Origin of the sequence: Nonomuraea cypriaca, assembly GCF_015645445.1 — a bacterium.
GTDB classification, from domain to species: domain Bacteria; phylum Actinomycetota; class Actinomycetes; order Streptosporangiales; family Streptosporangiaceae; genus Nonomuraea; species Nonomuraea cypriaca.
Window position 1 is genome coordinate 1 of record NZ_JADOGI010000047.1, and the last position, 55,173, is coordinate 55,173.

The window sequence follows — 55,173 nt, forward strand, 5'->3', positions numbered from 1 at the left end:
CCGTGCATGGGGGTGCCCAGGCCCGCCGTGCTCTGGGCCGGCTGAGGCTGGTGGGGCTGCGGCGCGGGCTGCTGGTAGGTGTCGTGGCGGCGGGCGTACGGGTCCGGCTGCTGGTACGCAGGGTCGGACTGGTACTGCGGCTGGTCGGACTGGTATTGCTGCGGGTCGGACTGGTACTGGGGCTGTGACGACGGGTACGGCGCCGCGGCCTGCGAGGGGAAGCCGAGCGGGTCGGTGCTCAGCGGCGACGGCCGACGCTGCTCGCCGCCCGGCATCTGGTAGACCGGCTCGTTCTCGACGTACTGCGGGCCGGTAAAGGGCTCGGCCGGCTGGATGTACTGGGGGCCGCTGAGCGGGTCGCCGGTGTACTGGGGACCGCTGAGCGGGTCGCCGGTGTACTGGGGACCGCTGAGCGGGTCGCCGGTGTACTGGGGACCGCTGAAGGGGTCGCCGGTGTACTTCTGCTGCGGGCCGGTCGTGTCGACGTACTGGGGGCCGGTGAAGGGGTTGCGCTCGCCGTAGGCCGGCGTCGTCTCCCTGGGGGCCGTGGTCTCGCCGTACGAGGCCACCAGCTTGTCCTGGTGCGCCGGCGGCGCGCCCCTGGCCACGAGCACGTCATTGGGCGACAGCGCGGCCGTGGGCCGTTCGTCAGCCGGCGGCTGCTGCGGCGGCCGGTGGTACTGGCCGGTGCCGGGGATGGCCCCGGTCTCGGGAATGGCGCCGGTTCTGGGATCCTCCGCGGGCACGGCGGGTTGCTCACCCGTGGCCTCGGCGAACCCCTCGTCCAGCGTGTCGAGCAGCCGGCCGACGTCCTCCATCGGCATGCGGAAGCTCGCTGTGCACATCTCCCCACGCCACAGGCTGAGCACCAGGGTGCCCTCGTGCCACGTGACCCGGAGACAGCGCTCCTGACCTCGTGCATCGAAGAAGACTTCGCCGAACGACGGCAACGGGACAACTTCCGACATGGCAGACATACTGCTTTAACCAGCCTTTATTCGTCCACTCAACCCCGGAAAACCCTAGGGAACCGACCTTCTCATCTACTCCCTGAACCCCTCTGGTCACGCACAGGAACCTCTGTTTCCACCCAGTTGGAGTTCCGAGCGCCCAGTGTGCCATGCGCGCGGCGGTACGGGTCCGGGAACGCCGGGATGCGTCTGGCCGATCACAGCGCGTTCGGCGCGGCGGCCCCGGAATGCGGGTAGCGTTTACTGCCGTGCCGGACTCCCATCTCCCGTCAGTGGACGAACTGCTCACCGTCGCGGTCAACGCTCTCGGAGGGAGCGAACGCCAGGGCCAGGTCACCATGGTCCACGCCGTGCAGCAGGCCATCGACGACGAGGAACACCTGGCGGTGCAGGCCGGCACGGGCACCGGCAAGTCGCTGGCGTACCTGGTGCCCTCGATCCGGCACGCGATGGACGGCGACTCGCCCGTCGTGATCTCCACGGCCACGATCGCGCTGCAGCGCCAGCTCGTCGACCGCGACCTGCCCAGGCTGGCCGAGGCGCTCGGCAAGGAGTTGCCGCACGAGCCGACGTTCGCGATCCTCAAGGGCCGCCGCAACTACCTGTGCCGCTACAAGGCGTCGGCGGGCTGGCCCGAGGACGACGAGCAGGACCAGCTGTTCGACCCGCGCGAGGTGAGCGCGACCGGCCGCATGGTGCAGCGCATCCAGGAGTGGGCGGAGGAGACCGAGACCGGCGACCGCGACGAGCTGGTGCCCGGGGTGAGCGAGCAGGCGTGGCGGCAGTTCTCGGTGAGCGCGCAGGAGTGCCTGGGCGCCACCCGCTGCCCGAGCGGGGCCGAGTGCTTCGCCGAGCTGGCCAGGGCGCGGGCGGGCGAGGTGGACGTGGTGGTGACCAACCACGCGCTGCTGGCCATCGACGCCATGGGCGACCTGCCGGTGCTGCCCGAGCACGAGGTCGTGGTCGTGGACGAGGCCCACGAGCTGGTCGACCGGGTGACGTCGGTGGTGACCGCCGAGTTGTCGGAGTCGTCGGTGATGCTGGCCGTGCGCCGGGTCGGCCGCCTGATCGAGCAGCCGCTCGCCGACCAGCTCATGGAGGCGGGCGAAGATCTCAAGGCACTGCTGGCCGCCGCGCCGGCCGGCCGCGTCGACGAGCTGCCGCAGGTGCTCGGGCTGACGCTGCAGCTCATCCGTGACACCGCCTGGCGGTGCGTCACGGCGCTGGGGCCGCGTAACGCCGACAAGGACGACCCGGACAAGGCGGGCCAGCGTAAGGCCGCGTTCACGGCGCTGGACGAGGTGCACGACACGGCGGTGCGCATGCTGGAGGCGTACGGCCACGCCACGGAGGCCGACCGGGCGGAGGTGGTCTGGCTCGACTCCGGCACCGACCGCCGCCCGCCGTCGCTGCGCGTGGCGCCACTGAGCGTGAGCGGCATGCTGCGCGACAAGCTGTTCGGCGAGCGCACGGTGGTCCTCACGTCCGCCACGCTCGCGCTCGGCGGCACGTTCGACGCGCTGGCCGCGCAGTGGGGGCTGGGCGACGGCAAGGACTGGCAGGGCATCGACGTCGGCTCCCCGTTCGACCACCCCAAGGCAGGCATCCTGTACGTCGCCAAGCACCTGCCCCAGCCGGGCCGCGACGGGCTCCCCCAGCAGTACCTCGACGAGATCGCCGAGCTGATCGAGGCGGCCGGCGGGCGCACGCTGGGGTTGTTCTCGTCGATGCGCGCGGCCAAGGCGGCCACGGAGGCGCTGCGCGAGCGGCTGGACGTGCCGCTGCTGTGCCAGGGCGACGACTCGACGATGCTGCTGGTCAAACAGTTCGCCGAGGACGAGCCGACCTGCCTGTTCGGGACGCTGTCGCTGTGGCAGGGCGTGGACGTGCCCGGGCCCTCGCTGCGGCTGGTCATCATCGACCGGGTGCCGTTCCCGCGCCCCGACGACCCGCTCACCTCGGCCAGGCAACGCCACGTGGCGGCCAAGGGCGGCAACGGCTTCATGGCGGTGGCCGCCAACCACGCCGCCCTGCTCCTGGCCCAGGGGGCGGGCCGCCTGCTCCGCGCCCAGGACGACAAGGGCGTGATCGCGGTCCTGGACCCCCGCCTGGCCACGGCCCGCTACAGCAGCTTCCTCATGGGCTCCCTCCCCCCGTTCTGGCGCACCACCGATCCCAACATCCCCAGGGCGGCGCTGAAGCGCCTCTCCACGGAACCCTGAGCCAACCCCGCAGCCGGCGTCGACGCACCACGAGGCAGCGGCTCTCGGCACGTGCGGAAGGGCCCAACGACACAGGGACCGGATGGGCCACGGAGTCGGTCAAGAGAGCGCCGTGACGGCGGCCGGCCACGTGCGGGTCAGAGGCCGTCCCCCTGGAGGCCCTCGCCACGTGCGAGGGTTGGCGGTCCGGCGGCTCCGCCGTACAAGATGAAAGCCCTTAACCCGGGACGGCCCGAAAGGCGCAGGACCCCTAAGGCGCGGCGTTAAAAGGGGAAAGCTCGAGACGCTTCGGAGAGACGCCGTCCCCGGAGGAGGTGCCGCGCAGGCGGCGGGCGACCCAGGGCACCAGGTGCTCGCGCATCCACTGGGCGTCCTCGCGCCGCCGCGCGCGGGGATCCACCGAACGCGCCGGCCAGTCCTTGCGCCAGTCCTCGAACGGCACTCCCAGCACGTCCAGCACCCGGGCGGCCACCAGCCGGTGCCCGTCGGCGTTCATGTGCAGCCGGTCCGCGCTCCACGCCCGCCAGTCGCGCAGCCCCTGCATCGACCACTGGTCCACCAGCCGGCACCCGTACAGGTCGGCGATGGAGCGCAGGTGCAGGTAGTAGATCGCGAAGCGGCCGCGCAGCCGCCGCATCAGCGGCGTGTCACGTGGGTCCACTCCCGTGAACAGCAGCACCTCCGCGCCCCCGGCCCGCAGGTCGCGCACGGCGTGGGCGAGCTGCTTGGCCATCACGTCGGGGTCGCTGGCAGGCCTGAGCAGGTCGTTGCCCCCGGCGCAGAGACTGACCAGGTCGGGCGCCATCTCGACGGCCAGCGGCACCTGCTCGCCGGCGATCTGGTCGAGCAGCTTCCCGCGAACGGCCAGGTTGGCGTAGCGGAAGGCCGGCTCGTCGGCGGCCAGCCGCTCGGCCACCCGGTCGGCCCAGCCACGGTAGTGCCCGTTGGATCCGGGGTCGTTCAGTCCCTCGGTGAAGCTGTCGCCGAGCGCGACGAAGGACTTGTAATGCCTCATGAGGTGCCGTTCATCAGATGTCGGGCGTAGAAACCTCGCCGTCAGGCGAAGGAGGAAAAGCCCTCTTCCTTTCCGGAGTAGGCGTAGCCGTCTGCCCGTTGCAGGAGACGGATGTGGCGATAGTGAATGCCCTGGACAACGCCAGAGCCGGTGGTGACATTGAAGCTGCCCCTTGATCGAACGGCGACCCTGCCAGTGTGGATGCCCGCTTTCGTCCCCGATGGCACTACCGCCTGAACCAGGTCACCAGTTGCAAAGCCGTACACCTGTTTGACGCGGGGCAGCCGCAGCCGGGGAAACCCGTATCGATCGGTGCGCGTCCTACAGCGGGTGCCCCGTCCCGTGCAGGCGACCACCAGCACCCGGGCGGGCAAAGCGGTCACCGTATCTAGGCAGCCGACGTGCAGCGCGTCCAAAGTGTGCGACTTGGGCGCCCCGGTCCTCGACCGATTCCACTTTGTCCGCCCGCCGGAAGCGCTATGAACCGGCAGACCGGTCCTGGCCAGCGCGCGCCAGAGCGCCCATCGGGTGGTGTTGACTGCGGCCGCGTCCCGCAGCGGCGCCTTCGCCTGAGTGAGCAGCCGGGCGAGCACTCTCGGCCGCCCTGCCAGGAACTCTTCCACAGGGCGGTTGTTCTTTGCCTGGTTGCACGGCACACACGCGAGCGTCAGATTTGACACGCGATCGGAGCCGTCGCGGGAGCGCGGCTGGATGTGGTCGAGGTTGAGCGGCACCCCCGTGGCGCCACAGTAGGCGCAGCAGCGGCCCCACTTGGCCAGCAGATACTCGCGCACTTCGCAACCGTACAGCGTGCCCCTCTGATACCTCACTCCCTCCAGCGGGCGGCCGGCGGCCAGCGAGCCGGTATCGAAGGCGACCCGCTCCACGTGCAATGCCCGCACCGGCGCCCAGCGGGTAAGCCGGGTGACCCAGGACAGGGCGGTGGCCACCCGGTGCCGCAGGCTGGGCGGCAACCACCCCTCCGGGCGTTTGCGGTTGGCGAACCGCGGCTTGCGATAGCGTAGGTTCACGCTGCGCCGCCGCCTGCGATAGGCAGCACGCTGCACGAGCCTGTTCCGGATGCTGCCACCGCGGTGATCGAGCTGGAGCGCGAACAGACCGGTCCGAGTGCCGCCGTCGGCGTAGAAGACGGCGATGCCAGTGTGCTTGCTGCCCGGGTCGATCCCGACTTCCACCCCCTGCACTGTGGAAGCGGCGGCGGTGCGGTCGGTCAGACGGATCACCAGAGGGGTGTGCCGGTGTACCCGAGCCCGGCCCGATGCCAGCAGCTTGCGCGCCCGCGCGGGATGGCACGGATCCAATGGAGTCCCTTCCTTGGCCAGAACGAACACCCTAGGTGCGGTCTCACGACCGCATACTCCCCTTACGGGGGTGACGCCCGTACGGGCAGGTGAGGCCATACGGGTCTCTCCTCGACCAGGTCGGCCACTCCGCTGCCCTGCTCGGGCCTCGGCGTCCCGTTTCGTCCCTGCTCCAAGGTTGTCTGCTGACGCCGATTCGAGAGTCCGGGGCTGGAGAAGCACCCCGGAGTCGATCTTCTGACGTGTGGCCAACGTAGCCACCTGGTTCACCTCCCTCTCCTGGTGACTGGGTCTGATCAAGCCAGCCCCCCCTCGCCATGGCCCGAGGGTCATCGCTCCAGGGCAAGCCCGGCCCTTCACGGCTGGGAGCGCTTGATCTCCGCGATAGCGTGCAGCGCAAGGACGTATGACTGTAGTCCGAAGCCCGCGATCGTGCCCGTCGCCACCCCGGCGACGACCGAGGTATGGCGAAACTCTTCCCTCGCCGCGGGGTTGGTGAGGTGCACCTCGACGAGCGGGGCCGTGCGCTGGGCGATGGCGTCGCGCAGGGCGTAGGAGTAGTGGGTGAACGCGGCCGGGTTGAGCACGACAGGGATGCGCCCGTCGGCGGCCTCGTGCAGCCAGCCGACCAACTCGGCCTCGTCGTCGGTCTGGCGCACCTCGACGTGGTGGCCGAGCTTCCTGCCGGTGTCGCGGCAGAGCGCGGCCAGGTCGTCGAACGTCTCCGCCCCGTAGACGGACGGCTCGCGGGTGCCGAGCCTGCGCAGGTTGGGGCCGTTGAGCACGAGAATCATGCGGAGATCTCCTTGTACGCGGCCTCGAGGAGTTCCTCGGCGGGGTCTTCCAGCCGCCCCGGCCTGGCCAGGTCGTCGAGGACGACGAACCGCTGCTTGGCGCCGCGGTTCTTCTTGTCCAGGCGCATGTGGTCGCGTAGCCGCGGCCAGGCGCCCGCCCGGTAGGAGATGGGCAGGCCGACGCTGGTGAGGATGGATCTGGTGCGGTCGGCGAGGTCGGCGTGCCCGGAGAGCCTGGACAGCTCGGCGGCGTAGACCATGCCGATGGCGACGGCCTCGCCGTGGCGGATGCCGTAGTGCTCTTCGCGCTCGATGGCGTGGGCGAGCGTGTGGCCGTAGTTGAGTATCTCGCGCAGCCCGGCCTCGCGCAGGTCGGCGCCCACGACGTCGGCCTTGACCCGGATCTTGCGCTCGATCAGCTCGCGGGTGTGCGGGCCGTCGGGCCTGGTGGCGGCTTCGGGGTCGGCTTCGATGAGCGTGAGGATGGCCGGGTCGGCGATGAAGCCGCCCTTGATGACCTCGCCCAGTCCTGCCACGTAGTCGGCCCGCGGCATGCCCGCCAGCGTGGCCAGCTCGCAGAGCACGCCCGCGGGTGGCAGGAACGTGCCGACGAGGTTTTTGCCCTCCGGCGTGTCGATGCCGTTCTTGCCGCCGACCGCCGCGTCGACCATGGCGAGCAGCGTCGTGGGCATGAGCACGACCTGCACGCCGCGCAGCCACGTGGCCGCCACGAACCCCGCCAGGTCGGTCGTCGCTCCCCCGCCCACGCCCACCACGGCGTCGGAGCGGGTCACGCCGTGCCGGCCGAGCGCGGACCAGAGCCCCGCCGCGACCTCGACGGTCTTGGCCTGCTCGCCGTCGGGCACGGGCAGGTCGACCACCTCGTAGCCGGCCTCGGAGAGGACCGCGCCGACCGGTCCGGAGAGCTCCGGCAGGCTCGCCGGGCGGATGACCGCGACCGTGCGCACGCCCGGCTTGAACAGCGTCGTCAGCTCGGCGAGCACGCCGGTGCCGACGACCACGTCGTACGGGCTGTCACCGCGCACGGTGATCCGCGTGGCGCCCGTGCCCTTGCCGGTCATGCGTGGACCTCCTGCACGTCGGTCCTCCTGAGCGTCATGCGGGCAGCCCCTTCACGATCTCTTCGGCGAGCTCCTCGGGCTCCCGTTTGTCCGTCACCACCGTCATCACGGCCAGCCGCTCGTAGACCGGCCGCCGCTCCTCCATCAGCTTCCTGAACTGGCTGCGCGGGTTGAGCACGAGCAGCGGCCTGGCCGAGGCGAGCCCGACCCGCTGGACCGCGTCGGTCAGCCCCACCTGGAGGTAGACGACGTGGTGACCGGCGAGCAGGGCCTGCGTCGCCTCGTGCAGCACGGCGCCGCCGCCGAGGGACAGGACGCCCTCGTGCTCGGTCAGCGCCCGGCGCACGGCGTCGTGTTCCAACTCGCGGAAGCGGTCCTCGCCGTCCTCGATGAAGATGTCGGAGACGGGCTTGCCCGCGACGGCCTCCACGTCGGCGTCGGTGTCACGGAACCCGACGCCGAGCCGCTCGGCGACCAGCCGCCCGAGCGTGCTCTTGCCGGATCCGGGCGGCCCGATCAGCACCACGGTGTTCACAGCTCGCTCACCACTCCCGTCTCGTTTTCTGACCCGCTCACTTGATCACCATCGAGGAGAGGTAGCCGGACAGGTTGCGCGCGACCTCCTCGACGGAGTCGCCACCGAACTTCTCGATCGCCGCGTCGGCCAGCACCAGCGCGACCATGGCCTCGGCGACGACGCCGGCCGCGGGGACGGCGCAGACGTCGGAGCGCTCGTGGTGGGCCTTGGCCGCCTCGCCCGTCTTGACGTCGATCGTGGCCAGCGCCCTCGGCACCGTGGAGATCGGCTTCATCGCGGCGCTGACGCGCAGGATCTCGCCGTTGGTCATGCCGCCCTCGACGCCGCCCGCGCGGTTGGTGATCCGCTTGACTCCGTCGTCCGCGGTGTATTCGATCTCGTCGTGGGCGCGCGATCCCGGCCGCCTGGCGGTCTCGAAGCCGTCGCCCACCGCGACGCCCTTGATCGCCTGGATGCCCATGAGCGCCGCGGCGAGCCTGGAGTCGAGCCTGCGGTCCCAGTGGGTGTAGCTGCCCAGGCCCGGCGGCAGGCCGTAGGCCAGGACCTCGACGACGCCGCCGAGCGTGTCGCCGTCTTTGTGCGCCTGGTCGATCACCTCGACCATCAGGGCGCTGCCCTCCGGGTCGGCGCACCGCACCAGGTCCTCGTCGATCCTGGCCAGGTCGCCGGCCCCCGGCAGGGTCGCGGACGGGGTCCGCGCGCCGCCGATCTCGGTCACGTGGCTGACGATGTCGACGCCGAGCGCCTGCTTGAGGAAGCGCCTGGCGACCTCGCCGAGCGCGACGCGGGCCGCGGTCTCGCGGGCGCTGGCCCGGTCGAGCACCTGCCTGGCGTCGTCGAACCCGTATTTCTGCATGCCGGCCAGGTCGGCGTGGCCGGGGCGGGGGCGGGACTTGGGCGCGTTGCGCGCGAGGCCCTCCAGCTCGGCCGGGTCGACCGGGTCGGCCGCCATGACCTTCTCCCACTTCGGCCACTCGGTGTTGCCGATGCGGACGGCGACCGGGCTGCCCATCGTGCGTCCGTGGCGCACGCCGCCCACGATCGTCACCTGATCCTGCTCGAACTTCATCCGGGCGCCCCGCCCATAGCCGAGCCTGCGGCGGCGCAGGGCCTCGTCGATCGCGGCCGTGGTCACCTCGACTCCGGCCGGCAGGCCTTCGAGGATGGCGACGAGTTCGGGCCCGTGGGACTCTCCGGCGGTCAACCAGCGCAACATGCGTACAAGTCTTCCATGTGCTGCCGGGTGCGACGTCCTTCGTTCACCAGCCGAGACACAGCACGCTGAACGCGCCCAGCAGCATGAACGGCCCGAAAGGGAACTCGGTGTCCCTGTTCGCGCGGCCGGTCAGCAGGAGTGCCAGGCCGTAGAGTGCGCCGAGTAACTGCCCGCAGAACGCCGCCACGACCCACGCCTGCCAGCCGAGGGCCGCGCTCGCCAGGCCGATCAGCCCGGCCAGCTTGACGTCCCCCAGCCCCATCGCCTGCGGCCGCACGAACCACAGCAGTCCGTACACGGCCGTCAGCGCCACCCCACCGGCCAGCGCCCTGGGCAGCTCCCCCGTCGGTACGAGCCCCAGCGCCACGATCGGGTACGCCGGCAGCGTAACGGCGTCGGGCAGCAGCGTCGTACGCCAGTCGATGACCGCCAGGGCCGTGCCGATCACGGCGAAGCACGCGTACGGCGGTCCCAGCCGCCACGTGACGAGGGCGGTCACGGCGGCGGTCACCAACTCCACGGCCGGCGGCCAGGCGGGCACCGGCGTGACGCCGTCGTCGTAGGAGTCGGCCAGCGCCCTGATGGAACGCCCGCAGACCAGCCCGAGCACCGCCATGAGTGCGACCACGAGCCGACCCTAACGCCGCCCACCCCAACCGGCAGCCCGATCAGCACACCTCCCCCACAGCCCCGGCTGTGACACCCAGAGTCACCGGCCTTCGCGGGATGCTCGGCGGGGTGGTGAGGGGTCAGCGGTGCTTGCCGCTTCTGCGGAACCAGCGGCGTCTGCGGACAGGCGCCGGCTCCACCCGGGCCACGGTGACGCCCGTGAGGCCGGCGACGGTGCCCGACTCGACGGCCGCCAGCGCCTCCAGCACCGTGCCCTCGATCACGAACTGCACGGGCCCCGCCACGTCCACCACCACCGCCGCCGCCTGCTCCTGCACGGCGGCCTGGCACACCTGTGGCGTGGTGGCCTGGATCGGCCGGGCGTCGGGACGCCACCTGGCCAGCGCTTCCGTGCCGGTGAACGCGAGCACCGCCTGCCTGCCGTCCTGCCCGACGAGCTTGGGCAGCGCCATCTCGCTCTCCTTCTCCTGCCGCAGCCCGTGCGCGCCGACCTCGGCCTCGGTCAGCAGGGCGACCACGGGGACGAGGAGCCTGGCGCCGCTCAGCGCGGTCAGGACTTCGGCGGCGTCGGCCGTACCCGCCTGGTAGGAGGCGAGCGCGGCGGCCACCGCGGGGGCGGCGGCGCCGTCGTCGCGGGGATCGAGGGGTTGCGGGATGCTCGGCACAACCTCCGAGACTACCGGCGCCCACGCCCACCCCCCGGCACGGGTGGGGCCGTGCTACCCGAGGTCGGTGATGGCCGCCACCGGGCCGCCACCGGAGGGGCCCTGGTGGACGGCGGCCACCGAGACGAAGACGGCCGGGTCGCCCGTGACCGCCGCCGCCACCCCGCCCACCGTGGCCTTGATCTGCCGGTGCCAGTGCACGTCGGAGTCGTCCAGCATGATGTTGCGCCGCCCGCGCACCCGCCCCGACGGGTCGGCCTCGCACTTCATGAACACGTTCACCAGCCGCCCCCCGAGGTCCGACGGATGCGGCCGTTCCGGCAGCGGCAGGCCCGAGTCGCGGATGGCCTCCCAGATGCCGTCCGCGTCCAGGGCGTCCTTCATGACGCTGTGGCCGATGCGGTAGCGGCCGCCGATCCCGCGTACGTTCCCCACGAGCACGATCTGCGCCCGGTCCAGTTCGACGCCGGACGAGCAGGAGGCCACGGAGGAGTAGAGCGACAGGTCCTTGTGGATCTGGTCGGCGCGCGGCATGTCGATCTCGCCGAGGGCGGCGGCGACGCCGAGCGCCGTGGTGGAGTTGGACAGGTCCATGGAAGGACCGGTCTCCTCGATCGCGGTGTCCTGGCCGCGGCTCTTGGCGTCGGTGATGGTGGCCAGGGTGAGCAGCGGCGTCTTGGTCTGTACGTAGTGGACGTCGCGCGGGTCGTCGATCCCGGCGATCTTCATGGCCTCGCGTACGCCGGCGGCGACCTTCTCCACCATGGCGGGCCTGCCGATGTCCTCGGGGAGGATCACCTCGCTCATCGCCACGCCCACGGACAGCCGAGGTTCGTCGGAGGCGGGTGCGCCGGCGGTGGTGGCGAAGATCGTGGCGTGCGGGCTGAGCACTCCGTCGGTCCCGCCCGACCACACCAGCGGCACGCTTTCCGGCGCCGGATGCCCGTGCTCGGCCAGCACCTCGCGGAAGGCGCGGTCGGCGAGGATGCGCGTGTAGTCGTTCACGCCGCCGTTGCCCTCGGTCTTGCCGACGACGGCGAGCACGCGGTGCGCCTCGATCACCCCGTCGGCGATGAGCCGTGACAGCCCGGAGGCGTCGGTGACACTCTCGATCGGCACCTTGCGCACTTCGATCGGGTCCGGCATGCGAAGCCCTTTCTCCCGTACCGGTTTCCCCTGCCTGCTCTGGCGACGCTAGCCGAGCCGACCGGCGGGGTTCATGGGCAATGTCTGCCCATGAACCCCGCCGCCCATGTCAAGGTGCGCTCGGCGGGTAGGGTCCGGGATGTGATTCGCGAAGCACATGTCAACGGGATCAAGCTCGTGTACCGGGAGGAAGGCGGCGCGGACGCTCTCCCGCTCGTGCTGATTCACGGCCGCACCGCCGACCACAACGACTGGAACGGCATAACCCAGCACTTCGCGGCCCGCTACCACGTGCTCGTGCCGGACCTCAGGGGTCACGGGGCCAGCGACCACCCCGGCGACTATCCGCTGCCCGGCATGGCGGAGGACGTCGTCGCGCTGCTGGACCACCTGGGCATCGAGCGCGCCACCGTCATCGGGCATTCGCTGGGCGGCGTGGTGTCCAGCCTGCTGGCCGCGAGCCATCCCGAGCGGGTCGAGCGGCTGGTGCTGGAGGACGTGCCGACGCTCCCGCTGCACGACCGCGCCACCATCGTCGAGGACGACTCCACAGGGTTCGACTGGCGGATGATGTACGACACCGAGCGGCAGTTCCTCGATCCCGATCCCGGCTGGGCGGCGGGGCTGGCGAAGATCACGGCGCCGACGCTGGTGCTGTCCGGCGGTGCGGCGAGCCCGTTCGAGGCCGGGGAGACGGCGGCCAGGATCCCGGGGGCGCGGCTGGTCACGATCAAGGCCGGTCACCTGATCCACGTCGCCGCCCGCGGGGCGTTCCTGCGCGCGGTGGACGCGTTCCTGGAGGAGGAGCCCGCCGTGAGCCCGTCTCATGTGGCCGACCAGGACGGTGGGACCGCGCCGTAACGCCCATCTCACGTGACCGGGCGCGGGATCGCGCCCGAAGATCCACCGGAGTGAACCAAGCGACACAATGACCTGTAAAGGCGATTGTGACCCCAATGTCATAAATATCCGACATGGTGGAGGGGTGGGAACCAGGCTCAGCGATCACGTGAAGGAACGGCTGAGCACGTTCGGTCTCATGGCGCCCTCGATCGCCCAGTGCGCGGTGGGCGCCGCCCTGGCATGGGTCGTCGCCATCGAGTTGCTCGGCCACCCGAGCCCGTTCTTCGCGCCGATCTCCGTGCTCGTATGCGTGGGCGTCGGCTTCGGGCAGCGGCTGCGCAGGGTGTCGGAGCTGGTGGTGGGCGTCAGTCTCGGGGTGGGCGTGGGCGACCTGCTGGTGGCCTGGATCGGCTCAGGCCCATGGCAGATCGCGCTGGTGGTCGCGCTGGCGATGACCACCGCGATGCTGCTGAACAGCGGGGCGCTGTTCGTCGCGCAGGCCGGGTCGTCGGCGGTGCTGGTGGCCACGCTGGTGCCCGGGGAGGGCGCCGGTGGGCTGGACCGGATGGCCGACGCGCTCACGGGGGGCGTCATCGGGATCGCGGCGGTCGCGTTGTTGCCTGCGAGCCCGTTCGCGCTCGCCGCCAAGCACCTGTCCGGGGTGCTGGACGCGCTGTCCACGGTGCTGGAGCAGGCGGCGGAGGCGATCGAGAAGCGCGACGCCGACCTGGCGGCCGAGGCGCTGGAGCAGGCGCGTACGACGCAGGCGGCGGTGGAGGAGTTCGAGGCGGCGCTGGAGACCAGCAAGGAGATCGCGCTGATCTCGCCGCTGCACTGGCGGCGAAGGGCCAGGCTGGCCCGTTACGAGACCGCGGCCGTGCCCGTCGATCTGGCGCTGCGGAACGCGCGGGTGCTCAGCAGGCGTACGCTCGCCTCGCTCGGAGAGGCAAGCCCGCCCCCCGCCGCGCTGGCCGAGGCGATGCGAGAGGTCTCCGAGGCGGCGCTGCTGCTGCAACTCGAACTGGCCGCGGGGCGCGAGCCGACACTGGCGCGGCAGGCGCTGCTCGCGGTGGCGGCGCGGGAGCGTCCGGACGGGCTGGGCTTCTCGGCACACGTGATCATCGCGCAGTTGCGTTCCGTGGTGGTCGACCTGCTGCAGGCGACCGGGATGACGAACGAGGACGCCGCCGCGGCGCTGACCCCGCTGGACGAGCCCAGCGGGCAGAGCACCGGGTCTTGACGCGCCCGCCGGCGGTCAAGGTCGCGCTGCTGAGCGCCACCTGCCTGGCGGCGCAGCACAACGGGTGGGACGACGGGCTGCGCACGCGTACGCTCGCCGTGGTCTTCGACGGCCTGCGCCCGCAACCGGTCGGCTAGGGGACCGGGATCCGCTCGACGCGGATGGAGAAGACCTCCTCGCGGGGCACCACGACCTCGTAGGCACCGTGGTCGACCATCCAGTAGCCCAGCGCCTCCGCCTTCATCCCGCTGTGCCCGGTGTAGGCGATGTGCAGCCCGTCGTCGTCCTCGTCGAGCACGATGCACGGCTCGCCGCCGAAGGCGCCGACGGTGCGGATCAGCACCAGCCACTCCACCTCGGACCTGGCCACCACCCGCCGCCAGTAGCCGGCCGCGGCCTCGAACCCCTCCAGCTCGGCCTCGCTGAACAGCACCACCTGGTCGTTGACTGGGCCGAGCGCGGCGGGCAGCGTGCGCTCGCCGAACCGGGCGACGAAGCCGGAGGCGACCGGCGCGATCTCCTCGCTCATGCGGCGGGCCGCCAGGTCAGCCCGTCGTACTCGGCGAAGGTCCGCTCGCCGCCCGGAGTGACGTGGACGATCTCCGCCCCGGCCGGGATCGGCATCGGCACGGTGTGGAACTGGGGCACGACATGATCGGGCGACGTGGTGAACCCGTTGCCGGCGAACGGCGGCGCGTCGCTCCAGTCGCCGCCCATGTGCGGCCCGTACGGCACCGCGTACGTGTCGACGTCGCGGGCGTACCAGCGCATGACGTAGAGCTCCGGCACCTCGGCGAACAGCTCCGATCCTTCGAAAGACAGGTCCAGCCCGTAGTAGAGCGCCTCCGGCGTGGTCAACCTGACGCAGTCCTGCACCCGGTAGACGTAGCCCGAGATGACCGTGCGTTTGCCCGAAAGGTATGGCACGAGCAGACGCGGCGGGACCACCTTCTGCATCTGCGTTCCGCTCACAGTCCTACTTTACGATCTGTTGAACCTAGAGCACGCGATGTTCGAGGCACGGCAGGGTTGCCCTTGCCGCGGCGGTCCACTCGTGGTCCACCCGCACGACCTGCACGCCAGGCGCGGTGCCGAGGTCGGAGCGGATCACGCCCAGCGGGTCGACCAGCATGCTGCGGCCCACGCCGAAGCCGTCGGACGACTCCGCCGGGTTGGGCGCCTGGCCGACTGCGGCCGTCCACATGGTGTTCTCCAGCGCCCGCGCCCTGACCAGGGTGACCCAGTGGTCCTCCTTGAGCGGCCCAGAGCCCCAGGCCGCGATCACCGCGAACAGCTCCGCGCCCCGGTCGACCAGCGCCCTGGCCAGCTCGGGGAAGCGCACGTCGTAGCAGGTGATCAGCCCCACCCTGGTCCCGGCCAGCTCCACGACCACCGGCTCGGCGCCGGGCGCGACCAGGTCGGACTCCTTCGCGCCGAAGGAGTCGAACAGGTGGATCTTCCGGTACGCCGCCCTGACCTCGCCCCGGTCGTCGATGGCCACGGCGGTGTTGTGCACCCGGTCCGCCCCGGGCTCGAACACCCCGGCGATCACCGCCAGGCCGTGCTCGCGCGCCGCCTCGGCCAGCCCCGACACGAACGGCCCGTCCAGCGGCTCGGCCAGGGTGGCGACGCGCCTGCCGTAGCGGGTGAGCGTGGCCTCGGGAAAGATGGCGAGGTCGGCTCCCTCGGCGCGGGCGAGCGCCTCGCTGACCCTCTTGAGGTTCGCCGACGGGTCAGGAGACACCGGGATCTGGCAGAGGGCGATTGTGGTCACGGCCCGACTCTAACCGGTTCGGCACGGGTCGAAACCACGTCAGGGACCGCCAAATCCACTCAAGTGGCCCGTACCTGTAGCGCGCCAGCCACCACCGGCTTCCCAGGAACTGCACGACGAGCGTGGCCAGCGTCAGCCCCACCACCGACCAGCGGGTCGGGTCGGCGTCCAGCAGCGGCGTGGCCAGGACGATGACCGCGGTGCCTGAGACGTAGTTGGTCAGCGCCATCCTGCCCAGCGGCTCCAGCACCGCCGACAGCCATGGCCGCAACACCAGCAGCAGCCCCAGCGCGTACGCCGCCGCACCGGTCAGCGCGGCCACGCTGTAGACCCACCACTCGTCCGTGCTCGCCCACTCGGCGGTGAGCAGCGCGGTGGCCAGCGCGGCGACGCCGAAGCCGGGCAGCAGCAGCCGCCGGGACGGCCGCAGCCGCCACAGCCCCATGCCGACCAGGAACACGCCGGGGATGATCTGCGCCCCGCCGCCCATCCTGACCGCCACCACGATCGCCACCACTCCGGCCCCGAGCACCAGCAGCGGCACGCGACCGACCAGGAACGACACGGGCAGCAGCACCACCGCCCCCCAGAAGGCGTAGTCGGTCAGCACCTCGCCCGGGTAGAACGTGTGCTGGACCAGCCCGATGCCGAACAGCCAGAAGAGCCTGCTCAGCAGCGCCCAGCGGCTGTTGCCGCGCAGGAACAGCAGGAAACTGATGCCGAACAGCAACGAGAAGATCGGGTAGAACCGGCTCTGGAAGAGCGCCTCGATCGTCCAGTCGAGCCCCACGCGGGGCTCCTTGGCGGTGTGCTGCCAGGTGTTGACCAGCATGATGCCACCCACCGCGAAGCCGCGTAGGGCGTCGAGTTCACGGATGCGCGTCACAGGAACCAGGTGAACCACCATACGAGGAATCCGGCGCCTATGGCGGCCGCGGTGATCTGCGGCCAGCGCCGGTCGCGCAGGAGCACCGCGGCGCTCAGCACGAGCGAGCCGGCCGCGATCCAGGTGTAGGGGCCGACGATGCCGGGGACGCCGAGGGCCGGCGCCGTGGCGTTCCTGGCGGCCAGGGCGCACACCGAGTCGATCACCAGGCCGGTGAACGCCACGCCGGTGAGTCCGGCGAAGGCCACGACGGACCTGCCCCTGAGCGCGCCGCCGACGAGCTGGATCAGGGACGCCAGCGCGAACAGCGCGAACGGGGTGGCCAGCCACGGCGCCAGGGAGATCTGGTACGGCGCCCCGGTCACGCGCAGGTCCTCCGGCCGGATGGCGGCGGCCGGGCAGGGTGAGATCGTCGGCCTGGCGGGGTCGGCGACGAATTCGGCGATCTTCCGCCGGGCGCACTCGCTGGTGCGGAAGACGGCGTGGGAGAGGCCGCCGAACTCCTCGAACCGGCCGTCCGGGAGCGCCTCGGCGGCGGTCCTGGCGGTCCCGGCGGGGGTGGTGGGGTCGTACTGGCCGCCGAGCACGTACACGGGGGCCTTGGTGGTGGCGTTGACGGGCCGGGACGTGGGCAGCCGCCAGGCATCACACACCGCCTTATCCCCATTTACCGTGAAAAGTCGGGATTTGGTGGTGAACGTGTTGAACGGGACCTCGTCCTGGCACTGGACCGCGTGATACAGCCCGAACGCGTACGACCCCAGCCCCTCCCCCACGGCGTCCGCCAGCGGCGCCAGCGGCTCGTCTCGCCCCTCCGCCAGCGCGCCGACCAGCGCGGGCGCCACCGCGGCCAGGTCCGCGCCGGGCAACGCCGCCGCCAAGATCGTGGCCACGTGATCGCCGCTCAGCCGCGCGGTGAACGCCTCCCCGAGCAGCGGATCGGTCACCGGCACCCGGGCGGGTGAGCCGTTCAGCCGGGCGGTCACGGCGTCGTAGCGGTCCTTCAGGCCGAGGCGGGACAGCGCGGCGGCCAGGTTCGCGTCGGCGGCGTCGTACCGGCCGGCGCTCTCCGGCAGGAACGAGTCGAGCACCACCGAGCGCACCCCTTCCGGGTCGGCGGCGGCGGCCTCCAGCATGACCCTGGTCGAATAGCCGACGCCGAACAGGTGCCACGACGGGTGTCCGAGCTCCTCGCGCAACGCGACCACGTCGGCCGCGATCTCCTTGGTGTTGTACCCCCGCAGGTCGACGCCCTGCTCGCGGAGCCGGTCGCGGCAGCGTGTGGCGGCCGCGGCCAGGTCGGCGGGCGGCGTGCGCAACTGCCCGAGCAGTGCCGCGGCCGTCTCGGGGCAGCCCAGCGCGGGCTCGGAGTATCGGCTGCCGCGCTGCTCGATCGTCACCACGTCGCGGCCGGGGAACATCCGGCTCAGGAGCCCCGTGAGCTGGATCGACGCCGAACCAGGCCCGCCGCTCATGTAGACGACGGGGTCAGGGCCGCGGTCGCCGGCGGCCTGGCGGACGGCGTACCCGACCTTGATGGTCCTGCCTGGGGCGGTCCTGCGCTCGGGGACCTCCAGGAAACCGCACGTGGTGCGGGCGGGCACGGGAACCGGGCAGTCGCGCGGCACGACGGCGGTACCGCCCGAGGTCATCGCGGGCGGGGCGGTGAGGGCGAGGGTGAGCAACACCCGAGTGATCACGAGACGAGACTAATAGTCTGGGGTCGTGACGGAACCACTTGTTGCAAGGATGCGCGACTTCGGCACGACGATCTTCGCGGAGATGAGCGCGCTCGCCCTGGAGAGCGGATCGATCAATCTCGGCCAGGGCTTCCCTGACACCGACGGGCCGGCGTCGATGCTCGACTTCGCGGTCCAGGCGATCACCTCGGGCGGCAACCAGTATCCCCCCGGGCCCGGCACCATCGAGCTGCGCCGGGCGGTCTCCGGCCACCACGCCGACCACTACGGCCTCTCCTACGACCCGGCGGGCGAGATCCTCGTCACGGTGGGCGCCACCGAGGCGATCGCGGCCAGTGTGCTGGCGCTGTGCGAGCCGGGGGACGAGGTGATCGCGTTCGAGCCGTACTACGACTCCTACGCCGCGTCGATCGCGCTGGCCCACGCCAAGCTGGTGCCCGTCACGATGCGGCCCGTCGCGGGCCGCTTCACCTTCGACCCCGGCGAGCTGCGCGCCGCCGTCACACCCCGCACGCGCGCCATCCTCGTCAACTCGCCGCACAACCCGACGGGGACCGTGTTCACGCGGGCTGAGCTCACGGTCATCGCGGAGCTGTGCCAGGAGCGCGACGTGGTGGCGATCACTGACGAAGTGTACGAGCACCTCACGTTCGACGGGGTCGAGCACATCCCGCTGGCCACCCTGCCCGGCATGCGCGAGCGCACGCTGATGATCTCCTCGGCGGGCAAGACGTTCTCGGTCACCGGCTGGAAGACCGGCTGGGTGTGCGCCCCCGCGCCGCTGGTCACCGCGGTGCAGACGGTCAAGCAGTTCCTCACCTTCACGGCGAGCGGGCCATGGCAGCTCGCGGTGGCGTACGCGCTGCGGCACCAGCTCGACTGGGTGTCCGCGCTGTGCTCAGGTCTGCAGGACCGGCGTGACCGGCTGATGGAGGGGCTGGCTGCGGCCGGGTTCGGCGTGCTCAAGCCGTCGGGGACGTACTTCGTGCAGACGGACATCCGCCCGCTGGGCTTCTCCGACGGCCTGGAGCTCACCCGGCGCCTGCCCGAGCTGGCCGGGGTGGTGGCGATCCCGACCCAGGTCTTCTACCACAGCCCGGAGCGCGGACGCCATTTCGTCAGGTTCGCCTTCTGCAAGCGGGAACACGTCATCGACGAGGCGGTGGCCCGCCTGAAGCGCCTGTCCCACTGACACCCCCGCCGCGCCCCCGGAGCCCCCGGGTTGCTCAGGCCCGCGCCCACGGCCGGTGTGCTCCATCCCGCGCCCAGGGGGCGCTCAGTCGCGCGCCTCCCTGGGCCGGGGGGTGCCGAGGGAGCGGTAGCGGGCCTGGCGGTCCGCGCGGCGGTCCGCAGGGGGCACCTCGAGCAGCCGCGCGATCTCGTACTCCAGCGCCCGCCCCACCCGCTCGCAGAACCGCCTCGGCTCGTACGCGGCGTCGGGCAACTCGGGGATGACCCGGTCCACGATGCCCTGCCTGCGCAGGTCGGTCGCGCGGACATGCTGCGCCTGGGCGATCTCGGGAGCGAAGTCGACGGATCGGTAGAGGATGGCGGAGGCGCCCTCAGGCGGCAGCGGTGACAGCCACGCGTGCTGCGCGCACAGCACCCGGTCGGCCGGCAGCAGCGCCAGGGCCGCGCCGCCGGCACCCTCGCCGAGCAGCAGGCAGACGGTCGGCGCGTCGAGGATGACCAGCTCGGCCAGGCAGCGGGCGATCTCGGCGGCCAGCCCGCCCTCCTCGGCCGCCTTCGACAGGTCGGCCCCGGCCGTGTCGACCACGGTGACCAGCGGCAGGCCCAGCTCGGCGGCCAGCCGCATGCCGCGCCTGGCCACCCGGAGCCCGGCCGGGCCGAGCGGCGAGTCGGCCCGCTGCACGCGCCGGTTGTGGCCGAGCACCACGGCCGGCGCGCTGCCGAACCTGGCCAGCGCGAGCAGCAGCCCCGGCTCGTTGGGCCCCGCCCCCGTTCCGCTGAGCAGGGTCACGTCGGTGGCCGCCAGCTTGAGCAGGGCGCGGACGCCTGGCCGGTCGTCGCGGCGCGAGCGGGTGATGGCCTCCCACGCCTCCACGGGCCGCAGATCCTCCTCGGGAGGCGTGCCCGCCTCGATGGCGGACCTGTCCGCGGCGAGCACCGCGAGCGCCCTGATCGCGACCTCCCGCGCCTCGTCGGCCGACACCACAGCGTCGAGCAGCCCCCGGCGGTGCAGATTCTCCGAGACCTGGACGCCTTCGGGGAACGCGTAGCCGTGCAACGACTCGAACACCCGCGGCCCCAGGAACCCGATCAGCGCGCCCGGCTCGGCCACCGTGACGTGCCCGAGCGACCCCCACGACGCGAGCACCCCGCCGGTGGTCGGATGCCGCAGGTAGACGAGGTACGGGAGGCCGACGGCCCGGTGCGCCTGGATCGCCGCGGTGATCTTCACCATCTGGACGAACGCCAGCGAACCCTCCTGCATCCGGGTGCCGCCCGAGGCGGGCGCGGCCAGCAGCGGCAGCCTCTCGCGGGTCGCCCGCTCGACCGCGACCGCGAACCGCTCGGCCGCCGCCACCCCGATCGACCCCGCCATGAACGAGAACTCGCACGCCACCATGGCCACCCGGCGGCCGCCCAGCAGCCCCTCACCGGTGATCAGCGCCTCGTCGTAGCCCGACTTGACGCGGGCCGCGGCCAGCTCGTCGGCATAGGAGGAGCCCGGCTCCGCCGGGTCGGCGGGCGGCGCGTCCCACGACTTCCACGATCCCCGGTCGAGGACCGTTTCGATCAGTGTGCGCGCGTCCGGACGGCTCACTATCACTCCCTAGAAGTCGGCCAGCGTTGCAATGTTGACGCACGAGGGCACGAACCGGTGCCATGAAATACGGATCATTCCTCTCGCTCTCGCAACCAGGCGAGCACCGCGTCGCCGTCCTGGCCGAGCGCGGGCGGCGCGGTGTGCTCCGTCCCGGTCAGCCCGTCGAAGCGCAGCGGCGGCCCTGGCAGCCGGATTTTCCCGAGCACCGGGTGGTCCACCTCGATGAGCAGGCCCTGTGAGCGGGTCTGGTCCCAGGTGTAGACCTCGTCGAGCGTCCTGATCGCGCCCGCGGGCACGCCGGCCTCGGCGAGCCTGGCCAGCCAGTGGGCGCGGTCGTGGGCGGCCAGGGCCTTCTCCATGTCGGCGATCAGCTCGTCGCGGTGGGCGAACCTGTCCCGGTTCGTCGCGTATCTCGGCGCGCCGGGGTCGATGTCGAGCAGCGCGGCGACCTTCCGCCACTGGCCCTCGTTGGCGGCGGCGATCTGCAGCATGCCGTCGGCGCAGCGGAAAGCGCCGTAGGGGGCGATGGAGGCGTGGTGGTTGCCGTTGGCGGTGGGCACCCTGCCGCCGACCGTCCACGCGGTGCCGTGGTAGGAGTGCACGCCGGTGATCGCGGCAAGCAGCGACGTGCGTACGACCCGTCCCTTGCCCGTGCGCTCGCGTTCGTAGAGCGCGCCTGCCACGCCGTACGCGCCGTGGATGCCGGCCAGCAGGTCGGCGATGGAGGCGCCGACGCGGTAGGGCTCGTCGGGCGAGGGGCCGGTCAGCGACATCAGCCCGCCCTCGCCCTGGGCGATCTGGTCGTAGCCGGGGCGGCCGCCCTCCGGGCCGTCGTGGCCGAAGCCGGTGATGGACAGGATGACCAGGCGCGGGTTGAGCTCGTGCAGGCGCTCGACGGAGAAGCCGAGTCGGTCGAGGACGCCGGTGCGGAAGTTCTCGATGAGGACGTCGCTCTGGTGTACGAGACCCTCGATGAGGGTCTTGCCCTCAGCGGATTTCAGGTCGATGGCGATGGACTGCTTGTTACGGTTGGCTGCCAGGAAATAGGTGGATATGTCGTGGTCAGGCCCGACGAACGGCGGCCCCCATCCGCGCGACTCGTCACCTCCGTCCGGATGCTCCACCTTGATCACCCGAGCGCCCAGGTCGCCGAGCAACTGAGCGGCGTGCGGCCCGGCCAGGGCCCTGGACAAGTCGAGCACGACGATGTCACCGAGGGGTCCGAGCAAGATCAAACCTCCTGCTTGAAATCGGAGTGAAAGAACATTCTCTCAGTTGGCGCCCGGCAGTCATCTACCCTGGGCCCCGTGAATACGCTGGCCGGACGTGTCATGCGGCGGCGGCCATCGTGCGGCCCCGTCCGGCTGGTGGCCGTGGACGGGCCCGCGGGGGCGGGCAAGACGACGTACGCGGCGCGACTGGCGGCGGCGCTGGGCTGCCAGGTGATCCACAGCGACGACTTCCCCGTGCCGTGGGAGGACGGCCCCGGCGGGTGGTTCCACGCGCTGGAGTCCCAGGTGCTCCGCCCGCTCCAGCACGGCCTGCCAGGACGTTTCCGCAGGTACGACTGGGTGCGCGGGGCGTACGCCGAGGAGGTGTCCGTGCCCGTCGCGCCGGTCCTCGTCATCGAGGGCGTCGGCACCGCCCGCGCCTCGGCGGCCGGCCTGACGGCGTTCACCGTCTGGGTGGAGGCCCCGGAGTGGGTGCGGTTCGAGCGGGTCATGGAGCGAGACGGGCCCGAGCTGGAGCCGCGCTGGCGGGAGTGGTTCGCGGCCGAGAAGGTGTGGTTCGCCGAGGATCGCACCAGGGACCGGGCCGACCTGATCGTGGAAACGTGAACCGGCCCCCCGAGCTCACCGGCCCGAGGTGGACACGTGGACCGGCCGCGGGAGCTCACGGGCCGAGGTGGGTGACGTCGTTGAAGCGGACGAGCTCGAAACGGCTTCCGTCGACGCGCCACACGGAGACGGAGGCGTTCAGCACCGGCGCGAACTCCAGCACGGCCGCCAGCTCCGCGTCCGGACTCCCGGTGATGACGTGGCGCAGCCCGAGCACCACCGAGTCGTGGGCGACGATCAGCACCCGCCGCCCGCCGGCCCGCTCGTCCAGGTCCGCCAGGAAGTCCCGGAGCCTCGCCACGACGTCCGCGAGGGACTCGCCGCCCGGCGGCCGGTAGGCGTAGGCGCCCTCGGTCTCCCGCCGCCTCAGCTCCTCGGGACGGCGCTCCGCGATGGCGGCCAGGTTGAGCCGGGCGAACTCCCCCGCCTCCTGGTCCCTGAGCCGCTCGTCCACGGTGACCGGCAGCGGCCCGGCCGCCCAGGCCGCCCAGGCGATCTTCCAGGTGTCGAGCGCCCGCAGGTAGGGCGAGCACCACACCAGTTCGGGCGCCTCGTCGCCGGGGAGCACCGCCAGCAGCCGCCCGAGCGCCGCCGCCTGCGCGCGGCCCAGCCCTGTCAGCGTCACCTCGTCGTCGCCGCGCTCGTAGACCAGAGGGGTCGTGCCCGCCCGCTGGTGGGCCAGGTTGGCCTCGCTCTCCCCGTGTCGTACGGCGATGATCCGAGACGGCCCCATGCCGTCATCATGGCACGTACGCCGGCGGGTCCTCCCGGCGCACTCCGGGGTCGCGGCGCCGGAGTGCGCTCGCGCCCGAGCTGCCGGCGGTCAGCGAGTGGCACCGGCAGCTCGCATGCCTCACCCTCTCGTGAGTCCCCCTCAGTGCACTCCCAGGATGTTTCCGCGACGCTAATACCCTGTTCCAGTCGGACCTCTCGGCTCTGGAGAAGGACTGCGCATGGAGATCGTCAAGACGGTGACGCCCCCGGCGGGGGTGGGCCGGTTCCTGTTCCGGCTGCCGCTCGGGCTCTACCGGATGGGGCTGGGGTGGGTGTTCGGCCACCGCATCATGGTGGTCAACCATGTGGGCCGGGTCACCGGTAAGCGCCGCCAGGTCGTCCTGGAGGTCGTCGAGGCGGGCCGGAGCGGCTTCGTGGCCGCCTCGGGGTGGGGGCCGTCCGCCGCGTGGTACCGCAACGTGCTGCACACGCCGGACGTCACCCTCCAGATCGGGACGCGGACGATCCCGGTCAAGGCCCTCCCGCTCTCCCAGGAGGAGGGAGCGGAGGTCTTCACCCGATACGCCTCCCGGCACCGCCGGACGGCGATGGCGCTGCTACGCCTGATGGGATTCTCGGTCGACGGCTCAGAGGCCGACTTCCTGGCCGCCGGGCAACGCATCCCCTTCATCCGGTTCGTCCCCCGGCCTGTCTGAGCGCCAGGCACCTTGGCCAGGGGGACCTGACGCGGGCTCAGCCGTCCTGTCCCACGCCGGGTCGTGCGGCCCCCCGCTCACAACTCGTCGACCTCCGCGGACGTCCGGCCGCCCGAGAGCTTCGCGTAGCCCGGTCCCCGGTCGAAGAAGCGGTCGGCCCGGGGGCGCAGGCGGGCGCGGAGTTCGGCCGTGCCCTGCTCGTCGATGCGGTCCCCGTCCAGGACCACGCCGTAGTCGCCGAGCGCGCCCGCGATCGACACCTTTCCGTCCCGCACGTCGGCCGCCACCGCCCGGGGGTCGCGATCGTAGGGCGAGCCCCAGCCGCCACCACCCGTGGTACGGATCCTGATCACCTCCCCGGCCTGCACCGGGTGGTCGTCCACCAGCCCCTCCATCTCCTTGCCCGCGATCTCGACCCGGAACGGCCGCCCCGCGAGACCGCCGTTGACGCCCCAGCAGGACAGGATCGACCGGTCGGCGATGGACATGTACGACGCGTCCCTCAGCATCCTGATGTGCTTGTCGTAGCCCAGCCCGCCCCGGTACATCCCGGGGCCGCCGGAGTCGCAGGCCAGGGCCAGCCGCTCGACCCGGAACGGCCAGCGCGCCTCGGCGAACTCGACCGGGATGTTGCGCGAGTCGGGCACCACGTGGATGGTGTCCTCGCCGTCCGCGTACCAGCGCCCGCCGGAGCCGCCGCCCAGGACCTCGCGCATCAGGTACGGCGCCCCGTCCGCGTCCGTGCCGTACACGCCCGTGTAGCGGATGGTCTCCTGGTCGGCGGGCATGCGGCCGCCCGTGGCCTTGGCCAGGACGCCGGCGAGCACGCCGAGCAGGCGCAGGATGACGAACGTACGGGCATTGGTGGGGGCAGGGAAGACCGGGGTGAGCAGGGTGCCCTTCTCCGGGAAGATCATCTTGATGAGCGGCACGACACCCTCGTTGACGTCCAGCTCCGCCATCCGCTCCGGCGTGTCCGCCAGGTTGCGCAACACCGGGGCCAGCCACTTCTTCAGGAACACCCCGTCCGCGTAGTCGCCCGCGTGGTTGATCGGCCCCTTGGCCTGGGGCGAGGTGCCGGTGAAGTCGATGGTCAGCGGGGTTTCCGCGGCCTCGTCGACCGTGAGCGTGATGCGCTGGGCGTGCAGTCTGGGCTCGTCCACGCCGTCGTGCTCGGCGTAGTCCTCCCACACGTACGTCCCCTCGGGGATCTTCGCCAGCAACTCCCTGCGGAACGTCTCCGTGGTCTTGTCGATGATCGCGTCGAAGCACTCCTCGACGGCCTGCCTGCCGTACCGCTCGAACAGCTCGGCCAGCCGCCGCGCCCCCATCAGGCAGGCCGAGCACTCGGCGTCGAGGTCCCCGGCGAGCGAGTCGGGCATGCGCGAGTTGCGGGTCATGATGCGCAGCGCGGCCTCGTTCGGCACGCCCTGGTCACGCAGCTTGATCGGCGGGACCATCAGGCCCTCCTCGAACACCGACCGGGCGTGCGAGGGCATGGAGCCCGGCACTCCCCCGCCGATGTCGTCGTGGTGGCCGAACGCCTGCACGAACGCGACCACCTCGTCCTCGTGGAAGACCGGCACCGTGACGCACAGGTCCGGCAGGTGGCCGATGCCGCCTTCCGACAGGTAGACGTCGTTGTGGAAGTACACGTCGCCGGGCTTCATCGTCTCGACGGGGAAGTCGCGCACGACCGGCTGGACGAGGGCGCTGTAGGAGCGGCCGGTCAGCTTGCGCAGCCGTACGTCGTGGATGCCCGCGCGGAAGTCGTGCGCGTCGCGGATCATCGGCGAGCGGGCCGTGCGGGCGATGGCCGTCTCGACCTCCTTCTCGACGGAGGCCAGCGTCCCCTCGACGATCTCCACCAGAATGGGATCACTCACGACCTATCTCCACATTTCCGTATATATCGACCTTTGCGGTGAAGCCGGGGTGCACCGGGATCGTCGAGCCGTACTCCTCGATCACCGCCGGGCCCTTGACCACGGCCCCCGGCCCCAGCGCGGCGCGCTGGTGGATCGGGGTGTCGCGGGTCTCGTCGAAGTGGACGGGCCGGACGGACGTGGCGCCGTCGCCGCCCTTCTCCAGCTGGCGGATGGCCGGACGGGTGATGGGGCCGACGCCGGAGACGCGCAGGTTCACCCATTCGACGGCGTGCCGGGGATCGTCGCGGTACGCGTACCCGTACAGCTTCTCGTGGGCCTCGTGGAAGCGGCCGATCACCTCGGCCTGCCAGTCATCGTCGATCTCCCCGGCCGGGGCCGGGACGCGGACCTCGTAAGCCTGCCCGTAGTAGCGCAGGTCGGCGCTGCGCAGATAGACCGGCTCGTCGAAGCCCTCGCGGTCCAGGGCTTCACCCGCCTGATGCTCCAGGTCGTGGAAGATCTCGGCGGCCTTGCCGAGCGAGAGGTCGCGGGTGACGTACGTACGGACGTAGTCGTTCTTGACGTCAACGGTGAGCAGCCCGAACGCCGACACGTTCCCTGGATCGCGCGGGACGATCACCGAGCGCAGCCCGAGGACGTCGATCAGCCGGCAGGCCAGCAGCGGCCCGGAACCGCCGAACGTCACCAGCGGGAAGTCCCGCACGTCCAGCCCCCGCTTGACGGTCAGCTGCCTGATCGCGTTGCTCTGGTTGAACGCGCTGATCTCCAGGATCCCGGTCGCCGTCCGCTCGGGAGTGAGGCCGAGCTTGTCCGCGAGCGCCTCGACGCCGGTACGAGCGGCGTCGGCGTCCAGCGGTATCTCGCCCCCCAGCAGGTGCGGCGGGATCCGGCCGAGGAACACGTGCGCGTCCGTCACCGTCACCTCCGTGCCGCCCTTGCCGTAGCAGAGCGGCCCGGGGTCGGCGCCGGCGGACCTGGGCCCGACCTTCAGCGTGCCCTCGCGCGAGATCCACGCGACCGAGCCGCCGCCCGCGCCCACGGTGACGATGTCGATCATCGGGATCTTGCACGGATAACGGCCGACGGACCCCTCCGTGGTGATGGACGGCTCGCCGCCGATGACCACGGCCACGTCGGTCGAGGTGCCGCCGCCGTCCAGGGTGATCACGAACTCGTGCCCGGCCGTGGAGGCGATGAGCGCCGCGCCGAGCGCGCCCGCCGCCGGTCCTGACAGCACGGTGGTGATCGGCTGGTTCACGACCTCGCGGGCCGACAGGACGCCGCCGTTGGACTTCATGACGGAGAACGGCATGCCGAGCCGGTTCGACAGGTTCGCGATGTAGCCGCGCATGGACGGTTTGACGGCGGCGTCGACGAGGGTGGTGATCGAGCGCTCGTACTCGCGGTATTCGCGCAGCACGTCGCTCGACAGGGAGATCACCGCCTCGGGGTGCTCACGCCACAGCACCTCGCGCATGCGCCGCTCGTGCTCCGGGTTGGCGTAGGAGTGCAGGAAGCAGACCCCGATCGCGGTGACGCCCCTGGCCCGGAACCAGCGCGCCACCTCGACGGCCTGCTCCTCCGAGAACGGGCGCACCTCGGCGCCCAGGTGGTCGAGCCGCCCGCCGACGGTCTTCACCAGGTGCACGGGCACGATCCTGGGCGGCTTGACCCAGAAGTAGGAGTTGCCGTAGCCGTCGGGCACACTCTGCCTGGCGATCTCCAGGACGAACTCGAATCCCTCCGTGGTGATGAAGCCGAGGTTCTCGATCCGCTCTTCCAGCAACTGGTTCGTGGCGACCGTGGTGCCGTGCACGATCGCGCTCACGTCGAGCCGGCCCAGCTTCTCGATGCCGGCGAGGAAGCCGTCCGCCGGGTTCGCGGGGGTCGATGGTGTCTTGGTGGTGAGGATCTCACCGGTCTGCTCGTCCACCGCCACGATGTCGGTGAAGGTGCCTCCGGTGTCCACTCCGATACGTACGCTGCGCATGGCTCCTCAGCTCCGGCGACGGCCGAGCACTTCGTCGATGACCCGGGGCGCGTTCTCGGTGCCGACGTACGCGGCCAGGCGTACGACCATCTCCTGCGACCTGGCCAGCTCCGCCTCCACCCTGGCCTTCCCCGACTGTCCCGCCTGCACGCCGAAGTAGGCACCGATGATGGTGCCGATCACCCCGGCCACTCCGGCGAACAGCGCGGCGAACTCCCTGGTGGCGAACACCGCGGCGCCGAACGCGATCAGGACCGCGGCGATGCCGGCCACGACGACGAGGAACCCGTAGCGCCAGCGGGTGGCGTCGGCCTGCGCGGCCGTGAGGTCGTCCGGATTCATCATCGCGTCCAGTGCTGGTGGCTCGGCCGGTGGATTGTCGGTGACCACATGTTCCTCCTGTAACTCCAGGGGAGAAATGTCCCACGAGGTCATGGAACAAGCCAAGCCACTAAGCTGGCCTCCCGTGACCGAACTGTCTGCCTTGTCTGCGGTGCCGTCTGGCGCCAGGGATGCCGTACTCAAGTTCTACTTCGGCCCCATGGACTGCGGGAAATCCACCTTGGCGCTCCAGATGAACTACAACCACGGCCGGCAGGGGCGGCGCGGCCTGGTCCTGACCAAGCACGACCGCTCGGGCGGGCCCAAGGTCACCAGCAGGATAGGGCTCGGGCTCCAGGCGATCGAGGTGGAGGACTCCCTCGATCTCGTACGGCTGGTGACCGCGAAGGACAGGATCGACTACCTGATCTGCGACGAGGCCTGCTTCTACTCGGTCGAGCAGATCGAGCAGCTCGCCGACCTGGTCGACGATCATGGCGTGGACGTGTACGCGTTCGGGCTCGCCTCCGACTTCCGGTCGGTGATGTTCCCCGCCGCGCAGCGCCTGTTCGAACTGGCCGACGAGGTGTGCCGGCTGCAGGTCGAGGTGCTGTGCTGGTGCGGGCGGCCAGGTCAGCTGAACGCCAGAATCGTGGGCGGGTCGATGGCGCGTACCGGAGAGCAGGTCGTGATCGGCGACACCGACGCCTCACGCGTCCGCTACCAGGTCCTCTGCCGCCGCCACCACCGCTCGGGCCGCCTCGGCGAAGGCCCGCACGCGTCTCTGTAGTCCGGGCCCCGGCTCAGACGGAGCAGGAACCGTCGTCGCAGCCGTCCCCGGGCCCCGCGAGCTGAGTGATCGGCGTCTGCCCGGTCCGCTCGGCCACCTCGTCGATCGCCGCCGCGAAGGTCTCCTCGGGCTGCGCGCCCGACACCGCGAACTTCTCCTCGAACAGGAACAGCGGCACCCCCGTGACCCCGAGCGCCCGCGCCCTGGCGAGTTGCTCGCGAACGCTCTCCGCGCCCTCGCCGCCGTCCTGAACCCCGGCCTCGGCGGCCAGCCTGCCCAGGACCTGCGCGTCTCCGACGTTCAGCCCTTCGCTGAAGTACGCCCTGAACAGCCGCTCGGTCATCTCCGTGCCGAGCCCCTGCCGCGCGGCGACCTCGATCAGCCGGTGCGCCTCGAACGTGTTGGAGCTGACGGCCTTGTCGTAGTCCATCTCCAGCCCCTCGGAGGTGGCGGCCTCGATGACGCGTTCGGTCATCTGGCGCGCGTCCGGCCCGAACTTCCGCTCGAGCGCCGGGATCAGCGGCTCCGCTTCCACGGGCGCGTCGGGATTGAGCTGGAACGGCCGCACCGTCACCTCGAGGTGACCACCCTTGGCACGGAACCGCTCAGCCGCCCGAGCGAACCGTACGTGGCCGATGTAACACCACGGGCACACGACATCGGAGAAAATCTCAACCTTCATGTACGACCTCAACCACCGGCCCCCACCGCCGATTCCTCCCCGGCACCCCCATCCGCCTGACATCGGGGTGTTTCCCGGCGCGGCTCAGCCGGCGGCGAGCTCCTCCAGCCGGTAGGGGAGGTAGGCCGAGTCGTCCACCAGGGCGGAGGCGCCGCGCCACCAGCCGAACCATTCGCCGCTGCGCCACATCCAGTCCACGCGTTCGATGGCGGCCACCACGTCGCCCACCGTGTCCCACCGCTCGCCGAGCTGCTCCCTCGTGGCGCCGTGCCGCACGGCCCAGGCACGCAGGACGCCCACGGCCGCGGCCGGCACCTCACGCGCGTACGGGTCGGGGCTCTCCCCCGGCAGCCGGTGCGGCCCGAGTCCGGCCGCGACCCCCCAGCTCCACTGCGCCTCGGCGGGCCGGGAGTAGCGCAGGGAGTGGAAGTCCAGGTTGGAACCGAGATCCTCGTCGGGCCGCCGGGTGACGACCGCGTCCAGCCGCCCGCCGGCGTCGAAGTGGACCACGAGCCGCTGCCCGGGCTTGACCCCGGGCGGCAGGTCGAAGCGGTCCTCGGCCTGCCAGGAGTTGAGGTCGACCTGGGCGACCGGCTGGCCCCACAGCTGGTCGGCGGCGTCGTCGGCGATCCAGGCGGCGAGCATTTCGAGCGCGGTCAGGTCGGTCCACGGCTCGATCGCGACGGCCGTACGCACCACCTCGTCGGGCGGCGGCAACTTGCCGCCCCTGGACCGCGTCCACCATTCCACGCCCAGCTCCCTGATGCCCACCAGCAGCGCGGCGATGGCGGCCAGCTCGGCCGAGCGCCGGGTGAGTGAGGCGCCGAGCGCGAGCTCGAGCAAGCGGTCGGTCCGGTCGTCACCGAGGACCGGGCGCACGTCAGCGATCAGCATGTCGGCGGTGGGGCGTTCCTCACCCAGGAGGTTGCGTACGACCCGCCTGGCCTCGGTCCGTGCGTCTTCAGCGTGTGCCTGCCGCATACCGCCACGCTACGCCCGGAGATCCTTTTCCGCGAGAGCCCGGACGGGGCTCAGGGGCGGCGGGCGCGGGAGGCGCGGCCGAGGAGCCAGCCGATCACGACGCTGGTGAGGGTGATGCCCGCGCCCATCCCGAACGACGCCAGCAGAACCCACGGCCGCGTCTCCGTACGTTCCTTGGGAGGCCGCTGGTAGACGGCGGCTTCCGCCGGGGTCGTCGCGCCGGCCTCAGTCGTCACGCCCACGCCGGTGACCGCGACTCCGGCCGGCTGCTCCGGCGCGACGGCGGCGGCGACCGGCGCGCGCAGGTGCTCTTCGACGGCCGCGAAGAACTGGCCCGCCGTACGCTTGGCCGCCGAGCCGAGCATGCGCTGCCCGACCCCGCCGATCGTCCCGCCGACGACCGCGTCGGCGTCGTAGTCCACCCGCGTCCCGCCGTCGACCTCGCTCAGCCTGATCAGTACGGTGGCGTCCACCGTGCCAGGCGCGCCCTGCCCCCTGGCCTTGATGGTGAAGCTCTCGGGCGCCAGCGGATCGGCCAGCGCGACCTCCCCCTGGTAGACGCCCTTGAGGGACGCGACACCCGCGTTGACGGTCATCTTGTAGGTGTCAGGCCCGGTCGCCTCCAGGCGCTCGCAGCCCGGGATGGTGCGCACCAGCACCGCCGGATCCTGGAGCGCCGCCCACACTCGATCCCTCTGTACGCCGATCACGGCGCTGCCCGCCAGTCTCATGACGCCACTTTAGGCAGCCGGCACCGGCGTTGTCGGCGAATCACCCCCACGGCGGACGTGTGACCAAGGTCGCAGCACATTGCTCTACAGCTTGTAGTACTACTGAAAGTAGATGAACTACAGCTTGTAGAGCTCGAGAGTCGACGGGGAACGATGGACGCACTTGACCTGGCGCGGTGGCAGTTCGGGGTCACCACCGTGTACCACTTTCTGTTCGTACCCCTGACCATCGGTCTGGGGATCTTCGTGGCCGGCCTCCAGACGGCCTGGCACCGCACGGGAAAAGAGCACTACCTGAAGCTCACGAAGTTCTTCGGGAAGCTGTTCCTGATCAACTTCGCCATGGGCGTGGTCACCGGCATCGTGCAGGAGTTCCAGTTCGGGATGAACTGGAGCGAATACTCCACGTTCGTCGGTGACGTCTTCGGGGCGCCGCTGGCGATGGAGGCGTTGCTGGCCTTCTTCATGGAGTCCACGTTCCTGGGGCTGTGGATCTTCGGCTGGGACCGGTTGCCGAAGAAGGTGCATCTCGCGTGCATCTGGGCGGCCGCGATCGGGTCCAATCTGTCGGCCTACTTCATCCTCGCGGCCAACGCCTGGATGAAGCACCCGGTCGGCTACGAGGTCGTGGACGGCAAGGCCAGGATGACGGACCTGTGGGCGGTGCTGACCAACTCCACGGCGCTCGCCCAGGTCCCGCACGTGATCGGGGCGGCGTTCATCGTGGCGGGCGGGTTCGTGCTGGCCGTGTGCGGCTACTGGCTGCTGCGGACGCGCGCCGCGATGTGGCGCAGCGCCGCCCGCGCCGCGCTGGTCATGACGGCGATCGCGGGGGCCGTCGTCGCGGGCACCGGCGACATGTCGGCCAAGCTGATGTACGACCAGCAGCCGATGAAGCTGGCCTCCGCCGAGGGCCTGGAGCGGGACACGGCGGGTGCGCCCCTCTCGGTCGCCCCGGGCATCGAGATCCCCCAGGTCCTCAGCTTCCTGGCCACCAACGACCCCGACGCGACCGTCCAGGGCACCGAGGACCTGCAACGGCGCTTCGAGCAGCGGTTCGGCCCCGGCGACTACCGGCCCGACCAGACGATCGTCTTCTGGTCGTTCCGGGTGATGATCGGCTTCGGACTGGCCACGGTGGGGCTGTCGGTGCTGGGCCTCTGGCTGACGAGACGGCGGCGGCCGTTCCCCCACTGGTTGTCGCGAGCGCTGCTGCTCGCCCTGCCGCTGCCGCTGGTCGCGGTGATCGCCGGCTGGCTGCTGAGCGAGATCGGCCGCCAGCCGTGGACGGTCGCGGGCGAGTTGCTGACCGCCTCCAGCGTGTCGCCGGGGGTGAGCCTGGGCGAGGTGGCCACCTCGCTGACGATCTTCACGCTGCTGTACGGCACCCTCGCCGTGGCCGAGGTCGTGCTCCTGCGCAGGCACGTCCGCCAGGGCGTCGAGGAGCGGGACCCGGCCGTCCCCGTGGCCGAGCAGCGCCAGCCGTCACTGATGTACTGAGGGACAACGACAATGATCGATCTGTGGTTCGTCATCATCGCCTTCCTCTGGACGGGTTACTTCGTGCTGGAGGGCTTCGACTTCGGCGTCGGCATGCTGGCGCCGCTCGTGAGCAGGAACGCCGCCGAGCGGCGGCAGAGCCTGCAGACCATCGGCCCGGTGTGGGACGGCAACGAGGTGTGGCTGATCACCGCGGTCGGCGCCATGTTCGCCGCCTTCCCCGCCTGGTACGCGGGCGTGTTCAGCGCGCTCTACCTGCCGGTCACGCTCGTCCTGGTCGGCCTGATCGTGCGCGGCGTCGGCCTGGAGTGGCGGGGCAAGGTGGCCACCCCGTTCTGGTGCGACCTCGGCATCGTGGCAGGCAGCGCGCTGCCGGCGTTCCTGTGGGGCGCTGTCTTCGCCGACCTGCTGTTCCAGAGCGCGCCCGCCGCCGTGCTCGGGGGCCTGTTCACGCTGGCCGTGTGCGTGCTGCACGGCGCCGTGTTCCTGGCGCTCAGGACCACGGGCCCGCTACGCCGCCGCGCCCGCACCGCCGCCGTGGCCGCCGGGGGCGTGGCCATCCCGGTGGCCGTGCTCGCGCTGTCCAACCTGGGCACGTTCCCCGCGCTGGCCGCCATGGCGGCACTGGCCGCGGCGGTGGCGCTGATCTGGCGGCGCAGGGAGGGCTGGGCGTTCGCGGCCACGGCCGGGGCGATCGTGCTGGCCACGCTGGCGGTGTTCGTGGAGTTGCGGGAGCAGCCGCTGCCCGGCCTGACGCTGGCCGAGGCCGCCTCCGGCCCCTACACCCTGACCATGCTGAGCTGGATCGGGCTGATCGCGCTGCCGTTCGTGCTGGTCTACCAGGGGTGGACGTACTGGGTGTTCAGAAAGCGCGTCCAACTGACCGGCTGACCGCCGAGATGGAGACGGGTTCAGGTCGCGAGCCGACCCCCGCGGGTTCAGGTGGCGGGCTGGCCGCCGAGGTAGAGGCGGCCGAGTCGCGGGTCGGCGGCCAGTTCACGGGCGGGGCCGGAGATGTGCACGCGGCCGAGGTCGAGCACGCAGCCGACGTCGGCCATCTCCAGCGCCCGGCGCGCGTTCTGCTCCACCAGCAGCACCGCGACGCCGGTCCGGCGCATGAGGTCGATCTGGTCGAACACGATCCGCGTGTTGCGCGGATCCAGCCCCATCGACGGCTCGTCGAGCAGCACCACGGCCGGCTCCAGCATGAGCGCGCGGGCGAACTCGACCTGCTTCTGCTGCCCGCCCGACAGCAGCCCGGCCATGCTTCCCCACCGCTCGGCCACGACCGGGAAGAGCTCCTTGACCGCCTCGATCCGCGCGGCCAGCGTGGCCTGGTCGCGCACGGTGAACCCGCCGAGCCGCACGTTCTCCGCCACCGTCATCTCGCGGAACACGCTGTGCCCCTGCAGCACGTGGGCCAGGCCCAGGCCGAGCAGCCGCTGCGGCGACAGGCCCGTCACGTCCCGCCCGGCCAGCACCACGCGGCCCGACCTGGGCGCGAGCAGGCCGCTCGCGACCTTGAGCACGGTGGACTTGCCTGCGCCGTTCGGGCCGACGAGGCAGACGACCTCGCCGGCGCGGACGGTGACGGTCAGGCCGCGCAGCACGGCCGCCGCCCTGCCGTACCCGGCGACGACGTCCTCGAGTGACAGGAGAGCCTCAGACACCGAGGTACGCCTCCAGCACCCGCGGGTCCTCCCGCACCGACGCGGGTGGGCCCTCGGCGATGGGCGCGCCCCGGTCGAAGACGATCACGTGGTCGCACATGCCCATCACCATGTCCATGTTGTGCTCGACGACGAGGAACGTACGCCCCTCGGCGTTGAGATCGCGTACGAGCGTGACGATCCGGTCGATCAGCGCCGGGTTGACGCCGCCCGCGGGCTCGTCGAGCAGCACCAGCTCGGGCTCGGCCATGAGGACGGCGGCCAGCTCCAGCAGCTTCTGCTGCCCGTAGGACAGGTCGCGGGCCTCGGCGTCCTCCAGGTGCTCGATGCCCATGCGGCGCAGCCAGTGCCTGGCCCGCTCGACCTCGCCCTTGTCGCGCAGCCCGGCCAGCAGCTCACGCAGCCGGGTACGCCGGACGGCGACCAGCATGTTCTCCAGGACGGTCAGGCGCGGGAAGACCCGGCAGAGCTGGAAGGTGCGCCCGATGCCCGCGTGCGCGACCCGGTGCGGCGAGTGCCGGGTGATGTCGCGGTCGCGGTAGAGCACCCGGCCCGAGTCCGGTCTGATCATGCCGGTGATCAGGTTGAAGAACGTGGTCTTGCCCGAGCCGTTCGGTCCGATCAGGCCGTTGATCTCCCCTTCGCGCAGTTCGACGGTCGCCCCGTCCACCGCGAGCACGCCGCCGAACGACTTGGTCAGCCCTTCCGTGCGCAGTGAGGTCATGGCGCCACCTCCTGAAGCCGCTGTTCGGCGCTCTCGTCCGGGATGGACGGCCCGGCGCGCCGCCTGGTGAGCCTGGCCAGGATGCCGTCCGGCATGAACAGCACGACCAGCACGAGCACCAGGCCGGTCGCGGTCAGGTGGATCTGCGTCTCGCCCAGCGCGATCAGGAAGTACTCGCCCGCAGGGGCCACGATGAGCGCGCCGAGCAGCGGGCCGAACAGCATCCTGACGCCGCCGAGCAGGCTCATGAGCACCATGTACGAGCTGATCAGGATGGAGAAGACGAAGATCGGGTCGAGACTGCCGAACCAGAGCGCGTAGAGCCCGCCCGCGAGCGCCACGAACAGGGCGGACAGCGCGAAGGCGGTCACCTTGTACGCCCCCGTCGGCACGCCGAGCGACTCGGCCTTGTCCTCGTCCTCCCTGATCGCCCGCAGACCGGCGCCGAAGCGGGAGCGGGAGACGTACCACCAGGACAGCAGCGCGAGCCCGAGCAGCGCCAGGAACAGGTAGAAGAACACCATGTGCGTCTGGCCACGGTGCAGGTCGGGGAAGGGCGAGGGCACCTGGAGGCCGGTCGAGCCGCCGGTCAGCGATCGCCAGCCCTGGACGACGAGGTTCATCATGGACACGAGCGCGATCGACACGATCACGAACGACGCGCCGCGCACGCGTACCGCCGCGATGCCGACGACCACCGCGAACACCGTGACCAGCACCGCCGAGACCAGCAGGGCCACGACCCACGGGACGTCCAGCCGGGTGACGAGCAGGCCCGTCCCGTAGGCGCCGAGGCCGAAGAACGCCGAGTGGCCGAGCGAGACGTAGCCGGTGAAACCGCCCAGGAGGTTCCAGGAGGTGGCCATGGCGGCGTACATGACGGTGAGCGCGCCCGCGTACACGAGGTAGTAGTTGGGCACCAGCCACGGGTAGGCGATCGCCAGGGCGGCGACCAGCAGCGGGAGCCCTCTAGAAGCGATGCGCAAGCCGGCCTCCGAAGAACCCCTGGGGGCGCGCGAGCAGGGTCAGGAAGAGGAAGACGTAGAACATCATCGTCGCCCAGGTGGCGTCGACGGTCACGAGCACGAGGCCCTCGACCACGCCGAGCATGATCGCCGCCAGGGCCGCCCCGATCACGCTGCCCAGGCCGCCGACCACGATGATGGCCATCAACTTGCCGATCCACACCCAGTGCGAGGCGGGGAAGAACGGCGTGATCAGCGCCAGCACCGTGCCTCCGACGGCGGCCGTGGCCAGGCCCACGCCGAAGCCGTAGCCGGCGACGCGCTCGGTCTGGATGCCGACCAGCCTGGCCGCCTCCCGGTGCTGGATCGTGGCCCGCAGCGACTGGCCGAACCTGCTCTTGACGAGCACCGCGAACAACACGGCGAGGGTGAGCGCGGCGACCCCGAAGGCGATGATCTTGTCGTAAGGGAGGTGCACGCCGCCGATCGTCAGCGACCGGGTGGCGTACTCCATGCTGACCGACTTGTAGGACCCGGTGTAGAACGTCCCGAGCAGCCCCTCGATCGTCAGCGCGATCCCGAACGTCAGCAGCACCGACATCATCGCCAGGTTCTCCGGCGCCAGCCGCGCCACGAGCAGCCGCTGCACCCCCACGCCCAGCGCGAAGAACAGCGGCACGGTCAGCGGCAGCGCCAGGAACGGATCCACCCCCAGCGTCGTGTGCACGGTGTACGTCAGGTACGCGGCCAGGAACAGGAACGCCGGATGCGCCACCATGACCACCCGCATCACGCCGAAGTACAGCGACAGGCCGGAGGCGAGCAGCGCGTACAGCCCGCCGGTCAGCACGCCCAGGGCCAGCCCCTGCAGGAGCAGGTTCACCATTCCCGCTTCGGGTAGACGAGGTCGGCGGTCTTGGCCTGCTCGGGGAGCACGATCTCGATCTTGCCGTCGACGTACTGCTGGATCATGTGCGCCTGCTCCGGCCGGCCCTGGTCGTCGAACGACAGCGGCCCCACGACCGTGTCGAACGAGCCGGTCCGCAGGTGCTCGGTCAGCTTGTCCTGGCACTCCTTGGCGGGGTCGACGCACTTGGCGGCGGTCACGGCGGCCTCGACGACCTGGCCGACGGTGTAGCCGTTGGCCGCGTCCTCGTTGGGCTCGCCGCCGAACATCTCCTTGTACCGCTTGACCATGTCCGCGTTGCCGGTGAACGTCGAGGTCGCCGACCAGCCGACCGGAGAGATGATGTGCTCGGCCGCGCCCTTGACCGCGGCGGGGAACTCCTCCAGCGTCGGCCCCGTCGAGAACGCCGCCAGCTTCGGCTGCACCTTCAACTCCTGCAGCGCCCGCACCAGGCCGACCGAGTCCTCGAACTGCGTGCCGCCCACGACCAGGTCCGGCTTCGCCGCGGCGATCTTGGCGGCGATGGGCGAGAAGTCGGTGGTCTCCGGCGGATACACCTCGTCGACTACCGTCCTGATCCCGGCCGCGACCAGCTTGTCCCTGAGCCCGTACGCGGTGCCCTGCGCGAACGGGTCGTCCAGGCTCGCGTACGCGGCCGTCTTGGGCCGCTGGTCGGGCGGCAGGCCGGTGATGTGGTCGGCCAGGTAGTTGTAGTGGTCGTCGGCGATCGCGGGAGCCGCGTAGAACAACCGCTTGAGGCCCTGCTCGAAGACCTCCTTGGCGGCCCCGGCCGGCTGCACGAACAGCATGTCGTACGACTCCGCGACCTTCGCCGCCGGAATCACCAGCCGCGAGGAGAACGGCCCGAACACCAGGTTGACCTTGTCCTGCGTGATCAGCGACTCGTAGTCGGAGCTGACCCGGTTGGGGTCGGAGGCGTCGTCACGGAAGATCAGCTCGACCTTCCTGCCCAGCAGGCCGCCCTTGGCGTTCACCCGGTCGGCCCAGACCTGGTAGCCCTCCTGGATGCCCTTGCCTGGCTCGGAGAAGTCGCCCGTGAGCGGGAGCGAGATTCCGATCTTCACCGGCCCCTGCTGCTGCCCGGGCGACTGGGCGGCACCGGGCTCGTCGGTCTTAGCACAGGCGGTCAGCACTAAACCGCATATCGAGATGCTCGCCAGGCCCTTGAGAAGTCGTGCCATCGGGTCTCCCGTCACGAGAGGCGGCGCGAAAGCGCTTTCGGAAGCGCTTTCGGTTACGATTACATGGGTTCACGCCTTTCACAAGGCCCCGGACATGGGGGTTAGGCAGAGCATGGCAGACCGACCTTCCCCGCCCCGCCTCGTCGACGTGGCCAAGGCCGCCGGAGTGTCGCTGGCCACGGCCTCGCGCGCCATGACGGGCAGCACTGGAGTCAGCCCCCAGCTCGCCGCCCACGTCCAGGCGGTCGCCTCGGAGGTCGGCTACGTGGCCAACAGTCACGCGCGGGCGCTGGCTGGTGGGCAGGCTTCCATGGTGGGGCTGATTGTGCATGATGTTGGGGATCCCTACTTCGGGGAGATCGCCAGGGGGGTTTTGCGGGCGACTGAGAGTCGTGGATACCTTGCGCTGATCAGTCAGACCGAGCGTGAGCCGCTTGCCGAGTTGGCGCGGATTCGGGCTTTGCGGGCTCATCGGGTTGGCTGCATCGTGTTGGCGGGGTCTGGTTATGTTGAGGCCGGTACTGAAGCCGATATCGCGGCTGAGGTGCGGTCGTTCACCGCGGCCGGGGGGCGGGTGGCTGTGATCGGGCGGCATCACCTGCCGGTTGATGCCGTGTTGCCCGACAACGCCGCCGGAGGGTCTACGCTCATGCGTCATCTTCTCGAACTCGGGCACCGACGGGTGGGTGTGGTCGGTGGGCCCGCCAACCTGACCACGGTCGAGGACCGGCTGGCTGGGCTGCGTGTGGCGGTCGGAGCGGCGGGGCTCGACTGGCGGGCGGTTCCCGTCGAGCACGGGGACTTCACCAGGGAGGGCGGTGCGGCGGCCACCGCAAGGCTGATGAGCGCGCGGCCGGACGTGACGGCCGTCGTCGCGCTGAATGACCCGATGGCGGTGGGCGCGTTGTCCTGGCTGCTGAACAGCGGGCGCCGGGTGCCCGAGGAGATCTCGGTGGCCGGGTTCGACGACGTGCCGGTGGCGCAGGACGTCTACCCCGGGCTCACCACGGTCAGGCTGCCCATGGTCGGCATGGGCAGGCAGGCTCTGGAGCTGGTGCTCAAACCGCGGGCCGCCCGGCCGCGCCGGCGCCGTACCGGGCACGAGCTGGTGGTCAGGGCCTCCACGGCCCCGCCGCCGGGCTGATCCGCGTCAGCCGACGGTCCTCATCTGCTTGGTCCTGTGGTCGGTCAGGTGCAGGTCGCCGCCGAGCCGCTCCCTCAGCAGGTCCAGCACCTTCCGGCTGGACAGGACCGTCCAGAGGTTGCCGACCAGGTGCGGGTTGTACTCGGGGGCGGCGTCCATCCAGGCGTCCTTGCCCGCCTGACTCCTGAACGTGGTCACGAAGAACTCGCCGTCCGGGGTCTTGCAGTAGCCGGTACGGATGTCGGCGGCGTCCACCTGCATGCGGGGTTCACAGCCGACCCTGGCGGACAGCTGCTCGACCGTCAGCGGTGCCGCGCCCTTCGCGTTCTGGCCCGCCGCGACGTGGTCGCCTCCGCTTCCCGCGGAGCAGGCGGTGGCCAGCCCGGCCAGCAGCGCGAAAGCGGCCAGACGTGGAAGTGTCGTCATGTGCGGAGGTACGCAGGCCCCGCCACCCCGGTTCAGCGCCAGACCCTATGAGCTTGGCGCCGGCGTCATCGACACCCGGTGGTCGGTCAGGTGCAGGTCGCCGTTGAGCCGCTCCTGGATCGACTCGAGCACCTTGCGCGAGCCCAGTACGGTCCAGCGCGGCCCGACCAGGTGCGGGTTGTACTCCGGAGCCTGGTCCATCCACTCGTCCTTGAGCGGCTCGCTGGCGAAGGTGTTGACGAAGAACTCGCCGTCCACGGTCTTGCAGTAGCCGGTGCGGAGCTCGGTGCCCTCGACCTGCATGCGGGGTTCACAGCCGACCTTGGCGGAGAGCTGCTCAACGGTCAGCGGTGCTGCGCTCTTCTGGTTCTCGGCTGCCTCGACATAGTCGCCCCATCCCGATGAGGAGCAGCCGGCGACCAGCCCGGCCAGCAGCGCGAAAGCGGCCAGACGTGGAAATGTCGTCATGTGCGGAGGTACGCAGGTCCCGCCGCCCAGGTTCAGCGCAGGATTACGCAGCCGCGTTCGCGGAGGCCGCGTAGCACCTTGGGGTCGTTGTCGAGTTTGTTCCAGCGTAGGTCGAGCTTTTCCAGTGGCGGGAGGGTGGCGGGAAGGTCGCGGAGCCGGTTGTTGCGCAGGTCGAGGTGTCTGAGGCCCGGAGGCAGCGTGTCCGGTACCTCGCGGAGGTGGTTGTCGCGCAGGTCCAGCACGCGCAGCTCGTCCAGGTCGGCGATCGACGCGGGCAGGCGCGTCAGCCGGTTGCCCTGGAGGTGCAGTTCGCGCAGCCGCCGCAGCCCGCCGATCGACTCGGGCAGTGCCTCCAGCCGGTTGTTGTACAGCCGCAGCTCCACCAGCGAGCCCATCCGCCCGATGGTCTCGGGCAGGCGGGTGAGCCGGTTGTCGGTCAGGCCGAGGTAGGCGAACCGGTCCAGCCGCGCAGGCGGTTGCCGTCGAGCCTGAGCTCCTCCAGCGAGGCGAGCCGGGTCACCCACGCGGGCACCTCGGCGAGGTCGTTCCAGGCCAGATCGATCAGCCGGACGTCGTCCGGGACCGGGGGGAAGGAGGTCAGGCCCGCTGCGGGGGCACGTGATTCCGGCATGACGCCGATCATCGCATCAGCCGGGAGGCCGGGCGGCGCGCAGGTCGAAGAGCTCCGAGGGGGAGATGGGCATGCGGTCGATCTCGATGCCCTCGGCGTCCTCGACGGCCGAGGCGATGACGGCGGCGACCGGGATCACGCCGGCCTCGCCCGCGCCTTTGACGCCGAGCGGGTTGAGCGGCGACGGTGTCTCCAGGTGGGCGGTCTCGACGTGCGGGATCTCGGTGGCGTACGGCATGAGGAAGTCCATGAAGGAGGCGTTGACGAGCTGGCCGTGCGCGTCGTAGACCATGCGCTCGTAGAGTGCGCCGCCGATGCCCTGCGCCACTCCCCCATGGATCTGACCCTCCACGATCATGGGGTTGATCAGCCGGCCGCAGTCGTGCACGACGGCGTACCTGACGACCCTGATCTCGGCGGTGTCCGGGTCGGTCTCGACGATCGCCGCGTGCATGCCCGACGCGAACGTCGACCTGATCGGCGAGTAGTAGTCGCGCCCTTCCAGGCCCGGCTCCTCACCCTCGGCGACCGGCGGCCGGTCGGGGCGCGCGGCGCCGGCGAACTGGGTCGCCCTGGCGGTCTCCTCGTCGAAGGCGTAGCGCAGCGGGTTGGCCAGCACCGCCACCGTGCCCAGCGGGATGGACGCGGACGGCGTGCCCGCCACGTGCACCGTCCCGTCGTCGATCCGCAGGTCGGCGGGATCGGCCTCCAGCGCGTCGGCGGCGATGCGCAGCGCCTTCTCGCGTACCTTCTTGCAGGCCAGCGCGATGGCGTTGCCGCTCATCACGGCCGACCGCGACGCGAACGTGCCGACGGCGTACCCGAACCTGCGCGTGTCGCCGGTGACCACGCTGATCCGCTCGATGGGCACGCCCAGCTCGGCGGCCGCGATCTGGGCGAACACCGTCTCGTGGCCCTGCCCCTGCGACGTGAGCCCGGTGGACACGTGCACCCGCCCGTCGGAGGTCACCTGCACGTGCCCGCCCTCATAAGGCCCCACCCCGGTGCCCTCCACGTAGCAGCCGATGCCGATCCCCGTGCCCGGCCTGCGCACGTGCTCGTCCCAGCCGATCAGCTCCTTGACCATGCGCAGCATCTCGGGGTAGTCGCCGCTGTCGTAGATCAGCGGCCGCCCGTCCTGGAAGATCATCCCCTGGTCGTACGGGAACTCCTCCGGCCTGATCAGGTTGGCCTCCCGGACGTCGGCCCGGTCCAGGCCCAGGTGCCTGGCGATCTTGTCCATGGTGCGTTCCATGCAGAACACGCCCTGCGGCCGCCCCGCCCCCCGGTAGGGAGTGACCTGCACGGTGTTGGTGTAGACGGCGCTGAACTCGACCCGGTAGGAGCCGATCTTGTAGGGCCCGAGCAGCTGCGTCGAGGTGACGATCGGCACGATGATCCCGTACGGCGTGTACGCGCCGTGGTCGTGCAGGATCGTCACGTCCAGCCCCAGCACCCGCCCGTCGTCGTCGAACCCGACCCGGACGTACTGCACCTGCGCCCGTTCGTGCGCCGAGGAGATGAAGTGCTCCCTGCGGTCCTCGGTCCACTTGACCTCGCGCCCGAGCACCATGGCCGCCCACGGCACCAGGATCTCCTCTGGCCACGGGTGCACGATCTTCACCCCGAACCCGCCGCCCACGTCGGGCGCGATCACCTCGACGTGCGGCAGCGGCAGCCCGAGCGTGGCGGCCACGGCCATCCGTACGCTGGTGGAGGTCTGGGTGCTTGAGTAGACCCGCAGGTCCCTGCCGTCCCAGCGGGCGTACACGCCGCGGCCCTCCAGCGGCGTGCTCGCGCTGCGCTCGATGTCGAGCCGGAAGGCCAGCGTGTGCGGCGCGGTCTCGATCGTCTCCCTGGCGCCGCGCCCGTCGGCGCCCGCGACCTCCTGTACGAGGTGCGCGCCGACGTTGCCGGGCACGTCCTCGTGGACGAGTTGCGCGCCCTGCACGGCCTCCTCCAGCCCGACGACCGGTTTGAGCGGCTCGTAGTCGACCTCGATGAGCGCGCACACGTCCTCGGCGGCGTACCTGTCGGCGGCCACCACCATCACCACCGGCTCGCCCACGTGCCTGACGATGTCCCTGGCCAGCGGGTACGCCGTCCGCCCGTGGGTGAGCGCCGGGTGCGGGATCAGCAGCGGCAACGCCCGGCCCACCCGCTCGGGCAGGTCCTCCCAGGTGTAGATCGCGACCAGCCCCTCGACGTCCAGCGCGGGGCCGACGTCGATGTCCCTGATCCGCGCGTGGGCGTGCGGCGCGCGGACGAACGCCGCGGCCAGCGCGTCCCCGCCCAGGTCGTCGAGGTAGCGCCCGTGCCCGGTGAGCAGCCTGGGGTCCTCCCGCCGCTGTACGGGCTCCCCGAACAGCTTGGTCGTCATGATTCCTCCGCCAGCAGCTCGGCGGCCCGGTGGACGGCCTTGACGATGTTCTGGTAGCCGGTGCACCGGCACAGGTTGCCGGAGATGCCCTCCAGCACCTCCTCCTCCGTGGGCGCCGGATTGTCCCTGAGCATGGCGGTCACCGTGCACAGGAACCCCGGCGTGCAGAACCCGCACTGTAGTCCGTGACACTCGGCGAAGGCCCGCTGCACCGGGGAGAGCCGGTCCCCGGCGGCCAGTCCTTCGACGGTGGTGATCTCGCGCCCGTCCACGGTCACCGCGAACGTCAGGCACGACCGTACGGGCTCGCCGTCGAGCAGCACCGTGCAGCAGCCGCAGACGCCGTGCTCGCAGCCCACGTGGGTCCCCGTCAGGCCCATGTCGTGGCGCAGGCAGTCGGACAGCAGCCGGCGCGCGGGAACGTGCGCTCGCCTGGCCGTGCCGTTCACGACGAGGGTGATCTCATACTCCACCGGCTGCCGCCCCTTCCCGCGCGGCGTTCCGCAGCGCCCGCTCGGCCAGCACGCCCACCAGGTGCCGCCGGTAGGCGGCCGAGGCGTGGATGTCCCCTTCGGGCTCGGTCTTCTCCTGTACGGCCCGCGCCGCGCCGCCCCAGTCCGGGGCCCGTCCTGCGCACGCCTCGCCCACGTCCACGACGACGGGCACGGGGCCGACGCCGACGCAGGCCACCCGGGCGGCGGCGATGTGCGCGTCGCCGCCAGGGTCCAGCGTGACCACGGCGCAGACCCCGGCCAGCGCGTAGTCGCCGTGCCTGCGGGCCACCTCCTCGAACGTGACCCCGGTCCGCGGCCCCGTCGCGGGGAAGAACGCCGACACGGCCAGCTCGCCCGGCTGGACCGCCGACTCCATGGGCCCGACGAAGAACTCCCGCGCGGCCACCTCCCGCACCGCCGCCTCCCCGCTCCAGCGGGCCACCTGGACGGTGCCGCCCAGCACCGCCAGCACGGCGGGCAACTCGGCGGCCGGGTCGGCGTGCACGAGGCTGCCCACCACCGTCCCCCGGTTGCGGATCACCGGGTGGGCGACCAGCCGGAGCGCCCTGGCGAGCAGCGGATGCGCGCCCGACCGCTCCGCCTCCGAGTGCCTGACCAGCGCCCCGACCCGGACGCCCGCCGGGCTCGCGTCGAGGGCGGACAGGGACTCGATCCTGTTGATGTCGACGAGATGCTCGGGCGCGACCAGCCGCATGTTCAGCATGGGAATCAGGCTCTGCCCGCCGGCCAGCACCTTCCCGCGCACCTCCGCGAGGGTCCGCAGCGCCTCGCCGAGGTCGCGGGGCGCGTGGTACTCGAACGGCGGCGGCTTCACCCGGCGTCGCTCCTGACCGGCTCTGTGACCCGTCCGGCGATGGCCCGGAGCAGGTGGTAGCCGCCCAGCACCACGATGGTGCCGAGCGCGATGCCTTCGAGCGAGAATTCGCTGTCGATGAAGTGCGTCACGGGTCCGATGGCCAGGATGATGCCCGCCCCGATCGGAACCATGTTGACGGGGTCGGCGAAATCCACCCGGTTCTCGATCCAGATCTTAGCGCCGAGCAGCCCGATCATGCCGTAGAGAATCACGGTGACGCCGCCGAGCACCCCGCCTGGCGTGGCGGCGACGAGCGCGCCGAACTTCGGGCACAACCCGAACAGGATCGCGATCACGCCGGCGATGTAGTAGGCGGCGGTCGAGTAGACCTTGGTGGCGGCCATGACCCCGATGTTCTCGGCGTACGTCGTGGTGGGCGACCCGCCGACCGCGCTGGTGACCATGGTGGCGGCGCCGTCGGCGACGACCGCGCGGCCGACGTACGCGTCGACGTCCGTGCCGGTCATCTCGCCCACGGCCTTGACGTGCCCGATGTTCTCCGCGATGAGCGCGATGACGGCCGGCAGCACCAGCAGCACGGCCGAGGTCCTGAAGTCGGGCGCGTGGAAGTCCGGCAGGCCCACCCACGGCGCCGCCGCCACGGCGTCCAGGCTCACCCGGTCGTGCGGGAACGCCGTGGCCACGCAGTAGGTGCCCTCCACCGGGCAACTCGCCCCGGCCGCGTCACGCAGGTTGGCTCCGGGCAGCACCGACGTGATCGGCCCGGCGGCCAGGTCCAGCAGCCAGGACAACACGAACCCGGCGACCAGCCCGACCAGCACCCCGATCCGCCCGATGAACCCCTTGAAGAGCACGATCACCACGAACGTGATCAGCATCGTGACGAGCGCGACCCAGTGGTCCTGCGGCCAGTAGACGTCCGCCACCACGTACGCCAGGCCGAACCCGATCAGCATCACCACGGCCCCGGTGACCACGGGCGGGAAGACGCGGTGGATGATCTGCACCCCGAGGAAGTGGATCGCGAGCCCGGCCAGCGCCAGCACGAACCCGGCGACCAGGATCGCCCCGGTCACGATCGCGTCGGCGCCCCCGGTGTCGCCACCGAACGCCGCCCGGATGGCGAACACCCCGCCCACGAAGGACGCGCTGGTGCCCAGATAGCTGGGCACCTTCCCCTTGACGATCAGCAGGAACAGGATCGTCGCGACGCCCGACATCATCACGGCGATGTTCGGGTCCAGACCCATCACCAGGGGGAAGACGAACGTCGCGCCGAACATCGCGATCACGTGCTGCGCCCCGAACCCCACCATCCTGGGCCAGCTCAACCGCTCGTCGGGCTTGACCACCTCACCGGGCGCCAGGTGCTTGCCGTCACCGTGCTTGGTCCATCCCACAACCATGAGAGCCCCTCTTGTCACGCCTGGCCGGCCGTTGCGGGCACATTAGGCCCGCCGGCACCCGCCTACACGGGCATGATCTGCCAAATCTGGCCGGCCGACCAGAGAGAACCTCACGCACACGACCCCGGCTCCCCCTGTGAGATCAATCTGTGAGATCAGTTCCAGTACGGCGGCCGGTGGTAGACGGCCCCGTCGGACGCTCGGACGATCGCCGGCAGCTGCGACTGGCGGATCACGGCCTCCCCCAGGGGGAACCAGGCGTCGCTGTCCTGCCGCAGGCGATCCGAGCGCCGCCCAGGCGGGAACACGGTGACCACCCTCGTCTTCCGCCCGCGCCTGTCATCCATCCGCCTGATCGCGTGGATCGCCGCACACAGATCGGAGTCGGCCGACACGAGCATGACCACGTCCACCTGGTCGTTCGCGACATCCTCCAGCATCGCGCCGGCCAGCGCCACGTCCGACTGCTTCTCGGCGTAGGTCCGCCTTGTCGCGCCGCAGTTGCGGCACCGCACGAGCTGCTCCTGGTATCTGCCCAGGACCACCTCCACACCGAGGCTCTCCGTCGCCGCCAGGTACACCTCCTGGCGTGCGATGGCCGGTGGATCGTTGCGGATGGTGGCGGTGAAGTACCTGACGCCCACGAGGCGCTGGTGCGGCCGCAGGATGCGCATGGCCATGGCCCGCAGATCGAGCCAGAGATGACGGCGTCTCCCGAGTTCCCGCAGGCCGTAGTAGAGATTGAACCCGTCAACGTAGACACCGACCCGCTCGATTCCGGGATTCGGCTTGTCGCCCACCGCCATCACGCCCTAACATGAAGTCACCGCTCCCGGGGGTACGTTCCCGGGCTCTACGGCCCCCGCGAGGGGGCCGTTTCTTTTTCGCCGGTGCGCTCGATGTTAGTAAACGTTAAGTAATCTCGCGGTGACTTTTCGTGAACGCCGCCGGGGCTACTCCACCCGGATCGAGAACCCTTCTCCGCTGACCACCTGACCGGACCGGATCTTGGCCCGCTTCCGCAGCTCCACCTCGCCGTCCACCAGCACCATGCCTTCGGCGATCAGGTGTTTGGCCATGCCGCCCGTCTCCGTGATCCCGCAATATTTCAGCAGGTCGCACAGCGGGATGTACTCGGAGCGCAGTTCGAAGTCCACGGCCCCCAAGCCTAGATGCCGCGCATCCGCAACACGTGCAGGGCCAGCGTCAGGTTGAGCCGCAGGTGCGGGTCGTCGGTGAAGTTGCCGAGCAGCCGCTCCAGCTTCCCGATCCGGTAGCGCAGGGTGTTGTAGTGGAAGTGCAGGCGCCGCGCGGTCTCGGCCACGTTCAGGTTGGTCTCCAGGAGCACCTGCAGCGTGCGCCGGAGGTCGGCGTTCTCGGCGTCGTCGTCGGACGCCAGCGGGCCGAGCGTCTCGCGTACGAACGCGTGCAGTTCGTCCGTGTCGTTGACCAGCGAAAGCAGCCGGTACACACCGAGCTGGTCGAAGTGGGCCACCGCGCCCGGCCCGTGCAGCTGCCGCCCCACCCTGGCCGCCTTCAGCGCCTGCGAGTACGCCTCAGGCAGCGTCTCCGCCCCGGGACTCGGCCGGGACGTGCCGGTGGAGAACGTCGCGGGCGGCACGTCGGCGAAGGCGGAGGCGGCGTCCTTGGCCAGCCTGGCGGCGTCGATCGAGGCGTCCACCACGGCCACCACCTCGTGCGAGAAGCCCGCCACCGCCCCACGCGGATCGTGCCTGCGCATCGCCGCGGTCCAGCACGCCACCAGCCGGTCCTGCGCGCTGCGCTCGTCGCCGTCCGGGTCGAGCTCGGCCACCAGCACGGTCACCCGCCGCGACAGGTCCCACCCGAACGCCCTGGCCCGCGCGGTGACCCGCTCCGCCGCCCCGGCCCGCCCGGTGAGCACGTCGCGCAGGAAGTCGGCGCGGTACTTGCTCTCGACGGCGTTGACCGCCTCCTGCCGGGTGACGACGAGCGCGGCGACGGTGGCGGCGCGTTCCAGGATGCCGACGTCGCTGTCCCTGATCGTCCCCGACGGGCTGTAGGCGACGATCCGGCCGTGGTGGTGGCCGCCGGCCAGGACGGGCACCGAGGCGAACGAGCGGGCGCGGCCCGGCGCCGCGCGTGGCGGCCCATCGGGGTGCGGGCCCCCACGCGGGCCCCCACGTGGCGGCCCCTCGCGGGAGATCGACTCGCGCAGGACGGCGACGTGGTCGCCTGGCCCGGCGGCGGCCAGGACCACACCGGATCCGTCCACGGCCGCGACGGACACGTCGAGCAGCTGGGCCACCTCGGCGGTGACCTCGCCCAGCCCGCCTCCGGCCAGCACGACCTGCACCAGCGCCCGGTGGGCCTCCTCCGCGCGGGCGAGCTCGGCGGCCTGACGGTTGAGTATGTCGGTCAGCACCTGGTTGAGGATGTCGTCGAAGCCGACGTCGTTCGGCAGCAGGATGAGGGGGAAGCCGAGCCGGTCGGCCTGCTCGGCCATCTCGCCGGGCAGCTCGTCGACGTACCGGCCGAGTTTGATGGCCAGCGCCGCCAGGCCGCGCTCGTCGAGGTCGGCGACCAGCCGGCCGAGCGACTGCGGAGTGTTGCGCAGCGGGTAGCCGGTGGTGAGCAGCAGCTCGTGCGGCTTGACCCAGGCAAGGATGTCCGGCACTTCCATGACGTTGAGCCGTTGCACGATGCGGCCGAGCCCGCTCTCGCCGGCGATGAGCCTGGCGTCCGCGAGGGTCGAGACGCCGAGCACCTCTCCTACGGACACGCCGTGAATGATCGTCCCGGTGCTGGCGAGACGGACGGGAGGCTCCATGGGGAGATTGTGACCCCACAAGCGGTCTGTCAGGAAGAGCCAACCATCCCGCTGACTGTTGGCAAATTTACCCGTACGGAGGGTTCCCCGGCCGTTCTACGGTCAGGTCCAGGGTCGGTTGGGAGGTCCGGTGACCGTCAGTACTCATGCGCGGCGGGCCCGCGTCCATGTCACGGGCGCGGCCAGCACGGCGGTACGTCCGGTGCTGGCGGCGCCCCGCCGTCCGGCCCGCGTGCTCGCCGTGTTCCCCGCGGGAGTGTACCTGGAGGTCAGGACCGATCTGGAGCCTTCGGTGATCGGGGTCATCACCGGCGAGGCCACGAGGCTGCCCAACTCGGTGCTGCTGGCCACCCCGCTGCCGCGGGTCACGGTGGGTGACGACGCGTCGGTGGGTGACCGGGCGATCGACCTGGGCTCGCTGAGCCTGCGCGTACGCCGCTGGTGGGACCCCGCCCCGCCCCTGGGCCGGACGGATCCGGCACGGCTCGCGCACGCCGCCGCCCTCCTCGCCGACCCGCCGGGCACCGGGCTGGCCGGCAACGGCGCCATCGGCCTGCTGGCCGGCAGTTGTGCGGAGGGCCGGCTGCTGGGCGTGGTCACGGCGGCCGAGCAGCTCATGGGCCTCGGTCCCGGACTCACTCCGAGCGGCGACGACGTGCTGGCCGGGCTGCTGGTCACGCTCAGGCATCTGGGCGCGGCGACGGGGACGGGCCGGGCGATCTGGCTGGCCGACTGGCTGGCGGCGACGGTCACGTTCGACGCGCGTACCCGGACGACGCGCATCTCCGCCACGCTGCTGCACTGCGCGGCCAGGGGCGAGGCCAGCCCCGAGGTGATCGCGGTGCTGCGCGGCATCGCCGGCCGGCAGGCGCTCGAACCGGCCCTGCGCCGCCTGCACCGGCTCGGTCACACCTCGGGCGCCGACCTCGCCCAGGGCATCGCCATCGGCCTGGCCGCCGTCCTCGCCCTGAGCGGGGCGCGATGAACGAGCCCGAGCGGGGCGCGATGAGGGAAGTCGTGCAGGTGCGGCGGGGGGCATACCACGACTCGGTCACGCTCATGCGCGTCAGCCGGGCGCTGTCCGGCCTGCCGGGCGTGGCCGCCGCCATGGTCGCCATGGCGACGGACCTCAACGTCTCCATCATCAGGGACCTCGGCTTCACCGTCCCGGAAACCGGCCCCGGCGACCTCGTCATCGCGGTCCGGGCGCACGACACGAAGGCGGCCGTCGAAGCGGCCGACCGGCAGCTCGCCCCCGCCGCGCGGGAGGACACGGCGCCGGAGCAACCGCCGCTGACCACCCGCTCGGCCGCGGGAGGCCCGGCCGATCTCGTGCTGATCTCGGTCCCCGGCGAGTACGCCTTCCTCGAGGCCCACGACGCCGTCCAGGCCGGCCTCCCCGTCATGATCTTCAGCGACGACGTGCCCGTGGCGCAGGAGAGGCGGCTGAAGGAGCTGGCGGAGGACCGCGACGTCCTGGTCATGGGCCCGGACTGCGGCACCGCCGTGATCGGCGGCGTCGGCCTCGGCTTCGCGAACGTCCTCAGCCCCGGCCCCGTCGGGATCGTGGCCGCGTCCGGCACCGGCGCCCAGCAGGTGACGTCCCTGCTCGACTGGGCCGGCACGGGCGTCAGCCACGTACTCGGCGTGGGCGGCAGGGACCTGTCCGCCGCGGTCGGCGGCCTGTCGACGCTGCGTGCCCTGCGCATGCTGGACGAGGACCCGGCCACGGAGCTGGTCGTCCTCATCTCCAAGCCGCCGTCGCCCGAGGTGGCGGGGGCCGTGCGGGAGGCCGTGGAACGGCTGCGCACGCCGGTCGTGCGGGCGCTGCTCCAGGAGGGCGCACCCGACCTCACGGAGGCGACCGAGCAGGCGCTGCGCGCGCTGGGCCGGCCGGTTCCCGAGTGGCCGTCGTGGCCGTCCTGGTCAGGGAGGACGGCCGGCAGCAAGGCGATCAGGGGCCTGTACGCCGGCGGCACGCTCGCCGCCGAGGCCGCCCTGGTCGCCGGTCGGGGGGAGTTCGTGGACTACGGCGACGACGCGTACACCAGGGGAAGGGCGCACCCGATGATCGACCCGACGTTGCGCGTGGAGGCGCTGGCCCGCGCCGGCGAGGAGGAGGTGGTGCTCATGGACGTCGTACTCGGCCACGCCGCCGACCCCGACCCGGCCGCCTCGCTGGCGCACGCCGTCGCCCGTACGCCCGCCACCGTCGTGATCGCCCTCGTCGGCACCGAAGGCGACCCGCAGGACCTGCACCGCCAGGCCGCCGCCTTCCGCGAGGCGGGCGCGGCCGTGTTCACGTCGAACGCCCAGGCCGCGCGGCACGCCAGGAGCCTGCTGTGAGCCTGCTCGCAGGCCCGCCGAGGGTCATCACCGCCGGCGCGGGGCTGCTGGACGAGGCGCTGCGCGCGCAGGCCGTGCCGACGACGCCGGTCGCGTGGCGCCCGCCGCTCCCCGGCACCGCGGAGGCGCTGGTCAAGGTGCTGGCCGACCCGCGCAGGGAGGCCGCCAACGAGCTTGCCGCCCGGCGGCTGACGTCCGCGCGGCCGTACCTGACCGGGGTGCGGCGGGCCTCCGAGGTGCTCGGCGAGGGAATGTTCCTGCACGCGGGCCCGCCCATCACGTGGGAGCGGGCGTCCGGCCCGATGCGCGGCGCGCTCGTCGGCGCGATGCTCCTGGAGGGCCTGGCGGGCGACGAGCACGACGCGGAGCGGCGGCTCGCGGCGGGCGGGATCGCGCTGCGGCCGTGCCACGAACACGCCGCCGTCGGCCCGATGGCGGGCGTGGTGAGCCCGTCGATGTGGTTGTTCGAGGTACGCGACGAGGAGCACGGCGGCACGGCCTACTGCTCGCTGAACGAGGGCCTGGGCAAGGTGCTCAGGTACGGCGCGTACGGCCCCGAGGTGCTGGAGCGGCTGCGCTGGATGGACGAGGTGCTCGGCCCGGTCCTGGCCGCGACGCTGGAGCGGACAGGACCCGTCGACCTGCGCTCGCTGACCGCGCAGGCGCTGCAGATGGGCGACGAGCTGCACAACCGCAACCGCGCCGCCACCTCGCTGCTGCTGCGCGAGCTGGCCCCCGCAGTCGTCGAGGCCGCCCCTGGCAGCGCCGCGCAGGTGCTGCGCTTCATCAACGGCAACGACCACTTCTTCCTGAACGCCGGCATGGCCGCGGCCAAGGTCAGCACGGACGCGGCCCGCGACATCCCCGGCTCGTCCATGGTCGTCGCCATGGCGAGGAACGGCACCGACTTCGGCGTGCAGGTGTCGGGGCTGGGCGGCCGCTGGTTCACCGGCCCGTGCGGCGTGCCCGACGGGCTCTACCTGGGCTCGTACGGCCCCGAGGACGCCAACCCCGACATCGGCGACTCCACGATCACCGAGACGTCGGGACTGGGCGGGTTCGCCATGGCGGCGTCCCCGGCCATCGTGCGGTTCGTCGGGGGCGAGGTGGCCGACGCCGTGCGGGCCACCCGCTCCATGTACGAGATCACGCTCGCCGAGCACCCCGCGTACCAGATCCCGGGCCTCGGTTTCCGCGGCACGCCGACCGGCATCGACGTCACGCTGGTGGCCAGGACCGGCCTGCTGCCCGTGGTCAACACCGGCATCGCGGGCCGCGTCGCGGGCACGGGACAGGTCGGCGCGGGCCTGGTCGAACCGCCGGTCGAGGCGTTCACGGGAGCGCTGCTCGCCCTGGCCGACGCGGCCGCCGAGCCGTCCGAACGGCCGATGTAGCCGCACGTCACGCCGCTTGTAAGTGCGCTCCGGCTTCCCTTGCGCATTTACCACCGATATCGTATCGAACCTCATAATCTGCAAGTAGCGCGTGTCGCACGTGACGGATGAGGCGAGATGGGGGCGGGGACATGGCAGCCGACCGCTTGCTCAGCGGGCCCGGCCCAGAGGGGGGCGCTCCCGGCGGTGCCCCGGGGGGCGCACCGCAGGGCCAGGGCCGCCTGGTAGGCAGGCGTTACCGGCTCATGTCGCCCGTCGGCCGGGGCGGCATGGGCATGGTCTGGCACGCCCACGACGTGCTGCTCGACCGGGACGTGGCGGTCAAGGAGCTGATCCTGCCGTACGGGCTCGACCAGGCGGGCAAGCAGATCGCACACCGGCGCATGCTGCGCGAGGCCAGGTCGGCCGCGCGGCTGACGCACCCCGGCATCGTGACCGTCCACGACGTGGTCGAGGAGGACGGCCGCCCGTGGATCGTGATGGAGCTTGTCCGGGCGTGGTCACTGGAGCAGGCCGTACGCCAGAGCGGGCCGCTGCCGGTGGTCCAGGCGGCCGAGATCGGCATCCGGGTGCTCGACGCGGTCAGGCACGCGCACGCCGCCGGGATCCTGCACCGCGACATCAAGCCGGGCAACGTGCTGCTGACCTCCGACCGGGTGGTGCTGACCGACTTCGGCATCGCGGCCATCGAGGGCGACGTCAACATCACGCAGACGGGGCTGCTCATGGGGTCGCCCGCGTACATCCCGCCGGAGCGGTTGTCCGCGCAGCCGATCGGGCAGGCGGCCGACCTGTGGTCGTTCGGCGCGACGCTGTACGCGGCGGTCGAGGGGCGGCCGCCGTACGAGGGGCCCGACCCGATCGCCGTGCTGGGCGCGGTGCTCACGCAGGCCCCGATCAGGCCGCAGCGGGCCGGCTCGCTGATGCCGGTGATCGAGGGCCTGCTGCGCAAGAACCCGGCGGAGCGGCTGACCTCCGCCCAGGTCATCGAGATGCTGGAGGCGGTGCTGCGCGCGCACGGCTCCACCCGGCCGCGCCCGCCCGAGACGCTGCCCAGCCAGGCCGATCCGACGCCCGCGGGGCTGCTGCCGCCGCTGGAGACGCCGTCGGGGCCGATGCCGTCGCGGATCGTGGAGACGCCCTCGGGTCCGGTACGCGTACCGTACGACCCGATGACCGGCCCGTCCGGCGGCTACCCGAGCTCGGCCAGCCCGTCCGGCGGCCACCCGGGTTTGGCGAGCCCCTCGGGCGGCCACCCGGGTTTGGCGAGCCCGTCCGGCGGCCACCCGGGCATGACCAGCCCGTCGGGCGCCCACCCGTCCGGCAGCCACCCGTCCGGCGGATACCCGTCCGGCGGTCACCCCGCCGACCAGGCGTCAGCGGCGTCGGGCGGGTTCCAGGCGTTCACCAGCGCGTCGGGGCCCCAGCGGGTGGACAGCGGGCCGCCGTTCGGCGAGCCGACCACGCCGCACCGGATGCCGAGCGACAGCGACGACGACCTGGGCGGCTCCTCCGCCCCGCGCCCGCAGCCGATCCTCCCCCTCACCACGGACAGCCGCACGTCCTCCGGCGCGACGCCGTGGCCGCTGGCCTCCCCCGACCACCTGCGCGAGCATTCGCGCGACCTGTCCCACGACATCGACCACAGCCGTCTGACCGCGCTGCCGGACGCGTCGCCGCGCACCGGCAAGAGCAGGCGCAGGCAGGAGGAGGACGACAGCGCGTGGGCACGTGAGGGCCGGCCCAGCGCGGTCGTGATCATCAGCGCGCTCGTCGGGGTGGCCGTCGTCGTGGGCGCCGCGTTCATCCTCCTGTCGGGCGGCTCGCCCGAGGAGGCCCCGAGCGCCGCGCCGTCCAACGCCGCCAGTACCTCGGAGAGCGCCCCGACGCGGCAGGCGGAGGCGTCGGCCGCGCCCGAGGGCTACGAGGAACACACCCCGCCCGGCTTCACCGTCGCCGCGCCGGCGGACTGGACGATGGCGACGGCGGACGGCGCGGCCACGTTCAGCGGGCCCAAGGACTCGGGCATGCGGATCCTGGTGGAGCCGGCCACCCCGCAGGCCGACGGGGGGCTGTCCGAGCTGAGCCGGCTGGAGGCCGAGGGCGGCGTGGAGGGCTACATCCAGGTGCGGCTCCAGGCGACGAACTTCCGCGGCTGGAAGGCGGCCGACTGGGAGTACACCTACACCACGCCCGAGGGCGTCCCCATGCACACGCTGACCAGGTACGTCTCGATCGACGACACGACGGCGTTCAAGATCACGTTCGAGCTGCCCGAACTCAAGTGGGACGAGCAGGCCGAACTCCGCAAGGTCTTCCTGGACACGTTCCGCCAATCCACCTGACCCGCGGAGGGCTTGCCCCCCGCGTCCCCCCCATCCC

General features: G+C 71.6%; 54 protein-coding genes and 1 pseudogene. 15 read left to right on the forward strand and 40 right to left on the reverse strand.

Going from position 1 to position 55,173, the window contains the following annotated elements:
• Positions 1 to 968 (reverse strand): annotated as a pseudogene (locus ITP53_RS17615) (hypothetical protein); the annotation flags it as partial.
• Between the two features lie 230 nt (positions 969 to 1,198).
• Here ITP53_RS17615 and ITP53_RS17620 point away from each other — a divergent pair.
• A complete protein-coding gene (locus ITP53_RS17620) occupies positions 1,199 to 3,193 on the forward strand; it encodes an ATP-dependent DNA helicase (protein ID WP_195896484.1) in 1,995 nt (664 codons plus the stop codon).
• Between the two features lie 250 nt (positions 3,194 to 3,443).
• Here the strand turns inward: ITP53_RS17620 and ITP53_RS17625 are convergent, their stop codons facing one another.
• The 9 genes from ITP53_RS17625 to bar form a co-directional block, all read right to left on the reverse strand.
• Positions 3,444 to 4,208: an SGNH/GDSL hydrolase family protein gene (locus tag ITP53_RS17625; protein WP_195896485.1), complete on the reverse strand. Its 765-nt coding sequence runs from the start codon at positions 4,206 to 4,208 to the stop codon at positions 3,444 to 3,446.
• A gap of 41 nt (positions 4,209 to 4,249) precedes the next feature.
• Positions 4,250 to 5,560 (reverse strand): RNA-guided endonuclease IscB, encoded by a 1,311-nt coding sequence (gene iscB, locus ITP53_RS17630; RefSeq protein ID WP_195896486.1) that lies wholly within the window; start codon positions 5,558 to 5,560, stop codon positions 4,250 to 4,252.
• A gap of 326 nt (positions 5,561 to 5,886) precedes the next feature.
• Complete coding sequence (gene aroQ, locus ITP53_RS17635; RefSeq protein ID WP_195896487.1) at positions 5,887 to 6,324, reverse strand: type II 3-dehydroquinate dehydratase; 438 nt, start codon at positions 6,322 to 6,324, stop codon at positions 5,887 to 5,889.
• A complete protein-coding gene (aroB, locus tag ITP53_RS17640) occupies positions 6,321 to 7,406 on the reverse strand; it encodes a 3-dehydroquinate synthase (RefSeq protein ID WP_195896488.1) in 1,086 nt (361 codons plus the stop codon). The genes aroQ and aroB overlap by 4 nt, the downstream gene beginning before the upstream one ends.
• Positions 7,407 to 7,440: 34 nt before the next feature.
• Positions 7,441 to 7,941 (reverse strand): shikimate kinase, encoded by a 501-nt coding sequence (locus ITP53_RS17645; protein ID WP_195896489.1) that lies wholly within the window; start codon positions 7,939 to 7,941, stop codon positions 7,441 to 7,443.
• A 37-nt stretch (positions 7,942 to 7,978) separates the two neighbouring features.
• A complete protein-coding gene (gene aroC, locus ITP53_RS17650) occupies positions 7,979 to 9,160 on the reverse strand; it encodes a chorismate synthase (RefSeq protein ID WP_195896490.1) in 1,182 nt (393 codons plus the stop codon).
• Between the two features lie 43 nt (positions 9,161 to 9,203).
• A complete protein-coding gene (locus ITP53_RS17655) occupies positions 9,204 to 9,788 on the reverse strand; it encodes a prepilin peptidase (protein ID WP_195896491.1) in 585 nt (194 codons plus the stop codon).
• Positions 9,789 to 9,909: 121 nt separating this feature from the next.
• Entirely contained in the window at positions 9,910 to 10,455 is a 546-nt protein-coding gene (locus ITP53_RS17660; protein ID WP_195896492.1) for an SseB family protein, read from the reverse strand.
• A gap of 54 nt (positions 10,456 to 10,509) precedes the next feature.
• On the reverse strand, positions 10,510 to 11,601 hold the full coding sequence (bar, locus tag ITP53_RS17665; protein ID WP_195896493.1) for a barbiturase: 1,092 nt from the start codon (positions 11,599 to 11,601) through the stop codon (positions 10,510 to 10,512).
• A gap of 141 nt (positions 11,602 to 11,742) precedes the next feature.
• Here bar and ITP53_RS17670 point away from each other — a divergent pair, with 141 nt between their 5' ends.
• From ITP53_RS17670 to ITP53_RS17680, 3 genes are all read left to right on the forward strand, one after another.
• Positions 11,743 to 12,462 carry an alpha/beta fold hydrolase gene (locus ITP53_RS17670; RefSeq protein WP_195896494.1) on the forward strand — a complete coding sequence of 240 codons (720 nt, stop codon included), beginning with the start codon at positions 11,743 to 11,745 and terminating at the stop codon, positions 12,460 to 12,462.
• A gap of 124 nt (positions 12,463 to 12,586) precedes the next feature.
• The gene (locus ITP53_RS17675; protein ID WP_195896495.1) at positions 12,587 to 13,684 is read left to right on the forward strand and encodes an FUSC family protein; all 1,098 of its coding nucleotides are present in this window, start codon (positions 12,587 to 12,589) and stop codon (positions 13,682 to 13,684) included.
• The gene (locus ITP53_RS17680; protein WP_195896496.1) at positions 13,681 to 13,821 is read left to right on the forward strand and encodes a hypothetical protein; all 141 of its coding nucleotides are present in this window, start codon (positions 13,681 to 13,683) and stop codon (positions 13,819 to 13,821) included. Before ITP53_RS17675 ends, ITP53_RS17680 begins: the two co-directional genes overlap by 4 nt.
• Here the strand turns inward: ITP53_RS17680 and ITP53_RS17685 are convergent.
• The 5 genes from ITP53_RS17685 to ITP53_RS17705 are packed head-to-tail and all read right to left on the reverse strand — an operon-like array spanning position 13,818 to position 18,044.
• Positions 13,818 to 14,213: a hypothetical protein gene (locus ITP53_RS17685; RefSeq protein ID WP_195896497.1), complete on the reverse strand. Its 396-nt coding sequence runs from the start codon at positions 14,211 to 14,213 to the stop codon at positions 13,818 to 13,820. The two genes, ITP53_RS17680 and ITP53_RS17685, sit on opposite strands and share 4 nt — an antisense overlap.
• Entirely contained in the window at positions 14,210 to 14,656 is a 447-nt protein-coding gene (locus ITP53_RS17690) for a hypothetical protein (RefSeq protein WP_328814853.1), read from the reverse strand. Before ITP53_RS17690 ends, ITP53_RS17685 begins: the two co-directional genes overlap by 4 nt.
• A gap of 25 nt (positions 14,657 to 14,681) precedes the next feature.
• A complete protein-coding gene (locus ITP53_RS17695) occupies positions 14,682 to 15,458 on the reverse strand; it encodes a carbon-nitrogen hydrolase family protein (RefSeq protein WP_195896498.1) in 777 nt (258 codons plus the stop codon).
• A complete protein-coding gene (locus tag ITP53_RS60295; RefSeq protein WP_207756069.1) occupies positions 15,418 to 16,344 on the reverse strand; it encodes a DUF418 domain-containing protein in 927 nt (308 codons plus the stop codon). Before ITP53_RS60295 ends, ITP53_RS17695 begins: the two co-directional genes overlap by 41 nt.
• A complete protein-coding gene (locus tag ITP53_RS17705; RefSeq protein ID WP_195896500.1) occupies positions 16,341 to 18,044 on the reverse strand; it encodes an alpha/beta hydrolase in 1,704 nt (567 codons plus the stop codon). The genes ITP53_RS60295 and ITP53_RS17705 overlap by 4 nt, the downstream gene beginning before the upstream one ends.
• Positions 18,045 to 18,069: 25 nt before the next feature.
• Here ITP53_RS17705 and ITP53_RS17710 point away from each other — a divergent pair, with 25 nt between their 5' ends.
• Positions 18,070 to 19,236 carry a pyridoxal phosphate-dependent aminotransferase gene (locus ITP53_RS17710; protein WP_195896501.1) on the forward strand — a complete coding sequence of 389 codons (1,167 nt, stop codon included), beginning with the start codon at positions 18,070 to 18,072 and terminating at the stop codon, positions 19,234 to 19,236.
• 84 nt (positions 19,237 to 19,320) lie between these two features.
• Here the strand turns inward: ITP53_RS17710 and ITP53_RS17715 are convergent, their stop codons facing one another.
• Both ITP53_RS17715 and ITP53_RS17720 read right to left on the reverse strand, forming a co-directional pair.
• Complete coding sequence (locus tag ITP53_RS17715) at positions 19,321 to 20,832, reverse strand: carboxyl transferase domain-containing protein (protein ID WP_195896502.1); 1,512 nt, start codon at positions 20,830 to 20,832, stop codon at positions 19,321 to 19,323.
• 74 nt (positions 20,833 to 20,906) lie between these two features.
• Positions 20,907 to 22,064, reverse strand: a complete 1,158-nt coding sequence (locus ITP53_RS17720; protein WP_195896503.1) for a CaiB/BaiF CoA transferase family protein — start codon at positions 22,062 to 22,064, stop codon at positions 20,907 to 20,909.
• A gap of 78 nt (positions 22,065 to 22,142) precedes the next feature.
• On the opposite strand from ITP53_RS17720, the gene ITP53_RS17725 reads away from it, so the two are divergent.
• Complete coding sequence (locus ITP53_RS17725) at positions 22,143 to 22,673, forward strand: uridine kinase family protein (RefSeq protein WP_195896504.1); 531 nt, start codon at positions 22,143 to 22,145, stop codon at positions 22,671 to 22,673.
• Between the two features lie 55 nt (positions 22,674 to 22,728).
• On the opposite strand, the gene ITP53_RS17730 is transcribed toward ITP53_RS17725, so the two are convergent.
• On the reverse strand, positions 22,729 to 23,406 hold the full coding sequence (locus tag ITP53_RS17730) for a histidine phosphatase family protein (protein WP_195896505.1): 678 nt from the start codon (positions 23,404 to 23,406) through the stop codon (positions 22,729 to 22,731).
• A gap of 220 nt (positions 23,407 to 23,626) precedes the next feature.
• Between ITP53_RS17730 and ITP53_RS17735 the strand changes: the two genes are divergently transcribed.
• Positions 23,627 to 24,103, forward strand: a complete 477-nt coding sequence (locus ITP53_RS17735) for a nitroreductase family deazaflavin-dependent oxidoreductase (protein WP_195896506.1) — start codon at positions 23,627 to 23,629, stop codon at positions 24,101 to 24,103.
• A 77-nt stretch (positions 24,104 to 24,180) separates the two neighbouring features.
• Here the strand turns inward: ITP53_RS17735 and ITP53_RS17740 are convergent, their stop codons facing one another.
• The 3 genes from ITP53_RS17740 to ITP53_RS17750 are packed head-to-tail and all read right to left on the reverse strand — an operon-like array spanning position 24,181 to position 28,372.
• The gene (locus ITP53_RS17740; RefSeq protein WP_195896507.1) at positions 24,181 to 25,989 is read right to left on the reverse strand and encodes a hydantoinase B/oxoprolinase family protein; all 1,809 of its coding nucleotides are present in this window, start codon (positions 25,987 to 25,989) and stop codon (positions 24,181 to 24,183) included.
• On the reverse strand, positions 25,982 to 27,982 hold the full coding sequence (locus ITP53_RS17745) for a hydantoinase/oxoprolinase family protein (protein ID WP_195896508.1): 2,001 nt from the start codon (positions 27,980 to 27,982) through the stop codon (positions 25,982 to 25,984). The genes ITP53_RS17740 and ITP53_RS17745 overlap by 8 nt, the downstream gene beginning before the upstream one ends.
• Positions 27,983 to 27,988: 6 nt before the next feature.
• Positions 27,989 to 28,372 (reverse strand): hypothetical protein, encoded by a 384-nt coding sequence (locus tag ITP53_RS17750; RefSeq protein WP_195896509.1) that lies wholly within the window; start codon positions 28,370 to 28,372, stop codon positions 27,989 to 27,991.
• Between the two features lie 76 nt (positions 28,373 to 28,448).
• On the opposite strand from ITP53_RS17750, the gene ITP53_RS17755 reads away from it, so the two are divergent.
• Positions 28,449 to 29,093, forward strand: a complete 645-nt coding sequence (locus ITP53_RS17755; RefSeq protein WP_195896510.1) for a thymidine kinase — start codon at positions 28,449 to 28,451, stop codon at positions 29,091 to 29,093.
• 13 nt (positions 29,094 to 29,106) lie between these two features.
• On the opposite strand, the gene ITP53_RS17760 is transcribed toward ITP53_RS17755, so the two are convergent.
• The 3 genes from ITP53_RS17760 to ITP53_RS17770 form a co-directional block, all read right to left on the reverse strand.
• Positions 29,107 to 29,775: a DsbA family oxidoreductase gene (locus ITP53_RS17760; protein WP_195896511.1), complete on the reverse strand. Its 669-nt coding sequence runs from the start codon at positions 29,773 to 29,775 to the stop codon at positions 29,107 to 29,109.
• Between the two features lie 84 nt (positions 29,776 to 29,859).
• Complete coding sequence (locus tag ITP53_RS17765) at positions 29,860 to 30,756, reverse strand: hypothetical protein (RefSeq protein WP_195896512.1); 897 nt, start codon at positions 30,754 to 30,756, stop codon at positions 29,860 to 29,862.
• 50 nt (positions 30,757 to 30,806) lie between these two features.
• On the reverse strand, positions 30,807 to 31,487 hold the full coding sequence (locus ITP53_RS17770) for an SRPBCC family protein (protein ID WP_195896513.1): 681 nt from the start codon (positions 31,485 to 31,487) through the stop codon (positions 30,807 to 30,809).
• Between the two features lie 153 nt (positions 31,488 to 31,640).
• On the opposite strand from ITP53_RS17770, the gene ITP53_RS17775 reads away from it, so the two are divergent.
• Positions 31,641 to 32,987 carry a cytochrome ubiquinol oxidase subunit I gene (locus ITP53_RS17775; RefSeq protein WP_195896514.1) on the forward strand — a complete coding sequence of 449 codons (1,347 nt, stop codon included), beginning with the start codon at positions 31,641 to 31,643 and terminating at the stop codon, positions 32,985 to 32,987.
• A 12-nt stretch (positions 32,988 to 32,999) separates the two neighbouring features.
• Positions 33,000 to 33,878 (forward strand): cytochrome d ubiquinol oxidase subunit II, encoded by an 879-nt coding sequence (gene cydB / locus ITP53_RS17780; RefSeq protein WP_195896515.1) that lies wholly within the window; start codon positions 33,000 to 33,002, stop codon positions 33,876 to 33,878.
• Between the two features lie 47 nt (positions 33,879 to 33,925).
• Here the strand turns inward: cydB and ITP53_RS17785 are convergent, their stop codons facing one another.
• Genes ITP53_RS17785 through ITP53_RS17805 form a run of 5 tightly spaced genes read right to left on the reverse strand, consistent with a single transcriptional unit; the run spans position 33,926 to position 38,455 of the window.
• The gene (locus tag ITP53_RS17785; RefSeq protein ID WP_195896516.1) at positions 33,926 to 34,657 is read right to left on the reverse strand and encodes an ABC transporter ATP-binding protein; all 732 of its coding nucleotides are present in this window, start codon (positions 34,655 to 34,657) and stop codon (positions 33,926 to 33,928) included.
• Positions 34,650 to 35,381 (reverse strand): ABC transporter ATP-binding protein, encoded by a 732-nt coding sequence (locus tag ITP53_RS17790; RefSeq protein WP_195896517.1) that lies wholly within the window; start codon positions 35,379 to 35,381, stop codon positions 34,650 to 34,652. The genes ITP53_RS17785 and ITP53_RS17790 overlap by 8 nt, the downstream gene beginning before the upstream one ends.
• Positions 35,378 to 36,367: a branched-chain amino acid ABC transporter permease gene (locus ITP53_RS17795; protein WP_207756072.1), complete on the reverse strand. Its 990-nt coding sequence runs from the start codon at positions 36,365 to 36,367 to the stop codon at positions 35,378 to 35,380. Before ITP53_RS17795 ends, ITP53_RS17790 begins: the two co-directional genes overlap by 4 nt.
• Entirely contained in the window at positions 36,351 to 37,232 is an 882-nt protein-coding gene (locus tag ITP53_RS17800) for a branched-chain amino acid ABC transporter permease (RefSeq protein WP_195896518.1), read from the reverse strand. Before ITP53_RS17800 ends, ITP53_RS17795 begins: the two co-directional genes overlap by 17 nt.
• Positions 37,226 to 38,455, reverse strand: a complete 1,230-nt coding sequence (locus ITP53_RS17805) for an amino acid ABC transporter substrate-binding protein (protein WP_195896519.1) — start codon at positions 38,453 to 38,455, stop codon at positions 37,226 to 37,228. Before ITP53_RS17805 ends, ITP53_RS17800 begins: the two co-directional genes overlap by 7 nt.
• Positions 38,456 to 38,567: 112 nt before the next feature.
• On the opposite strand from ITP53_RS17805, the gene ITP53_RS17810 reads away from it, so the two are divergent.
• Positions 38,568 to 39,599: a LacI family DNA-binding transcriptional regulator gene (locus tag ITP53_RS17810; RefSeq protein WP_195896520.1), complete on the forward strand. Its 1,032-nt coding sequence runs from the start codon at positions 38,568 to 38,570 to the stop codon at positions 39,597 to 39,599.
• A gap of 6 nt (positions 39,600 to 39,605) precedes the next feature.
• Here ITP53_RS17810 and ITP53_RS17815 read toward each other — a convergent pair whose 3' ends face one another.
• From ITP53_RS17815 to ITP53_RS17860, 11 genes are all read right to left on the reverse strand, one after another.
• Positions 39,606 to 40,025, reverse strand: a complete 420-nt coding sequence (locus ITP53_RS17815; RefSeq protein ID WP_195896521.1) for a hypothetical protein — start codon at positions 40,023 to 40,025, stop codon at positions 39,606 to 39,608.
• A gap of 45 nt (positions 40,026 to 40,070) precedes the next feature.
• Entirely contained in the window at positions 40,071 to 40,493 is a 423-nt protein-coding gene (locus tag ITP53_RS17820; protein ID WP_195896522.1) for a hypothetical protein, read from the reverse strand.
• A 32-nt stretch (positions 40,494 to 40,525) separates the two neighbouring features.
• Positions 40,526 to 40,888, reverse strand: a complete 363-nt coding sequence (locus ITP53_RS56100) for a leucine-rich repeat domain-containing protein (RefSeq protein ID WP_207756073.1) — start codon at positions 40,886 to 40,888, stop codon at positions 40,526 to 40,528.
• A gap of 41 nt (positions 40,889 to 40,929) precedes the next feature.
• Positions 40,930 to 41,124, reverse strand: coding sequence for a hypothetical protein (locus ITP53_RS56105; RefSeq protein WP_207756074.1), 195 nt, complete (start codon positions 41,122 to 41,124; stop codon positions 40,930 to 40,932).
• Between the two features lie 16 nt (positions 41,125 to 41,140).
• Positions 41,141 to 43,504, reverse strand: coding sequence for an aerobic carbon-monoxide dehydrogenase large subunit (gene cutA, locus ITP53_RS17830; protein WP_195896523.1), 2,364 nt, complete (start codon positions 43,502 to 43,504; stop codon positions 41,141 to 41,143).
• Complete coding sequence (locus ITP53_RS17835) at positions 43,501 to 43,977, reverse strand: (2Fe-2S)-binding protein (RefSeq protein WP_195896524.1); 477 nt, start codon at positions 43,975 to 43,977, stop codon at positions 43,501 to 43,503. The genes cutA and ITP53_RS17835 overlap by 4 nt, the downstream gene beginning before the upstream one ends.
• The gene (locus tag ITP53_RS60300) at positions 43,967 to 44,833 is read right to left on the reverse strand and encodes an FAD binding domain-containing protein (RefSeq protein ID WP_195896525.1); all 867 of its coding nucleotides are present in this window, start codon (positions 44,831 to 44,833) and stop codon (positions 43,967 to 43,969) included. Before ITP53_RS60300 ends, ITP53_RS17835 begins: the two co-directional genes overlap by 11 nt.
• Complete coding sequence (locus tag ITP53_RS17845) at positions 44,830 to 46,242, reverse strand: uracil-xanthine permease family protein (RefSeq protein ID WP_195896526.1); 1,413 nt, start codon at positions 46,240 to 46,242, stop codon at positions 44,830 to 44,832. The genes ITP53_RS60300 and ITP53_RS17845 overlap by 4 nt, the downstream gene beginning before the upstream one ends.
• A 155-nt stretch (positions 46,243 to 46,397) precedes the next feature.
• Positions 46,398 to 47,048 carry an NYN domain-containing protein gene (locus tag ITP53_RS17850; protein WP_195896527.1) on the reverse strand — a complete coding sequence of 217 codons (651 nt, stop codon included), beginning with the start codon at positions 47,046 to 47,048 and terminating at the stop codon, positions 46,398 to 46,400.
• Positions 47,049 to 47,195: 147 nt separating this feature from the next.
• Positions 47,196 to 47,399: an RNA-binding S4 domain-containing protein gene (locus ITP53_RS17855; RefSeq protein WP_328814868.1), complete on the reverse strand. Its 204-nt coding sequence runs from the start codon at positions 47,397 to 47,399 to the stop codon at positions 47,196 to 47,198.
• Positions 47,400 to 47,410: 11 nt separating this feature from the next.
• Positions 47,411 to 49,051 (reverse strand): PucR family transcriptional regulator, encoded by a 1,641-nt coding sequence (locus ITP53_RS17860; RefSeq protein ID WP_195896529.1) that lies wholly within the window; start codon positions 49,049 to 49,051, stop codon positions 47,411 to 47,413.
• Positions 49,052 to 49,181: 130 nt separating this feature from the next.
• Between ITP53_RS17860 and ITP53_RS60305 the strand changes: the two genes are divergently transcribed.
• From ITP53_RS60305 to ITP53_RS17880, 4 genes are all read left to right on the forward strand, one after another.
• Positions 49,182 to 50,036 carry a DUF2877 domain-containing protein gene (locus ITP53_RS60305; RefSeq protein WP_328814871.1) on the forward strand — a complete coding sequence of 285 codons (855 nt, stop codon included), beginning with the start codon at positions 49,182 to 49,184 and terminating at the stop codon, positions 50,034 to 50,036.
• Positions 50,033 to 51,397 carry an FdrA family protein gene (locus ITP53_RS17870; RefSeq protein WP_236050916.1) on the forward strand — a complete coding sequence of 455 codons (1,365 nt, stop codon included), beginning with the start codon at positions 50,033 to 50,035 and terminating at the stop codon, positions 51,395 to 51,397. Before ITP53_RS60305 ends, ITP53_RS17870 begins: the two co-directional genes overlap by 4 nt.
• The gene (locus ITP53_RS17875) at positions 51,394 to 52,791 is read left to right on the forward strand and encodes a YlbE family protein (protein WP_195896531.1); all 1,398 of its coding nucleotides are present in this window, start codon (positions 51,394 to 51,396) and stop codon (positions 52,789 to 52,791) included. The genes ITP53_RS17870 and ITP53_RS17875 overlap by 4 nt, the downstream gene beginning before the upstream one ends.
• A 131-nt stretch (positions 52,792 to 52,922) precedes the next feature.
• Positions 52,923 to 55,136 (forward strand): serine/threonine-protein kinase, encoded by a 2,214-nt coding sequence (locus ITP53_RS17880; protein WP_195896532.1) that lies wholly within the window; start codon positions 52,923 to 52,925, stop codon positions 55,134 to 55,136.
• The last annotated feature ends 37 nt before the right edge of the window (positions 55,137 to 55,173 follow it).

Excerpts from the sequence above, each read along its gene's own strand:
- ITP53_RS17730 (WP_195896505.1), bottom strand. The coding sequence starts at position 23,406 with ATGGGGCCGTCTCGGATCATCGCCGTACGACACGGGGAGAGCGAGGCC.
- ITP53_RS17685 (WP_195896497.1), bottom strand. The coding sequence starts at position 14,213 with ATGAGCGAGGAGATCGCGCCGGTCGCCTCCGGCTTCGTCGCCCGGTTC.
- ITP53_RS17810 (WP_195896520.1), top strand. The coding sequence starts at position 38,568 with ATGGCAGACCGACCTTCCCCGCCCCGCCTCGTCGACGTGGCCAAGGCC.
- ITP53_RS17815 (WP_195896521.1), bottom strand. The coding sequence starts at position 40,025 with ATGACGACACTTCCACGTCTGGCCGCTTTCGCGCTGCTGGCCGGGCTG.
- ITP53_RS17870 (WP_236050916.1), top strand. The coding sequence starts at position 50,033 with ATGAACGAGCCCGAGCGGGGCGCGATGAGGGAAGTCGTGCAGGTGCGG.
- ITP53_RS17820 (WP_195896522.1), bottom strand. The coding sequence starts at position 40,493 with ATGACGACATTTCCACGTCTGGCCGCTTTCGCGCTGCTGGCCGGGCTG.
- ITP53_RS17745 (WP_195896508.1), bottom strand. The coding sequence starts at position 27,982 with ATGCGCAGCGTACGTATCGGAGTGGACACCGGAGGCACCTTCACCGAC.
- ITP53_RS17735 (WP_195896506.1), top strand. The coding sequence starts at position 23,627 with ATGGAGATCGTCAAGACGGTGACGCCCCCGGCGGGGGTGGGCCGGTTC.
- ITP53_RS17775 (WP_195896514.1), top strand. The coding sequence starts at position 31,641 with ATGGACGCACTTGACCTGGCGCGGTGGCAGTTCGGGGTCACCACCGTG.
- ITP53_RS17620 (WP_195896484.1), top strand. The coding sequence starts at position 1,199 with ATGCGGGTAGCGTTTACTGCCGTGCCGGACTCCCATCTCCCGTCAGTG.
- ITP53_RS17765 (WP_195896512.1), bottom strand. The coding sequence starts at position 30,756 with ATGCGGCAGGCACACGCTGAAGACGCACGGACCGAGGCCAGGCGGGTC.
- aroC (WP_195896490.1), bottom strand. The coding sequence starts at position 9,160 with ATGTTGCGCTGGTTGACCGCCGGAGAGTCCCACGGGCCCGAACTCGTC.
- ITP53_RS56100 (WP_207756073.1), bottom strand. The coding sequence starts at position 40,888 with ATGGGCTCGCTGGTGGAGCTGCGGCTGTACAACAACCGGCTGGAGGCA.
- cutA (WP_195896523.1), bottom strand. The coding sequence starts at position 43,504 with ATGACGACCAAGCTGTTCGGGGAGCCCGTACAGCGGCGGGAGGACCCC.
- ITP53_RS17800 (WP_195896518.1), bottom strand. The coding sequence starts at position 37,232 with ATGGTGAACCTGCTCCTGCAGGGGCTGGCCCTGGGCGTGCTGACCGGC.
- ITP53_RS17770 (WP_195896513.1), bottom strand. The coding sequence starts at position 31,487 with ATGAGACTGGCGGGCAGCGCCGTGATCGGCGTACAGAGGGATCGAGTG.
- bar (WP_195896493.1), bottom strand. The coding sequence starts at position 11,601 with ATGCCGGACCCGATCGAAGTGCGCAAGGTGCCGATCGAGAGTGTCACC.
- cydB (WP_195896515.1), top strand. The coding sequence starts at position 33,000 with ATGATCGATCTGTGGTTCGTCATCATCGCCTTCCTCTGGACGGGTTAC.
- aroQ (WP_195896487.1), bottom strand. The coding sequence starts at position 6,324 with ATGATTCTCGTGCTCAACGGCCCCAACCTGCGCAGGCTCGGCACCCGC.
- ITP53_RS17805 (WP_195896519.1), bottom strand. The coding sequence starts at position 38,455 with ATGGCACGACTTCTCAAGGGCCTGGCGAGCATCTCGATATGCGGTTTA.
- ITP53_RS17860 (WP_195896529.1), bottom strand. The coding sequence starts at position 49,051 with ATGGAGCCTCCCGTCCGTCTCGCCAGCACCGGGACGATCATTCACGGC.
- ITP53_RS17625 (WP_195896485.1), bottom strand. The coding sequence starts at position 4,208 with ATGAGGCATTACAAGTCCTTCGTCGCGCTCGGCGACAGCTTCACCGAG.
- ITP53_RS17845 (WP_195896526.1), bottom strand. The coding sequence starts at position 46,242 with ATGGTTGTGGGATGGACCAAGCACGGTGACGGCAAGCACCTGGCGCCC.
- ITP53_RS56105 (WP_207756074.1), bottom strand. The coding sequence starts at position 41,124 with ATGCCGGAATCACGTGCCCCCGCAGCGGGCCTGACCTCCTTCCCCCCG.
- ITP53_RS17850 (WP_195896527.1), bottom strand. The coding sequence starts at position 47,048 with ATGGCGGTGGGCGACAAGCCGAATCCCGGAATCGAGCGGGTCGGTGTC.
- ITP53_RS17880 (WP_195896532.1), top strand. The coding sequence starts at position 52,923 with ATGGCAGCCGACCGCTTGCTCAGCGGGCCCGGCCCAGAGGGGGGCGCT.
- ITP53_RS17760 (WP_195896511.1), bottom strand. The coding sequence starts at position 29,775 with ATGAAGGTTGAGATTTTCTCCGATGTCGTGTGCCCGTGGTGTTACATC.
- ITP53_RS17790 (WP_195896517.1), bottom strand. The coding sequence starts at position 35,381 with ATGACCTCACTGCGCACGGAAGGGCTGACCAAGTCGTTCGGCGGCGTG.
- aroB (WP_195896488.1), bottom strand. The coding sequence starts at position 7,406 with ATGACCGGCAAGGGCACGGGCGCCACGCGGATCACCGTGCGCGGTGAC.